This window comes from Vibrio scophthalmi (genome assembly GCF_040869025.1).
GTDB classification, from domain to species: Bacteria; Pseudomonadota; Gammaproteobacteria; order Enterobacterales; family Vibrionaceae; genus Vibrio; species Vibrio scophthalmi.
Genome location: NZ_CP134272.1, coordinates 1,207,398 through 1,265,068, shown reverse-complemented (window position 1 = coordinate 1,265,068; position 57,671 = coordinate 1,207,398). Strand labels below are relative to the sequence as shown.

Sequence of the window (57,671 nt, the reverse complement as noted above, 5' to 3'; positions counted from 1 at the left end):
GAATGACTTTGAATTGTTTTTCAATTTGCTGTTCGTTTTGATTGAAATAGCCTTCCGCTTGAGCTGGATTATCAAACATCGGCTTGAACGAGTCTAACCAGATATCCGTGGTCGATATCATCGTATCGTAGTTAATGCGTGTTTCGGCGCTCAATAGCCCTTGTTGATAGAGTGGTAATGCCGATTGCATGCGTGGAATCGCTTTCTTGGCATTGTCGAAATATTCTTCAGTATGATAAGCAATTTGCTCAGGATCACTGACGCGATAGATATTCATCGCGGCAACCATGACTTGGTAAAGATCGCGATAGGCATCTTCTAAATTGGTGAAAGCAGGCAACACACTCGCATTGAGTTGACGGTTTAACTCTTTTTGCGTGTTTGCTTGAAACATCGAGAACATGGTGGAGAAGAGTAGGGTAGAGAGTACGGCAATTAGGGGAATACTCACTTTGAAAGAGATTGGGAGGTTTTTCATAACGGCAGCCTTGTAACTGAGTGTTAACGTATTGCCACTCGTTATACGTTAAGTTTCATAGCGATTGCTATGGGGTTACATTGGTACATTAGCAAGATGGAATCGGCTTCAACTCAATCAAGAGTTTTAGTTAAAAATTCCATCGAAAGAACGATTTATCAGTATTGCAGGCGATAAAAAGAACCCCGCATTGAGCGGGGATGAAGGCTTGTGGATATTTGTAATGATTTACCGTTGACGTTGTAGTGAACGCAAGGAGTACGTTAACTGCATTAACCTTAGGTAAAGAAGTCATATTTAGCTAATTTCAATATGCAAATAATTGCCCTTTGAGTGGTGATTGGGATTTGCATCTCACTATTTTGTTTTGCATTCGCTTCCCATTCAAAATGACGAAACGATTGCGTGGTTAATATTTGTTCGCTTGAACGTTTGCGCAAAAATATGTGATGAATATCTCACACTGATGTTTATACTTTCCGCCCGGTTAAGAGCATCAGCTCTACCAATTACAAGCCGTCACAGGGAATGGTGAATGACCCCACGGACCGGACCAGCTACCAACTCAATGCTTGTAAAGGTAATCTAAAGTGAATGTATTATTTGGTTTAATCGGCGTTCTCGCTCTGATCGGGTGTGCGGTTCTATTGTCAGAAAGTCGCAAATCAATTAACTGGAAAACAGTCTCTCGAGCTCTGTTGTTGCAAGTGGGTTTTGCCGCTTTGGTTCTCTATTTCCCGCTGGGTCAAGCCGCGTTAACCAGTATGAGCAGTGGTGTGGCCGGGTTGCTCTCCTTCGCAGATGAAGGCATCAAATTCCTATTTGGTGATTTAGCGACGTCGGGTTTCATTTTTGCTGTGCGTGTCCTTCCTATTATTATCTTCTTTAGCGCGCTTATTTCAGCTCTCTACTACTTAGGCATCATGCAAAAGGTCATTGAGTTTATTGGTGGCGGTATCCAAAAATTCTTGGGTACAAGTAAAGCAGAATCTTTGGTTGCAACGGGCAACATCTTCCTTTCTCAAGGTGAGTCTCCTCTTCTAGTTCGTCCATTCTTGTCTCGTATGACACGCTCGGAACTTTTTGTTGTGATGTCAGCGGGTATGGCTTCAGTTGCAGGTAGTGTTTTAGGTGGATATGCTGGCCTAGGTGTCGATCTTAAATATCTGATAGCAGCAAGTTTTATGGCCGCTCCAGGTAGCTTAATGATGGCAAAGATCATCGTGCCTGAGCGTGATGTTCCTGTGGACCAAACTCAGATTGAGATGGACAAAGCGCAAGATAGCAACGTCATTGATGCATTGGCGAGTGGTGCGATGAATGGTATGAAAGTCGCGGTTGCGGTGGGTACCATGCTTATTGCCTTTGTTTCAGTGATTGCGATGGTGAATACCGGTCTAGAGAATATGGGCGAGCTGGTTGGCTTTTCAGGTATTACTCTACAAGGTATTTTTGGCTACTTGTTTGCTCCTCTTGCTTGGGTAATTGGTGTTCCAAAGCATGAAGTTCTGATGGCTGGTTCTTACATTGGTCAAAAGATCATTATGAATGAGTTTGTTGCGTTCATTGATTTTGTGGAACACAAGCAACTGCTTTCTGAGCACTCACAGGTGATCATCACTTTTGCGCTATGTGGCTTTGCCAATATTGGCTCAATTGCAATCCAGCTTGGCTCGATTGGTGTTATTGCTCCAGACCGTCGCTCTGAAGTGGCAAATCTTGGCCTTAAAGCGGTTGCTGCAGGCACTCTAGCTAACCTAATGAGTGCGTGCTTAGCGGGTATCTTTATTCTGCTATAAAAAGATGGTTTTTAGAAAAACGCTTCTATGATGAGGCGTTTTTTTTACTAATTTTTGCTCCAAAGTGGAAATTTTCTTTTTAACGCCTAGTTAAGCAGAGTATCGATTACAGTTAATGAGAAATTTATGATTTGCAGCAAAAACATCCATGGCTGAAGGCGTAGTATCAATGCGGGAACTTTTCTTGGAACGTATTGAACATGAATAATTTGGTTGATCGCTTTTTGCGTTATGTAACTTTTGACACTCAGTCTAACCCTAGTAATCTGCGTTGCCCAAGTAGTGAAGGCCAGCATACCTTTGCTCAAGCTTTAAAGCAGGAACTGATCGATCTAGGTTTGAGTAATATCTCACTCGACGATAATGGCTACTTGATGGCGCGCTTACCGAGTAATGTTGACTATTCAGTCCCAGCGGTTGGCTTTGTTGCCCATATGGATACGGCTCCTGATGCGTCGGGTTACAATGTAAAACCGCAAATCGTTGAAGATTACCAAGGCGGTGACATCGCGCTCGGCAAAGGCGATGAAGTACTTTCCCCCATTCATTACCCTGAACTGCATAATCTGCATGGTCACGACATCATCTGTACAGATGGTACCACCTTATTGGGGGCAGATAATAAAGCTGGTATTGCTGAAATCATTACAGCGATGGCCCACTTAATAAATAACCCTCATATTCCCCATGGCGATATTTGCATTGGTTTTACCCCTGATGAAGAGATTGGCCGAGGAGCAGATCTATTTAATGTTGAGAAATTTGGTGCGGAGTGGGCATATACCATTGATGGTGGCCCTGTAGGTGAGTTGGAGTATGAAAACTTCAATGCAACTAACGCAGATGTGATCTTCCATGGCATCAATGTTCATCCGGGCACGGCGAAAGATAAGATGGTCAATTCCATTAATCTTGCGGCACGTTTTCAAATGATGATGCCCGCGGACGAAACACCAGAGAGCACCGATGGCTACCAAGGCTTTTATCATCTTAAATCGGCAGAAATGTCGGTTGCTCGCAGTGAGCTTGGTTACATCATCCGTGATTTTGACCGAGCGGGGCTTGAAGAGCGTAAAGCTGTCATGCAGCGTAATGTCGATCGATTGAATGCCGAGCTACATAAAGGTCATGTGGAACTGAAACTCACTGACAGCTATTTCAATATGAAGGAAATGGTTGAGCCTTACCCGCACATCATTGAATTGGCCAAACAAGCAATGATTGAGTGCGATATTAAACCAAACATTACTCCCATCCGTGGTGGAACAGATGGTGCACGGTTGTCGTTTATGGGGCTGCCTTGCCCGAACATCTTTACCGGTGGCTATAACTTCCATGGTATCCATGAATTTATCACCGTACAAGGCATGCAAGATGCGGTTAACGTTATTGTGAAGTTGTCAGAAAAAACCGCACTCAATTACCGATAATTCTCTGATTGTTCTAGGATTAAGGAGTCCCCTTAACTCTGGAGTGAGTGATGATTAAAGGTGCTCTATTACTATTTTCTCATCTGTTTATCGGTGGGGTGGGCTTTGCATTAGGTATTTACGCATTGCCCATCCTTACTCAACCAGCGTCACCGGAAATGACTTCGGTTGAACAAATCTCAAATCACGCGCTATTTAGCGGAACATTTCAACGTGAGCGGCAAGACAGTGATTTTTTGCACTGGGGAGAAGGTTCCGTCTCGTTAACGGACAGCCAGGTTGTATTCATCGGTGAGTTGGCGCCAGGGCCTGACTATAAACTCTATCTATCGCCTATCTATATTGAAACAGAAGCTGCGTTTCATCAGCATAAAAACCGTATGGCTCAAGTAGGTGACATCCGAACTTTTGACCGTTTTTCTATTGATCTCCCAGCAGATATAAAAGTGGAAGAATTTAATACCGTGATCGTGTGGTGTGAAAGTTTTGGCCAATTTATCACCTCCGCACGATATAACTAGCTGGATTTTCTGCGCTTAGTGTGGGAAGTTTATGGTTAAAGCAACGCGTTTGAATTATTGATAGGAGTAGAGCGTGGAGAAAGTACAAGTTGTTATCGATTTTCTTCTAACTCATAAGTTGGCATTCTCAGCATTGATTATCTTGCTGATTTCAATTGTACGTCGTGTCACTTTAGCGAAGATTCGCGGTGATGTCGCCTTTTTATCAGAAGATCAGCGCAACTGGATGTCACGTACCAAAAATGGCGCGTTTGCCATGATGGTACTGTCTCTGTTTATTTTGTGGCAATCGGAGATCAATGAGTTTGCATTGTCTTTAACGGCTATTGCTGTGGCGGTTGTTGTAGCAAGCAAAGAGATCATTCTTTGTTTTACGGGGTCAATTCAACGTGCAAGTTCACGTTCATTCCGGATTGGTGACTGGATTGAAGTGGGTAAATTGTGCGGTGAAGTTATTGAACACAATATGATGGCAACGGTGATTCAAGAGATCGATCTTTACCATGGCCAATACCATTTCACGGGTAAAACCGCGACATTACCGAACAGCATGTTCTTTACTTATCCGGTAAAAAACCTCAATTTTATGAAGCGCTATGTTTACCATGACTTTAGTATCGTAGTACGTGACTTTGTTAACCTCTACCCATTGTTGCCAGAGCTTAATGTTAAGGTTGAAGAACACTGTTTATCATTTATTGAAGTTGCGCGTCGCTATAACTCAGTGATTGAGAAACATGCGGGTGTCGACCTTCCTGGCTCGGAGCCTCATATTCACATTAATAGTACCCCAACGGGAGAACAAGCTGTTCATGTGATGCTGTTTTGCCCCACCGAACAAGCCAATCATCTGGAGCAATTAATTCGCCAAGATTTTATGGAAATGTACAGTGAGTTGTTTACAGAACCTACTCTTAAAAATATAGGTTAACTCCATGTTATTTGTCAGATAAATCTATCCATTCCAGGTTGATATACTTTAAATCGTAACGATAAAATATCGCGATGGAAATCTAGCGGTAGAGAAGGTAACGTGCGCCTGCTTGCTTATTCATAACATTTAATAAAATTGGCAAGTTTGCTCAGAGTGAGCAGTTAGTATGGCGCAACTGTTGATAGATCAACGACCCATAGGGGTAGAAGTTACAAGGATAGATTCGGTGCGGCAGTTTTTCTGAACATATTGCGCAATGCAAGTATTGGAAATTTAGCCTCAATGAACACAAAAACACTTTATTGTGTACTCTCAAAAATATCAGAAAACCAATACATTAATGGCTTATGTAATGTATTTCTGATGCTATTACCTATCAGTTTACTATCTGCATTTTGTATGTTGATTGGCACTGGTCTATCTATGCTCGGTTTTGCAGACTGGGCACAAAAAATTCAGCTAACGAGCACGTTAGTCTGGAAGCTTTTCCCGATTTTATTGGTTGTCTATTATTCGCAATTTTTAGCTACGCTACATAAAACATCGCGTGCTAATGTCATTACGCCTGCATTGCTTATTTATGTCATCTTAGGCCATGAATGGGGGATGTTACAGCCGGGTTCAGTGATACCAACTAACTATCCATTGGCGATTATTATTCCTTTTTTAGTGAGCAAGACGACGCGACTTATCGAAAAGAGACGGTTGTTTGTTGAATCTGAATTGCCAAATGTCGTCGATCAAACCATTAATTTGGTTGGAGCGGCCATTTTTATGGTTGTGCTTTATGTCGGTGCCGGCACCCTCTTAAAAGATTGGATTATTGCAAGCAGTGAGTTCTTTAGACTCATTCCAACCTTAGATGAGTATTCTTTAGGCGATGCAGTCATTTATGAGCTTGTACGCAACTTATTTTGGAGCATAGGGATCAATGGCCATATTGTACTTGCACCTTTAAAGAGTGAGCTTTACGAATTTTCGGCACAAAGTTATCGCTTATATGCGGACTTTGGCGTACAACTCCCAATATTAACCAGCAACTTTTACGACATCTATGCTGCAATGGGAGGCTCTGGCAACACCATAAGCCTTGTATTATGCATGTTGTTTTTTACCAAAAATAGAGGCTATCGAGCACTTGCTGCCGCTACTTTAGTGCTTAGCATATTCAATATTAACGAGCCGATTTTATTTGGCTTACCGGTAATCTTTAATCCACTATTGATTGTGCCGTTTTTGCTTGCTCCAATTGCAGGTTTAGTACTGGCCTATGCTGCAACCGCGTTAGGTTTGGTTTCGCCAGTTGAAACCTTCATCAGCTGGATGACGCCTGCACTATTGAGTGGTTATAACGCAACTGGTAATGATCCAGCAGCAGTGATATTACAGCTGGTGATCATAATGGTATGTATCTTGATTTATTACCCATTCTTTAAACAAATGGATAAAGTAATCGGTACTAATGCCATCTTTACTAAAGGTTTGTCTGATAACTTCTTCAATTATCGTGATATGGGTAACAACCGTGCAGTGATGGGCATGTTACCGCAGATGAGTGGTAATCTGGCAGCGCAGCGTAATATTAGTCAATTGCAAACGACAGGTGATTTTGTCCTGTTTTACCAGCCACAAGTTGATATGCAGCGAAACTGCATCAACTCGTTGGAAGTACTGATCCGTCATAAAGGCCACGATGGTAAAATTACCCCGCCGACCTTTTTATCAAGCTTCGCGAAGTTAGGTTTATCTTCCGAAGTGGATTTGTGGGTGGTTAAACAAGCTTTGCATGAAGTGAGCCCACTAGCGGTTGATCCAAAATTTAAGGTATCGATTAACATATCACCTGATACATTTTTGATTGAAAACTTCGCAAAAATTGTGATTAAGATGATTGAGCAAAGTAATTTGGCATTCAATCAGATTGAATTTGAGATCACTGAAGATTTGCTGATTCAAGATGAAGAAACAACTTGGAACGTATTGCAAGAACTACGCAGCATAGGCATTAAAATTGCGTTGGACGATTTTGGCGCTGGATATTCATCGATTGGTTACCTGAGCCGCTATGAATTCGATAAAGTGAAAATAGACCGCTCGCTTGTTTTAAATTTGAAGCAGAAAAACGGTAAAGAGATGTTTAGCCTCACGACTCAATTGGTTCGTACTATCGGTGCAGAAATCGTGGTTGAAGGGGTTGAAGACCAAGAGGAAATTGATTTCATGCAGCAGCAAGATATCCATTTGATTCAGGGCTACTACTTCTATAAGCCAATGCCGCTGAGTGAGATCATTGAGCAAGATATGTTTTGTTAAATAGAAAGAGGGCGCAAGCCCTCTTTCTATTTCTGCTAGATGATTTAGCGACTTGCTGTTGGGGATGTTGAAGCTTGAATAGAGTATTTCTGTTTTAGTCTTAATGCCACATTAACCAGTGCAATTAGTACAGGCACTTCGATTAATGGCCCAATGACTCCAGCAAAAGCTTGGTCAGAATTTAAGCCAAATACAGCAATAGAAACGGCAATCGCAAGTTCAAAATTGTTGCCTGTCGCAGTGAAAGCGATTGATGCATTCTTGTCGTATTCGATCCCCATACGTTTCCCCACATAAAAACTAACGAAAAACATTACGACAAAGTAGATCGCTAACGGGATAGCCACACGCACGACATCCATTGGCAATTCTAAAATCATCTCTCCCTTTAAGCTAAACATCAGCACGATAGTCGCCAGTAGCGCAACTAAGGTAATTGGCGAGATTCGGGGAATGAAAACCTCGTTATACCAACGTTCTCCCTTCGCTTTTACTAGTAATTTACGGCTTAGGAAGCCAGCAAGGAATGGAATACCAAGATAAATGAGTACGCTTTCTGCGATAGTAAAGATTGAGATATCAACATCAAAGCCTTGATACCCTAACAACGGCGGTAACACACTGATAAACAGCCATGCCATAAAGCTATAAGTGACAATCTGAAATGCGCTATTCACGGCAACCAGCGCTGCGCCGTATTCTTTATTACCACCCCCCAGGTCATTCCATACGAGAACCATTGCAATACAGCGCGCCAAGCCAATCAAAATGATGCCGACCATGTAACCTGGTTTATCTCCTAAGAAGGTAATCGCGAGAACAAACATTAGGATAGGTCCGACAACCCAATTCATAATCAAAGAGAGCTTTACGGCTTGCTTATCTCTACGCACGTTACCCAGTAGGCGGTAATCGACTTTAGCAAGTGGTGGATACATCATAAGAATGAGGCCAATTGCTAATGGAATATTGGTACTCCCAACAGACATAGCCTCGTTCCAGTGTGCAACCTGCGGCCATAGTGCACCTATCGCAACCCCAATAGCCATCGCTAAAAAGATCCACAGTGTTAAGTAGCGATCCAAGAAACTCATGCTTGGTGGCGTGAGTGGTGGAGTTGTATTATTCATAGCAAAACCTTTCGTTTATCGTCGAATTGCGATTAATTGAGTTAATAAAAAGGTAGCACAAGCTACCTATATTTGTTCAATCAGTATTAGTCTAATAGCTGGCTGAACAAGGCTGAAAAAGTTTCCGCTGTTTGACGGTTGATGCGATAACACATTTTAGGCGGCATTGGTTCTGCACTAATAAATCCGGCTTGTTTAAGGATGCGTAGATGTTCAGAGACAGTCGATTGGGCAAGGCCAAGCTCAGAAACCAAGTCACTGTTTAGGCAGCCACCCAAATTATCCAGTGTAAATAGAATCTTGAGTATACGAACCCGAGCTGGATGAGCGAGTGCTTTTGCGAGTGTTGCAAATTGTTGCTCTTTTTCCAGTTGCGTTGGATCGGTCATTAATGCTTTAGCGGTTATCTCTTTACATTTATTCATAGCACTCTGCATAGTGTATCGTCGAATGACGATTATCCTATCGTGTTATTTTGAGACGATCAAGTTTTACCGTTTATATTTGTTTCTTCCCCCACTTGAAGATTTTCAGATCAAGTTTGCCAAACGATTTCCACTTAATGCTCGAACGTATGGTATTGCGTAAAGTGGTGGATCTGCTTAGGAACAAACGTGCTATAGATCAAACTCGTATGGCTACGAGGTGTTAGAATATGATCTGTCATCCCATCAATCATGGTTTCTTCTACGGTCACCGTGCCATCAGATTGAATACTTCTATCCATCATGAGCAATGCTCTCGCACCAATGGGTAATGTTCCTGCAATACATCCTAGCCTTTGTGGAAACTCCCATCGGTCATCATGTAGATCTAATCCGTGCTGCGGTGAGTTACCGAGAATAGAGGCGAAACCTAACTGTTTTATTCGCCCGACGATGGAAGCGCCTTTAATTGGGGTACCAATAGTGACGATATGGCTAATAGATTGAATAGTGGGTTTACGAGAGGCGAGATAACGTTTGATGATAATCCCACCAAGGCTATGGCCAACGAGAATATTCGTTTCGCTGCTGGATAACGCGTCATCGAGTTTACTGAAAATAGCATTGTCATCAATTGCAACAGTGTTGTAGGTAATCGTTTGAGTATTAAAGCCCATCTGGCGAAGCTTATTGCTCAGTGGTCGCATAACAATGCTGTGCATATACAGGCCATGCAGAATGATAACCTTCATCGATTTGTCCCCCCAATACGCTCATTTCCACTAAAGAGTAAATTGCCAGATTTTTCATAATAAAACAATGTTCATTTACTTGGTTTATACAGCCGTCGGAAAATATATTCCAAATTGTGTTTTTGATTTATCTCTTATGATCAAGCCGCTATCGGTCCCCCTAGATCTCATTTAGGTTTTAATTGGACACCTTGGTTTGGATTCAGCGTGATTATGGCGTGTTGAACGATGGCCAGATCTCGATGAGTTATGTGTCCATTATGTTCGCCATGCCCTGCCAAAATTGCTATTTGGACTACTATTAAATGAGCCGAGTTATACGGCGAGTTTATTATTGTATAAAGTAGGACAGGTGGTGTTATGGGACTTGGGGCTTATCTATCAATTGCGAATGTTGCGGGTGCTATTGTTGTTAGTGCTGATGGGAATGTAAGAAACCTTAAGGAAGGGGAAAGCCCTCTACCAGGTGATATAATAATGTTACCTGATGGCACATTTACGGAAGCGGGTACTCCAGTTGTTAACGCTGCTATCGCAGAACAAGATGGATCGCTTCGTGATGTCAGCGATGATGTTCAACAAATCATCGCGGCCGTTGAAGAGGGGCAAGACCCAACTCAAGTTGATGAAGAGTTTGATCCCGCTGCTGGTGAAGAAAATGGTTCCAGCGGTACAAGCTTAGATTCAGTGCAGCGTACTGGTGATGAGGCAATTGCTCAAACGTTATTTGAAACGCAAGGTTTTGAAAGCCTGGGACTATCAACAACGCAAAGCCTAGGCCTGATAGAACGAATTATCACATTAGTAAATGAGCCAACTCTTACACCAACTCCAGAACCAGATACGCCGCCACAAGCTCGCAGTTTCGATGTGTCACTTGATGAAAGTGGCAGAGCCGCAATCATTTTTAATGATGATGTTGATTCAACTAATGACCATATTTCTGATGCGGAAGATGATGCCGCTAATGCACCGCTAAGGGTCGTGATCACAAGTCTGCCTGAATCGGGAGTGCTGTTTTATGATGGTGTCGCACTGACTGAAAATGATCTAACCGTATTCAACAACCTTTCAGCATCCGATAGCCTTTCTCAATCTAATGACGATGTGATTGGTGAGCTAAAAACCTTCGATCCAACGCTATTCACCTATGAAAACGACAACCAATCGACAGGATTCTTCCTTGGTGTTCAAGAGGATCCGGAAGGCTTTGAAGGGGATGAAAGTACCACTGCATTTTTGAATTGGGGTGAGCCAGTAGAGGGTGATCCAACTCAGCGCGTACTGACTTTTGAAGGTAGTGATGATGTGATTCGCATCACCGCTAATTCTGATAATGACCAAGCGCTTACTCAATATTACGGTGACAAAAATCATGTTGGTTATGGCTTAGGCGTCGGGGATGGCAACGGTATTCAAGCCAACGAGTCAATTACCATTGATATGTCAGATCGCCCTTCAGATTCTGTTACTTTAGGGCTTGATGGTTTAGGCGCTTTCTTTCACCCCGATCACCCGACAGATCCAAGTAGCGTATTAATTACGGTTTATCTTGATGATGGTGGACCGATCATTAAAGAAATAACCAAAGAAATAACGGGCGATATCAATCTCTTTAAAGAGATCGAGATATTCGCCGCAGAGGGGCAAGAAGGGGCTCAAATAACCAGTGTTGAACTATCAACCATTGGTAACGGCAACTGGGAACTCCGTTATTTCGAAGCCAATGCGGCTGATGACTCGTTTGATTATCGCGCGGTGGATAGTGACGATAATGTCAGTGAAGAGCGCACCGTTAGCCTTGTGGAGGCTGATAATGCGCCACCGATTGCGACCGATGATCCGGTGGCATTTGAAGTGGCATTGGGTAAATTTAATGGTGACGATTGGAGCCATCCTGATGCGCAAATCAGCGCGAGCTATCAAGGCGATGACAAAGGAATTACCGAAAGTGGTGTAAAACGCGGTGTGGAAGGCGATGAAAACGGCGGACCGGGTGCGCAAATCCAATACAATCGTGAAGAGGGCGAATCAGAGCAGTTTAGAATTGATCTGGATGAGCCCGTGACTGAATTTAGTTTCTCTGTCTCTAACCTGTTTAAAAATGAAGGTGGCTCTGGCAACCATGAGCAAGGTAAATGGGTCGCTTATCTCGGTGATAATGCTGTCGCGAGTGGCTTATTCATTGCCAATGAAGGCAATAGCAACGGTACCTACAGCTACGATGAAACCGCTTTAGGCGGTGTCGCTTTTGACAACATCGTGTTTGAGTCGGTCGACTTTGTTAATGAGCCGAGTCGCGGCTCTGATTCTTCCGATTACTTCCTCACTGGATTTAAAGCCTCCAGTGATGGTGCTTACGCCGCAAACCAAGGGGATGTGTTGCAAATTCCTGTCGCTGAATTGTTGGGCAACGATGCCGACCCAGATGGCGATAATATCCGCTTTACCCATGTGTCAGATGCCAACAATGCCAATATTTGGATAGAGGATGGCATCGTCTACATCGATTTAGATGATGACTTCATCGGGAATACCCATTTTGATTATGTGATCACCGACGATAAAGGCGGCTTTGATGAAGCCAAAGTGTCCATTATCGTCAACCCACTGCCGATTCCGGTGGAGGTTGACTCCATAGAGATGCTCGATACCACCGTGGTGGAAGGCGATAATTTGGTTTATCAAGTGGCACTTGAAGACGGTGTACTTGAGGAAACTCGCTATAGCATTGAGTTTGGCGCGAATGGAGACACCGCAAGCGATAATGATGTTGATTTAAGTAATGTTCAGTTCACCAACGGTGTTACTTACGACACCAATACTAATGAAATTGTGGTGCCGATTGGTATCAGCAATTTCAGTATTGTCATCCCAACGCTAGTCGATGGCATTTATGAAATAACGGAAGACTACACACTCGCCATTGGTGGTGTGACTGGTGAAGGGAATATTGAAAACGTCGATATTCCGCAAGTCGAAGTGTCTGCCGATGTGGATGTGAGTGAAGGCCAAGAAGCGGTCTTTACCGTCTCTCTTTCTATTCCAACAGAAGCGCCAACTACCATTAATTTGGGCATCAATCATGTGACCACGGAAAGTGATGATATCAGCGCGATGGTGGTTGAGTTTGAAGGCAATAGTGGTTGGGAAGCTTTAACGGTTGCTAATAATGGTGATGTTATCTTACCCGCCGGTGTGAATGAAATTCGCGTAACGATACCGACGGTTGATGACAATAATGCACCAGTGTATGAAGGTCCGGAAAGCTTTGAGCTGACTGCTGTTGGAGTGGTTGGCGCGCAAGGCAGCGATACCGGCACGGCGACCATTTTTGATGATGGCAGTGTTGATCCACAAGGCCCAACTCCACCGGATGATGATCGCCCAATAGTGACCGCGGTGAGTGAGCCGACAGTCGAAGAGGGGGGCGTTGCGACCTTTGAGGTTGATCTATCGGCCAGCAGTTTAACAGATACGACCATCACATTGACGCTATCGGAGTTGAGTGCAACAACACCGGAAGATTTTGAGGGTACAGAACTGACGGTGCAATTTGGTGCTACTACACAAGTTCTCGCCGTCGCAAATGATGGTACCGCTCAATTTGTTTTACCTGCAGGTGAGTCCGCATTTGATGTATTGGTGCAAACAACAGATGATGCGATATCCGATAACAACGAAATGTTTACCTTATCTGCTGCAACCGAGTATCAACAAGGAGCAGAGCAAGGTAGCGCGACCATTACCGATAATGAAGCTCCGACGTTAGATCTGGATGGAGGCCAATATCAAATCGAGTTTGTTAGTGAAAATGCCGGTTATCAAAATGTGTTTGGTTACTACGTCTATGATGACGCGAGTGATACTCAGGAATTGATGATTCTGATCGCTGATTCTCATGATTATCAAGGCAATATGGTGGATCCTGTACTGGGGCAGATCGATAGCTTGGATAATGTGGGATATTTCCTTATCCCGGATGGCGCTGATGTTATCAACAATGCTCCCGACAATGCTCAATTCACTATGAATGACGATGGTGAATTACTGATCAATGGCGCCGTCGTTCCAAACCAAACGGTTTTCTCGACGCACGGTGAAAATTCAACCATTCGAATCTCTGAAGATAACGACGGCAACACGGTATTGAGTTTTGATGATCAGCTAGTACATCCGAACGATGACGATGATTATGATGACTTGGTTATCAAAGTATCGAAAGTTGACACGAATGTTGACTATCAGACCACCTTTACCGAAGGTGATTCACCAGTATCCATTGCTGATATCGATGCTGACATTTTTGATGACCATGACCGTATTAGCAGTATGGAAGTGACCTTAGTCAACAAGCTCGATGGTGATACTTTGGTGCTACCAGCTGATACAACCGGTTATACCATCGGTCAAAGTGTACTTGCTTCATCGATAGTACTCACTGTGACCGCTGATGATCCTAACGGCCTATCTGCCGCTGACTTTGAAGCCTTCTTGAAACAAATTGGCTTTGAGAATACGAGTGACAATCCTGATGAGACTGATCGTACTGTCACAGTTCAAGTAACTGATAATGCGGGTCAAACGTCCAATACTGCGACGACAACCATTAAAGTAATTGAAGTGTCTGATCTTGATGTTATTGATAGTGCCTCGGGTAAAGAAGATACCGCGATTGCGCTTGATATTTCCCTACCCGCTGACAGTTCTGTTGTGGAAGTGGTCATTAAAGATATTCCTGATGGTGCAGTTCTCGCTTCAAACGGTAATGCGATTAGTGTGGCCAATGGTATGGCTTCTGTCTCGCCAAGCCAGTTGGATACTCTGGAGATAACGCCACCAGAACATAGTGACGTGAACTTCAGTCTGCGCGTTGAAGGCTATACAGCGAATGACACGGTGATTGAAGACCATATTATTGAGGTCGATGTTGAAGCGGTCACGGATACACCAACGATCGATATCGAAGGGGCGGAAATTTTATCGTTCCATAATTTCGATACAATCGATCTGGATGGTCGTTCATGGCGCGGCGACATTGACTCACAAGAGCTCACCGACGCCAACGTTGTTTCTGGCATTAGTGATGGTGCCGAGGGTGTTTGGGGAACAGACAACAATAAAGGAAACAAAGATTATCATGAGGTTGGTAAGGAAACCGTTTATCGTGGTAATGCAGGAGAGCAGGGTAATCAGGTTTATGAGTTAGAAGGTCGTCATGGTGATGATCAGCTTTACACCCAATTTGATGGTGAAGCAGGTCAGTTTTACGCATTATCTTTTGATGTCGCTGCTCGCCGACTTGATGATTCGCCTATGACAGTATTCTTAGAGGATAGTCAAGGTAATCGCACGATATTGTTTGAATATACCGATCAGCAAAGCAAGCAATGGAGTAGTGAAACGCTCAATTTCCAAACACCAGACGATGGTCAATATAAGGTGGTGTTTGAGTCAGAAACCTCCGCCAATAGTTATGGAGCATTGCTCGATGACATTAAGCTAGAAACACTCGACAACATCGGTTATGAAGACAGCTATATCGCCCTTAGCGATATTGTCGTTGGCTTGGTGGATACTGATGGTTCGGAATCGTTAACGACCCACCTTGACTTGAGTGCGTTCCCATCGGGTACGGTAGTTAAAGCCCCAAATGGTGATGATCTCACCCCGGACAGTAATGGCATTATTGATATCACCGCATGGCAATCTGACTTGGCCGAGCTGTTTATTAATGTACCTGAGCCGGGCAACTACCCATTGGTTGTGACAACCACTGCTCAAGATAATGCCCCTGGTGTCGAAGAAAGCGTTGATAAAGTGATCAACGTGACTGTCTTGCCGATTTTGGATGCGGTTAGCCAACAAATTGAGATTGTCGAAGATACCGCGCATATTTTGAGCCTAAACGACTTTGGTATTACCGACCCGGATACCACCTTGTTCATTACGCATTTATCGAGCAACGGTCAGTATGAGTTGCAAACGTCGCTAGGCACTTGGGAACCAATCTCAGAGCGCGATAGAGTCGATGCGTCAGAAATTAGCTTTGGCAACGTTCGATTTGTGCCTGCAGAGCATGAAACGGGGTATGATCAATATCCAAATGCGGGAGAGGGCAACCAGTATCAAGATTACTCGAGCCTGGGCTTTATTTTGGAGAAAGGCGATGCCCGTAGTGAAGAGCAAACGCTCACGATAGATGTATCGCCAGTCGCTGATGACCCGACAGTATCAATTGTGTTTGGTGAGTCAACCGTGAACGGCCAAGGGGAGATTGAAACCGAAGTAGATATTACGGCTTCAGTCACCGATCTGGATGGCAGTGAACAGATTCAATCTGTGATTATTCAAGGCCTGCCTGCAACCGCGGTGGTCTCTGCCGGATATCAAGATGGTGTCAATTGGGTGCTGCCAGTAACAGGATCTGTGTCGGAAACGTTCGATAACCTTGTGATCACCCATCCCCAAGGTACAGTTTTAGATATTGATGTTACTGCGACCAGCATTGAAGCGGCCAATAATGATACCGCAACCAGCACCGAAAATGCCGCATCACAACAAGATATCTATGCCGATCAAGGCGGTGAAACGCCAATGACATTGATGAGCTTGATTATCGATTCGTCTGGCAGTATGCGTAGCAAACCATTCTATAATGATTCAGGAAATCCGGATCAAAACAAAATGAGAATGGAATTGGTGCTTGAGGCGTCAATAGAGATGCTTGAGCATGTAAATGTGCAAGAAGGTTCGGAAAATGTTTTGGTACAGCTCATCGATTTTGATGACCAACTCGGTGACGGTAAGGATGGACAAGCCAATGATAATGCCGATCGAAATGCTCAAAGTGAAGGCTGGATGACCGTTAATCAAGCTATTTCAATGTTAGGCTCGGCCTTGAGCAGTGTCGCTGATAGCAGCTATACCGGCGTGTTTGACCCTTCAGGTTACACGGATTACGAAGAAGCTGTTTATGGCGTGATGAATGGTTATGATGATGCTGCGCTTAATAGTGTTGATTTGACCAATACCAATGATGTGATTTTCTTCCTTAGTGACGGTAGTAATAACCGAGGCTGGGATTCAACGACCAACAGTGAGTGGGATGCCTTTATTGTTGGTAAAGAAGTCACCTCTGTCGGGGTAGGTGTACCATCATCGATTCCTAAAGAAGGTTTAGAAGAGGTCGCAGGTTCGGGGAATATTCTCTATATACCCGACTCTAAGATTAAAACTGAGCTACCAAAATTACGTCCAACCATCGGTTTACCGGGTACGTTACTTGCGATGATCACGGGGATGGATGTCGAAGAGATTGTCATTAATGCATCGAGCGTGGAAGTATTACAAGAGATCGATGTCAATGGAGAGATCAATCCAGCGTCTGTTACCACTAGAGTCGATATAGACGATCTGGTGATCGAAACAGACTATGGTGATCTGCGTATTAAAGAAGATGGTTCATACTTCTTCCAACCCGATCCGACAGCCCCACAACTTGGAGCAGGTGAAGCGGTTGGTTACAACATCCTTTATACCGTGCTTGATACCAACGGAGTAGAGTCACAACATTTAGCGACATTGAATATTAGCCAAAGTGGGGACGTGAAAGCAAACTCACCAAGCCTCAATGGTTCAACCGGTGATGACGTGATCACGGGCAGTGATGCTGATGATGTTCTACTTGGCCACCAAGGCAATGATGTTATTGATGGTGGCCTAGGCGATGATTATCTCTTCGGTGGTGAAGGCGACGATGTATTGATTGGTGGCCTAGGTAATGATGTTCTTACTGGTGGTGAAGGTAATGATACCTTCCTCTGGATGAATGGCGATCTTGATGGCGGGTTAGATGTGATTAAAGACTTTACCGTCAACGAAGATAAGATCGATATCTCTGACTTGTTAGGACAAAACGAGACGATGGATGATCTGTTTAACAGCATCACAGCGACCGTGGTAGACAGTAACCATGTTGAATTGACGATTAGTCGGGATAATGGCCAAAACACTCAAACGATACAGCTGGATAGTGTGGTTGATCAAATTGATGGCATCAACAGTGGTAGTGGTAACATAACAGGTAATGAGTTGACCAACTTGCTCAATGAGTTGATTAAACCCGCTGAAATATAATACTAAAAGGGCCGAAAGGCCCTTTTAAATGTCCTGAGGCTAAACCTGCAAACTTACTTCATGATGCTAGTCATCTTTTAAGCGTCATGAGTTATTTTGGCGCGTGAGCAAAGAGTAGAAAAGCATCGTGGGCACCTTGAATGAGCATTTGCATGCCAATTACCGCCAGAATTAACCCCATTAAACGCGTGATGATACTGATGCCACTCTCACCAAGTTTATCGACTAATTTAGGGCCAAATGAAAAGCAAACCAGTGTAATAAGACAAAGCAAGGCGAAAGCCGAAATCGTAATTACGATATGCAGTGCATTACCCGCAGCGGAGTAGTTCATTGCAGTCGCGATTGTCCCAGGGCCTGCCAATATTGGTAATGCTAAAGGGGATATGGCAATGTCCTTTTTATCGGTATTCTCTTCATTTTCTGAGTGAAGTTTAGATGGGCTGCCTTGCAACATGTGATAACCAACTAAGAAGACAAGAATTCCTCCGGCCAACCTTAATGCAGGTAAGGTTATACCAAAGAGATCGAAGATAGCTTTGCCTAACAGGCAAAATACGGCGACGATCATAAAGGCGCAAAGTAGTGCTTTAATCGCAGTGCTTCTGCGTTCAGTTTTAGATTGTTCGGCTGTGAGGCCAACGAAAACAGCGGTATTGGCAATGGGATTCATCATAGCGAAAAAGCCCATAAAAACGGTGATCGCTAAGGTTGAAATATCATGAATCATAAAGTTCTCTAAGATCATTGGTTTACATTAATGTTAATAATAACATGGAAATATGTTGCTAGCATGATGCTAATTCATCCATTTAGAATTGAAGGCCAGTTGATGCGCGCTGAATGGTTTTGATTGGTGAACTTTTACTAGCAAGAAGGTTAGGGTGGGAATAAAATTTGGTTTTTATTTTATCGTGACTAAATTATGAATAAAGCGACTCTGTTTGCTGTGATAACGGCGTGTGTTGGCTTGAGTTTATTTGTTTCTGTTTTTTCCGTCGGCTCAAACCTGTCGGTCTATCAATGGCCGATTGAAGCCTTGCATGGCCTCGCTTTTACTTTTGCTTGGGGATTAGGTTTTCCCAAGTATCTTGCCTATTTCGCTGGCATTGTTATTTTGGGGGCAGTCACTTTTGCTTGTTACGTCATTGGGCAAAAATTCGCTAAGCTTATTTGGCGTGAGTAGAACAAGTGGATTATTTAAAAGCTAGATGAGTATTCATTAGATAAAAGCCCAACTTCATTGTTGGGCTTTTATCTATCTGTTGGTATTCAACCAATATTCTTGGCACCGCACCTTGAAACAACACCTCGAAACAATACCTTGAAACAACACCTCGAAACAATACCTTGAAACAACACCTCGAAACAATACCTTGAAATAATACCTCGAAATAACACATCATTTTTTTTCGCGTTGTAACTGTGTGGCTGTCTTAGGCAACGAGACCACCACGTTGCTGAGCCTGTGTTACTAGCGCTTGGCGATGGGCCTCAGCTTCACAAATGGTTGATTTTTGTGGTTGTTGAGACGCGAACTGTGTTTGTTCTGTTATATCGTTTTCAGGGACATACACAAAGTGAGAACTAATAGTCATGATAACCTCAATTGTTCGTGTTCGCCTTCCTGGTTTTCATGTTGACCGAGCGAATCATTCGCTGGTGGATAAATTCGGATTTGGATAATAAGGTAGCTTCATGGGCTTAACCTCATCCGCTTACATTTTATTATAGGCGTAGATGCAAGGCTTACTTACCTTGATTGCGTTATTAGGGGGATTAAAAAAGCCGATAGCATAACTATCGGCTTGAAATTATTGGCTTATCTAGCGCTACTCATTCCAGTCGAAGGTGAATGGCGTGTGACAAAAATTATACGTCGTAAGTTGTAGAAGCAGTATTACCGCCTGTACCTGTCCAGTTAGTGTGGAAGAATTCACCACGTGGACGATCGATACGCTCGTAAGTGTGAGCACCGAAGTAATCGCGCTGTGCTTGCAGCAGGTTCGCAGGTAGGCGAGCCGTGGTGTAACCATCTAGGAAGGTTAGAGCCGATGTCATACAAGGCATTGGGATGCCTGATTCCATAGATTTCGCTGCCACTTTGCGCCAAGCGCTCATGCAGTTGTCTAGGATACCTTTGAAGTAAGCATCTGAGCCTAGGAATGCGATCTCTGGGTTCGCTTCATAAGCATCACGAATGTTGCCTAGGAATGCAGAACGGATGATACAGCCGCCACGCCACATAAGTGCCACGTTACCGTAGTTAAGATCCCAGCCGTTTTCATTCGACGCTTCACGCATTAGCATGAAGCCTTGCGCGTAAGAGATGATCTTAGAAGCCAGTAGAGCCTGACGTAGTGCATCAACCCATTCTTGCTTATCACCTTCAACGGGTGCGATCGTCTTAGCAAATAGTTGCTCAGCTTCAACACGCTGGTCTTTCAATGCTGAAAGGCAACGAGAGAATACCGATTCGGTGATTAGCGTCAGCGGGATACCCATATCGAGTGCATTGATACCGGTCCATTTACCGGTACCTTTTTGGCCAGCAGTGTCTAGGATTTTCTCAACTAGGGCTTCGCCGTCTTCGTCTTTGTAGCCAAGGATGTCAGCGGTGATTTCTACTAGGTAGCTGTCTAGTTCAGTGGTATTCCACTCAGCGAATACTTTTTGCATTTCGTCAGAAGATAGACCAAGACCATCTTTCATGAATTGGTATGCTTCAGTGATCAACTGCATGTCACCGTATTCGATGCCGTTGTGAACCATTTTAACGAAGTGACCAGCGCCATCGTTACCCACCCAATCACAACAAGGCTCACCAGCGTCAGTTTTTGCTGAGATGCCTTGGAAGATAGGCTTAACAGCTTCCCAAGCTTCATGAGCGCCACCAGGCATGATTGAAGGACCAAAACGAGCGCCTTCTTCACCACCAGATACGCCAGTACCGATGAAGTGAATGCCTTTCTCGCGAAGTGCAGCAACGCGACGGTTGGTATCAGGGAAATTGGTGTTACCACCATCAATGATGATATCGCCTTTGTCTAGCAGCGGTACGAGTTTGTCGATGAAGATATCAACTACGTCACCAGCACGAACCATTAGCATGATTTTACGTGGTGATTCTAGTTTCTCTACTAGCTCTTCAAGTGAGTATGCGCCAACGATGTTGGTGTCTTTTGCTGGACCTGCTAAGAACTCATCTACTTTGTCAGTAGAACGGTTGTGTGCAACCACTTTAAAACCATGGTCGTTCATGTTTAGGATAAGGTTCTGACCCATTACAGCAAGGCCGATTACACCGATATCACCTTTCATTGTTTCTCTCCAAATTACGCTAAAGGACGGGCTATTGTGCTAACGATAACGTTAAGCAATCTGTGCTGCCGCGTCTGAATCTAAGTACCATTCTGTTTCACCAGTTGTAGACTGGATTTTTGCTGCCGGGTAAGGCAGCTCAGAAGCAGGAGTGGTGGAAATTTCGTTGACGATGGCAACCTTACCTGCGCCAAGTACGAGGTAGCTGATGCGTTTCGCCGCTTGTAATACTTTGGCTGTTTTTGATACGCGGATCTGACCCGATTCCGGATGAGAAGCCAGTACAGACAGATTTTCGTCAGCGTAGTTCGTCACTCCTGGGAATAGCGAAGCGGTGTGACCATCTGCACCTACGCCAAGCAAAATCCAATCAAATACCGGTGTGCCGTTTTCACATGGAATGACATCGGCCATCTCTTTGGCAAAGCGCGCAGCTTCTGCTTGAGGCTCATCTTCACCGCGAATACGGTGGATGTTTTCTGCAGGAATAGCCACTTGGCTGAACAGAAGTGTGTTGGCTTCACCATAATTGCTTTCTGCGTCATCCGGTGCCACACAACGCTCATCACCCCACCAGAAGTGAAGGTGTTGCCATTGAATCGCGCTTGCGAATGGCTCGCTTGCGAGTAGTTTAAACAGCATTTTTGGCGTGCTACCACCAGATAGAGAAATATGCACAGCACGGCCTAATTCGCTGTACGCTTGCATATCCTTCGCCAGGCTTTCAACAACCTGATCTGCCGTATCAAAGATCTTATGATTGATCATAGTTCGCAGTAATCCGTATCGGTTAGGTTTTTACAAGGGAAGCGCCATGCGCGTCCATCGCGTTGTAATAAATCGTCGCACTCTTTTGGCCCCCATGTACCACAGGCATAACCAAATAGCGATTGAGGGTCTTGTTTGAAATCCAGAATCGGCTGAACGTATTTCCAACACGCTTCAACCGCATCGCTACGTGCAAACAGAGTCGCATCCCCGTTTAGTGCATCAAGCAATAAACGCTCATAAGCGGTCAACATTTGCGTTTCGAGCAAGTCAGCGTAGTGGAAGTTCATTTTCACTTCTTTGGCTTTAAAACCAGCCCCTGGCTGTTTAAGGCCGAAGCTCATTTGAATGCCTTCATCAGGTTGAATACGGATGATCAGTTTGTTCTCTGGCGCATCTTGACCAAATACTGGGTGCGGTGTGTTCTTAAAGTGAATCACTACTTCCGTCACACGAGTTGGTAAACGTTTACCAGTACGTACATAGAATGGCACACCATTCCAACGCCAGTTATTGATATAGGCTTTAAGACCAACGTAGGTTTCAGTACGTGAGTCTTCAGCAACGCCATGTTCTTCACGGTAACCCGGTAAATGTTGCCCACGAACATCAGAAGCGGTGTATTGGCCAAGCACAAGGTTGTTGCGCAGGTCATCTTCTTCCAATGGTTTTAAGCATTGCAGTACTTTGGCTACTTCATCACGGATTGAGTCGGCGTTGATTTGTGCTGGTGGCTCCATGCCCACCATTGCTAACACTTGTAGCAGGTGGTTTTGGAACATATCACGCATAGCACCAGAGCCGTCGTAGTATCCGCCACGCTCTTCAACACCCAGGAATTCCGCTCCAGTGATTTCAACATAATCGATGAAGTTGCGGTTCCATAGGGGTTCAAACATTGCGTTAGAAAAACGGAACACCAACAGGTTTTGTACAGTCTCTTTACCTAGGTAATGGTCAATACGGTAGATTTGATGTTCTTGGAAATGCTCATGGATATCTTTATCCAATTGACGTGCTGATGCTAAATCATAGCCAAAAGGTTTTTCTACAATTAGACGTTTCCAACCGGTTTGCTCATCATTAAGACCATGAGCTGCAAGGCTCGCAGGAATGACGCTGTACAAGCTTGGCGGTGTCGCGAGGTAGAATAGGGTGTTGCGCTGTTCAAACTGATACTTGTCGGCTAGCTGATCAAGGCGAGCGGTAAGTTTATTGTAATCTGCAGTATCAGAAGTGTTGATCGCTTGGTAGTGAAGATGATCAATAAAGGCATCCAACGTTGCTGGCTCAGTTTTCTCCATTTCTTGAAGAGAGTGCTTCAGCTTGTCACGGTATGATTCATCACTATATTCAGTGCGGCTCACGCCTAAAATCGCGAAATTTTCAGGAAGCTGTTTGTTCGCGTAGAGGTGGTATAAGGCAGGGATCAACTTACGATATGTTAAGTCGCCCGAAGCACCAAAAATAACGATGCTGCTGTTTTCTGGAATTACCATCATCTTTCCCTTAAAACGAGGTAGTGATTGCGTGCCTAGGTTTGGCTTTTCACTTATATAGTAGGAAAGCAACCCTATCAACGACACCTCAAAATAGATAATCGATGCTACCTATTTCATTGATAGATAAAATCGAAGCTCGTTGAGTTAACACTCAATACGGCGCTGTATTGTCTACGACAAATTGATTCACATCAACTCCCGAGTGTTTAATTGCTTAATATATGACTTGTTTTTTACATGCTTTGAACACGGGGTATCGAATATAAGCCAGAGAATCAAACAATTACACTTATAGTTAACGATTGCGTTAAGAATGACAGCTTAAGATTTTGCTCGTTAGTATAGGTGATATTGGCCATGTTATGGATCCATCAGGTAGGCTGTTTGAAACAATTTGTTGACGAATATTACTCTGCATTAACCTTGATGTTTAGTATGCTGAACGCGAAAGGGCAAACACAACGATGTTTAAGCCACTGTTTGGCTGCAAACCCTACGCACGAAATTTAGCCTAATTGAGAGAACCCTATGTTAATACGCACTGTGTTAAGACCTACTTTGTTGTTCGTTATGATGATATTTGCCGCTCAATCGGTTGCTTCGCCTTTTGATATGAAATCGGCAATGAATGAAATGAAACTGAATTTTAAGCATGCAGCGGAGGCGCAAAGCGTAGAAGAGATGGCTACGGCGATGACTTCGTTCAATCAAGTGCTCGTTCAACTGCAAAACGCCAGTTTCCCAACGGAAAAACAAGCACTTTATACCGAAGGTTTTGAACAATTGGACTTGGTCGTTGAGGGCGTCGAAAAACAACTTGAACAGGGCAACCTTGAACAAGCTAAAGCACAATTAAAAGCGATTGATGATCTGCGAGTTGAATTCCACGATAAACGCAATCCAAGTATCTGGAGTAAGCTATTTGGCTGATCGTTTTAAATCGGTTTTTCGCTACGATGCGTTCGAGAAAGAACACTGCCTTAGGGCGGTGTTTTTTTATCGCTAAAGCACGACCAACAGAAACCGGTATCCGAACATGATTACTAGGTTTGAAAAAGCCAACTTAGGCCTCTTGCTTAATTTAGTCCATATAAGTCTTCAATCGCTTCACAACGGCGCAAAACTATTTTTCCCTTCTCCGCGTAGGCGTGTTTTATTTTGAGGTTATGTTGGTGGTATTAAGCTCCATTTTGAATGCGAAAATTGGGTTTTTATCATGTTGATTTTAAAGGAATTTTATTTAATGCCTAATTTGGAATGAAATGATAGCCTTGCATCAAATCAAGGAGTTATTCATGCATTACCAAGATACCGTATTCGAACATCAGATTTTTGAAAATCACAGCTTTGCTGGTGAAAACTTGAGTTATGCCAAGTTCAGTCATTGTAAATTTTATGGCTGTGATTTTAGCCGAGCTGAAATGATGGAAGCGCATTTCGAGCATTGCACTTTTATCGAGCAAGGTGAAATTGAAGGCTGCGACTTCCACTATGCCAATTTACACGATGCCAGTTTTAAACAGTGCCAACTCTCAATGAGTCAATTTGTGGGTGCGAATTGCTTTGGCATTGAAATGCGAGAGTGTGATTTAAAAGGCGTCAATTTTTCTCAGGCCCGTTTTGCTAACCAAATTAGCCATAATGTCTATTTTTGTTCAGCGTATATCACTGCATGTAACCTCTCTTATGCCAACATGGAGCGCTTGTGTATTGAAAAATGCGAGCTCTTTGAGAACCGCTGGATTGGAACTAACCTGCAAGGAACGTCATTGCAAGGCTCTGATTTAAGTCGCGGAGAGTTCTCAGAAGATATATGGAGTGGGGTGCGCATCCGAGAGTGTGACCTGACAGACTGTGACTTAACTGGATTGGATCCAAGGCGAGTGGATCTGACCGGTGTGAAGATTTTAAGCTGGCAACAATCTCAATTGCTAGAGCCTTTAGGACTGATTATTGTTTAGTTCTATCTATATAAAAAGCCCAACAAAAGTTGGGCTTTGATTTAAGGTTGGCGGAGTGGCAGTGTCGATCACATGACCGACTCGCCATTAACTATCAAATAGGTAGAGATACTCACCGTAACCTTGCTGCTCCAATTGTTCTTTAGGAATAAATCGCATTGATGCGGAATTCATGCAATAGCGTAATCCTGTTGGTGCTGGACCATCTTTAAAAACATGGCCTAGGTGAGAATCACCAAATCGGCTGCGTACTTCCTTTCGTGGATAAATCAATTTGTAATCGGTGGTGATCACCACAAAAGCGTCATTGATTGGTTTGGTAAAGCTTGGCCAACCCGTGCCAGAGCGATATTTGTCGGTTGATGAAAACAGCGGCTCTCCTGTCACGACATCAACATAAATACCCATCTTTTTATTGTCCCAGTATTCGTTTTCAAATGGGCGCTCGGTGCCATCTTCTTGTGTTACGTAATACTGCATTTCTGTCAGTGTTTTTTTGAGTTCATCATCGCTCGGTTTGGTGAACGTTTTACCTTGGGTGAGGCCATTATGCTCATCAATCATTTGACGCAAAGTGATTGGATTGGCTTCTCTGTCATCGCCAAAGATTGAATCGAGGTATTGGTCGCGACCAGAAGCGTAGCGATAGTAGTTGTAGCGGACCTTATTACGCTTGTAATAATCTTGATGGTATTCTTCTGCGGGCCAGAATTTCTCGAATTTGACTAACTCAGTTTTGAGTGGTTTTTGGAAAACACCCAGTTGGTCAATTTCCGTCATGAATTGCGTAGCAATCTGTTGCTGTTCGGCATTATGATAGAAAATGGCTGGTCGATACTGCGCGCCGCGATCAACAAATGAGCCTTTATTATCGGTCGGGTCAATGTGACGGAACAATTGGTCGAGGATCTGCTCATAACTCACCACATTGGCGTCATATTTGACTTGAATAACTTCAATATGGCCTGATGTTCCTGAAGAAACCTGCTTATAGGTTGGGTTTTCTTGCGCGCCACCTGAATATCCGGAAACCACATCAATCACCCCCGGAAGCTTTTCTAAGTCAGATTCCGTACACCAAAAACACCCGCCGGCCAGTGTTGCAGTCTCGATATTCGCCCCTGCTGGCACGGCCGGTTTAGCATTATGCTGACTCGCGTTGCTATCCATATCACTACTTGCGCGGCCAATAAATGACGCCACGACGAGCAAAATAGCCATGATTGGCAATAACGTAGAAAATGTTCTCTTCATACCATCCTCATTTGCTTTTCCTTTATACCGATAAGAACGGTTAAGCGAGCAAAAAATTACAGGATATATTCAGAAAGGGGAGTAGTAATGCGTTTATGATGCCAGAGATCAATCATGGATAGACGAAAAAAAGCGAGCTACTTCGCTCGCTTTCTTAACTAACTCAATCCAATGATGTTTCCATCATCATCAAGGTCTAAGTTCATAAATGCGGGTTTTTCAGGCAAACCGGGCATTGTCATGACGTTACCACACAGAGCATAGATAAAGCCGGCTCCAGCGCACAATTTGAGCTCTCGAATTGGCACATTAAAGTGAGTTGGGGCGCCTTTCACACTCCCGTCAGTCGAAATTGACAACGGTGTTTTGGCTAAGCAGACAGCAAGATTATCAAATCCTTGCTTCTGATATTCATCAAGCTGCTGGCGTGCTTGGTAACTGAGGGTGACGCTTGAGGCGCCATAACCGACTTCAGCCACCGCCATCAGCTTTTCTTCGGTCGTCTGTTCTAGTTGATAAAGCGGTTTGAATTGCGTAGCAACTTGGCACTGCTGAACGACTTTTTCCGCCAGTTCTAGAGTGCCTTTACCGCCTTTGGCAAAACCTTCACTGATCGCAACTTCAACGTGATTTGGTAGTGCTTCAATCATGGTTTTAAGCCTGGCCAATTCGTGTTCGCTGTCTTGCGGGAAACGGTTTATTGCCACAACCGCAGGAACGCCATATTTACTGACGTTGTCGATATGCCATTTTAGGTTATCAAAACCAGCTTCAAGCGCCGCAGAATCGTCACTAAATAGTGAGTCAGGGATTGCTTGGCCCGGTTTAAGATCATACAGACCTGAATTCGCTTTTAATCCACGTAATGTTGCCACAATGACCGCACAATCTGGTGCTTTTCCAGATACTTGCGCTTTAATATTGCATGCTTTTTCAAAGCCCATATCTGAGCCAAAGCCACCTTCAGTCACAGTGAATTCAGCCAGTTTCGTCGCGATGTTGTCAGCAATAATTGAAGAGTTACCATGGGCGATATTGGCAAACGGTCCTGCGTGGATAAGCGTCGGCACACCTTCAAGGGTTTGCATTAGCGTTGGCTCAATCGCTTCACGCATGCTAACGGTCATTGCCCCTGCCACTTGGAGATCTTCGGTTGTGACTGGGTGACCTTCTAAATTATAAGCAACGACAATGCGGCCAATGCGCGCGCGCAGATCTTTAAGATCGGAAGCCAGCGCTAATATCGCCATTAACTCAGAAGCCGCTGAAATATCAAAGCCATCTTCGCGCTCGTAGCCGTTGATGGTTTTACCGAGCTCATTTTGGCCGACAGTAACCATGCGTAGAGCACGATCGTTATGATCCATGACACGCTTCCACACCACGCGTTTTGAATCAATTCGCAGTGCGGTTAAACCACTCCGCTGTTCAAAATCGTCGTAACCATTGCGTTGCTCGTGGAAGATACGTGCATCAATTGCCGCTGCGGCTAGGTTGTGCGCGGCGGTAACAGCGTGGATGTCACCCGTTAGGTGCAGATTGAGCTCTTCCATCGGTGCGACTTGAGAGTAACCGCCACCGGCAGCGCCGCCTTTTACGCCAAATACTGGCCCCATCGAAGGTTGGCGAATACAAGCTATGACTGAGCGTTCTAATTGCGCTAAACCTTGCGCCAGACCAATGGTGGTGACCGTTTTGCCTTCGCCAAGTGGGGTGGGTGTAATAGCAGTCACAACGATTAATTTTCCGCTGTTTTGTGTTGTAGTGTTTGACTGGTCATTTAGACGTTTAAGGCAATTTAGTGATACTTTCGCTTTGTACTTGCCTTGGCTATGAAATTCTTCTTCTTTTAAGCCGGCACGAATGGCAACGTCACCAATTGGTGCTAAGTTCGCGCTTCGGCAAATGTTGATATCCGACAGCATAAAACCCTCAATATTGCGAGATAAATGGATGAGCAAACGTTTGCGCAAGCATAATAGCGTCAAATTGTGCTTTGTAAAGGAATAGTTTGTAGCACGTAGCTCATCAAAAGTGAGTCACTATGAGCTCAGCGGTTAAATTCCACAAGAAAAATTTATAACGCATAGAAAAAAGACCTGCCAAATGGCAGGCCAAATCCCTGTGGAGCAGAAAACGGGGGAACTTTCTGAGGGTAATAAATACAATCTAAATGTGGGAAGGGTGGGCGCTACACTGCGACTTCTGAATGGTGAGAAGAGGTGTATTCTTTTAAGTTAAGTAGTCGGCAAACATTAATATTACCGCTACCCTCTACCGATTCGAGTTGTGTGATCAGCAATGAACTGATTTTAGCCGATTGTGTGTGACTTACTAATCGCTCGGCGATTAATCGCGGCATTTCATGTGGCATTGCGGTGCTCGCAGAGAAATACAGTGGTGAAACACCGCGCAGCAAAGCGAGCTTTGATAATAGGCGGGTATTGTCACTCAGTGCCCATATTGAGGCTTTACTTTGACAACGAGACATCAAACGCGGTGTTTCACCGTGTTGAGTTAAAATAGCAACACCGAGATCTTGGTGGACACGTGACGCTGAAATCATCGAAGAGAGCGCAAAGCTTTTACCAGGATCCGAGCAAAGATGGTTGAGATCTTCCCAGCAATTTTGACTACATTCGAGTTCCAATTCCGCGCCTTTAGCAATACGAACCATCGCTTCGACCGATTCAATCGGGAAAGCCCCCGCGGCAGATTCTGCTGATAGCATGATTGCATCGGTACCATCAATAATCGCATTAGCAACATCAAGCACTTCGGCGCGAGTTGGCAGTGGGTTATCAATCATCGATTCCATCATTTGGGTAGCGGTGATCACTGGCTTACCTTGTAGCTTGGCGCGTTCGATCAGTTTTTTTTGTGTGAAGGCAAGGCGCGCATCACCAATTTCCACCCCGAGATCGCCACGTGCAACCATGATCACATCAGAAGCTTCGATTAAGTCATCCATAGATTGATTGCTTGCCACTGCTTCCGCTCTTTCGACTTTTGCTACGATGTGCGCATCACTGCCAGCCTTTTGTACCAAATGTCGGGCATAAGCGATATCTTCGCCGTTACGGGGAAACGAAACCGCGATAAAGTCAGCCTTAATCTGTGCCGCGGTAACGATATCAGCTTTGTCTTTGGTGGTGAGAGCTGGGGCGGATAACCCACCGCCGAGCAGGTTGATGCCTTTGCGATCAGAGAGTTTACCGCCATTTAATGCGTGGGTTTTAACCCAGCGTTCGGTGCGATTAACTTCGTCGACGTGCAGCTGTACGCGGCCATCATCCAAAAGCAATACATCATCGATGTTGAGATCATCGATCAGTTCTGGGTAGTCAAGGCCAACGCGTTGTAAATAGCCTTCATCGTTGGCAAGGTTGCCGTCGAGATAAAATACGTCATCTTTTTTCAAAACGATTGGACCATGTTTAAAACAAGAGATTCTAATTTTAGGCCCTTGAAGATCGGCCAAAATGGCGACGGTTTTGTTCAGTTCAGTCGCAATAGAACGAACCAGCGAAGCTCGTTCTCTATGTTCATTAGCACTGCCGTGAGAAAAGTTTAGACGTACCACATTGACACCGGCTTGAATTAACTGGGTTAATACTTCTGGTGATGACGATGCTGGTCCAAGTGTAGCGACAATTTTAGTTTTACACATATTTGTACCTATAACGACAAAAGGAAGGAGGAAGGTGATTCGATAAGGGAATAAGCGGTTAGCAGCGAAGGGTTCCCTGCTAACCGAATTGGGGGCCTTATTCTAATTTTTGGCGACTCGCTAATGTATTAGACGGCGAGTGGGTAATGAGATTAGTGACTAGGTTTCATCGTCAATGTTGCATCAGACGGTTCATCTTCCATGATCACTTTTTTAGCATTCCAAACTGTCAGGGCAAGGATGAGTGAAACAACCGCAGCCGCTAACCAGAAGTACTGTGCGTTACCAAAGTCATAGTGTTTTACGCCATCAATCTCAGTAATAGTGATAAGTGATGCCGACACGACTTCTTGTGCAGAAGCTGCAATGTAAGAGAATAAACCAATGAATCCTTTTACAGCACCAACCGCATTTTTAGGCATGAGATCACAAGCGGTAAGACCCGCAAGGAAGACCACCAAACCACCGATGGCAAAACCAATCAAGCCAAGTGCAACAGCATCAACCATACGATCATCTGGGCCAAAGAACATTAAGCACATACCTGAGATGTTGGCAATGCCGTAAAGTAGCGTTGGAATATGGCGATTGGCGTTGAAGATTTTATCTGAGATAAAGCCAGACAGAATAGCACCCGCTAGGCCAGCAATAGGATAGGTTGACATGGCAAAGCCCGCGTCAATTAGTGAATAGCCTTTAACTTCTTGAAGGTAAAGTACAGCCCATGAAGACATTGCATAACGTGATACGTACATCGCAGCACAAGCAGCCGCAATTAGCCACACGACGGGTTGTTTGAGCACAAATAGTTGCGCGCGACGCGTTTCTTTAGGATCGTTAGCTTTTTTACTTTCTGGTTCTTCATCAAACGCAGTTGCTGCATCAGGAAGGCCGTAAGTTTGTGGACGGTCTTTTAGGATGAAGAACATAAATAGTGCTGCTGCGATAGCTGCAATACCCGCACCGATAAAGCCGGCACGCCAGCCTAAGTAGCTCACAAGCGTTGCAGTTAAGATCCAAGTGATACCTTCGCCGATATTACGAGAACCGCCCCAAACTGAGTAGCGAGTACCGCGTTGCTTTGGTGAGAACCATTGGAATAGAGACACGCATGAGGGCGCAGAGCCAACGGATTGGAACCAACCGTTCAATCCCCAAATAATAACAAAGAACAAGCCTGCGGTGTTTAAGCCCATCGCGATAGCCGTTACGCCTGATAGTAGTAGTGAGAACGACATAAATCGGCCGATATTGGCATAATCAGAAAGGAAGCCGTTCGAGAATTTACCTATCGCGTAAGTGAAGAAGAATGCTGAACCCATTAAACCGAGTTCTTCAATGGTTACGATGCCAGCATCCAGCATTGGTTTTTTTACCACACCTAAGCTCATACGAACGACATAGAAAGTGGCGTAACCAAAAACAAGACCTAAGAATACTTGCCATTGGAAACTTTTGAAGCGCGATTGCATCGCTTCTTTTGAGCTATCGGACAAAGGAAGGTCCGGACGTGTTTTGAAGAAATTAAGCATAGTGCTCTCCGTGTTCTATCGAAATTTAAATTAGGTTGTTTCAACGCAACCATCATCGATAACGAGAGATAAATAGACAAAACAGGGCTTTTGGGACAAAAGTGACTCAATCCATTGTTTTTAATGAGTCAAAACGGGAATTATGACCACTCCTTACTGATCACTTGCTGATAAAATTGCCATCAACGGTTTAGAGTCTGCGTCAGTTGTGACTCAAACAGGCTCAACATCTTTTTTAGGTAACAATTGAGACTTTTGAATTGGCGCACATAACGCAAGGTTTTTGTGAAGTGAGAGACAAGGTAGTTAAGCAACTTATAGGGTTAGGTTTGGCGTTTTTTTGTGCTTGTTCCCCCGTTTATGGCCAGGAAAAGCAGGATGAATTAGTGATTTTAACCACTTTTTCTCGCGAACCACTGAATGCATTGATTGAGCAATTTAGTCAACTTTACCCTCAGGTAGAAGTTCGGTTGATTCACCGGCGCACTCAATCAGCGATTCAATTACTTAACCGAAGCTACATTCAAGATGTAGATATGGTGCTGAGCTCGTCGCCCTTTTTGATGCAGCAACTCGCTGAGCATGACAGGTTGAATGTCATTAAGTGGCGAACTAGTGCACCACAATGGATGAAGTCATTTATTTTACCGCCTAAGGATCAGGTCGCAGTGTTAGGTTACTCGGGAGCGGGTATTGTGTGGAATCAAGATTATCTCACAGCCAAACAGCTACCTGCACCACAGTCATTTGCTGCGCTGATAGACCCCATTTATTTTGGCCATATCGCCATGAGTACGCCCTCTCGTTCGGGCACTACTCAACTGATGATTGAAAGCATTTTGCATCAATATGGCTGGGAAAAAGGCTGGCGCATTATTTTGAACGTCGGCGCCAATTTAGGCACGATTTCGGCGCGAAGCTTTGGTGTTAGTGACTATGTAGCTAAAGGCCAGTTTGGTATTGGCCCAACGATTGATAGCTATGCGCTGCTATTGCAAAAAGGCTTCGACCACTTGCAGTTTAGTTATGATCAGGATTTCACCTTAATGCCGACGTATATCGCCGAGGTTTCGGATAAAGGTCGTGACCAATACACGCAGAAGTTTGTACAAATGCTGCTATCAAATGAAGTACAAGCCAAGCTCGACCACAGTAGTTTTGCTAAACATGCGTTGATGGATGATCAACTTTATTCTGATGCGTTACCAACCATCGCGTTTTCCACTGTGATGATGCGAGAGCAATTAGTAAATAAAATTTTTGATATGGCAATCACCAAGCGCTTACCGATGCTAAAGGACAGTTGGCTCGCCATTACCACACTCGAAAAGCAATTAACCAAAGTTGAACACCTTGAACGCTTAGCGCAGATCAAAATGTTGTTATTTACACTGCCATTTGATGAGCAAGAAGTACAACAGAGGGGCGAAAATATCATGCGGCTCAATGCAAAAACGGCGCTGGAGCGGAACCAAAGTGAGGTCTTGATGGCTGAATTTGATCATCAGCTCACGCTAGCGTTGGCAGAGAGCATGGCACAAGTGGAAGTGCAGCTCAAAGATCTGAAAGCAGAGGCTAAATAATGAGATTGAAGCAGCGTCATACTATTGGTGCGAAGCTGGTGGCGGCGTTTTCGTGCAGTAGTTTAATGTTGACGATAGCGTGTTTAGTTGCATGGGGGACTTGGAATCAGTTGGATGGTCAGGTTGAAAGTTTACTTGAATCCAATGTCCCTAAGTACAATTTGAGCTACGTGTTGGAAAGTCGTAGTAGCGAGATCCGTCGTCGGGTTGATCTGCTCGCTAACGCCAATAACAAGGTCGAGCTTGAAGCACAGTGGCAAGGATTAAGTAACGAAATTGATAAAGTGAAGCGAGCTTTAACTGAGAATGATCATCTTCAAAGCGAACTTCAGCACTTTGAGTTGTTTTATCAACAGCTTGATCGCTCCGTTGATTTATTGGCGAAGCAAGTATCATCTAAAATCGACCACCAACGTTCGATAGATCGCTTTCGTGAGCAGCTCAATTGGTTACATCAAGACATTGCAACTGAGCTAACACCATTGAGACAAGAGTATCACTGGCGAATCGAACGCAATGATTCAGGTGAAGATACCCGTGATATGTTGGCAATCCTAAATACGATTCAGCAGGTGCTCGATTTAGAAAACACAGTTTATGCGATGCTTGAGGAAGTGATTTCCGCACCGCAAAAAGAGTTGGTTAACAATGGCCTAACCATGATTCATTATCGCTTAGCTGAATTGAATAACTTGAGTACGAGTATTTTTGCGCATCCAGCCTCAATCGCCTATCAACAATTGATCAATGAACTAACCATGCTACTGAAGAGTGATGGTGAGTTTCATCAGTTACTGTTACAGAACGTTGCGCTGGACCACCGTTTAGAGCAAACCAACATAGAAATTGATCAGCGCTTAGAATCTGTGCATCAGCAAATCGCCAAGCTTATTGTGGAAACTGATGAGGCATTTGTATTGGTTAAGCAAGAAACAACCCAGATGGTTTCTTACGGTAACCATGTGTTGTTAGTCTGCTTTAGCCTATCGATTTTAATCAGTCTATTTTTGACCTACTACTTTATTAATAAACGGATTGTAGGGCGATTAACACGACTAAGTAGCAGTATTGACGCAATCATCAATGATGACTTTAGCCATCCGATTCAAGTTGATGGCAAAGATGAAATTGGGCGATTGAGTGAAAAATTGATTGAATATGGCGATAAAGTACGAGAGATCCAACGCACCAATGCGATTAGTTTAATTAACAATACCACCGCAAGTTTGGTTACCTGTGACCGACGCGGTCAAATTGAATCGGCTAACTTAAGTGCACGTCAGCTATTAGGCTTACAAACCGTTTGTGAACCGCAAAAAATTTGGGCTAGTTTCAACGCGGAAAATCAAGCCAAGTTACGCCATGTATTTACCTCTTATGGTCAATTAGCGATTTCAGATCAAGAGTCAGTGACGTTGGCTCTGGAGGGAGAAGAAAGAAAGTGCTATCTACATTTTGACTTTCAACTGTTTAGCCATGCGAATTTACAAAAGGTAATTGTGACAATTACCGATGTGACTCAACAAACTCATACAGCGCTGCAGTTAGAGCAGCTAGTCGCAGAAAAAACGCGCGATCTGGTGCAGAAAAACCAGCAGTTAACTCTGGAAGTAATGGAGCGAAAACGCGCGCAGTTACACCTGAAAAATACTCAGAACGAACTGATTCAGGCCGCGAAAATGGCGGTAGTAGGCCAGACTATGACCAGTTTAGCGCATGAGCTCAATCAACCACTTAATGCGATGTCGACCTATGTTTATAGCGCGCAAATGTTCACTGAACAAGGGGATATTAGTGCGGTGAACCATTCGATTAATCAGATCAGTGGGCTGGTTGGTCGCATGAGTAAGATTATTAAAAATCTAAGACACTTTGCCCGTAAAGCGGATGGTAAACAATCTCAGCAGCAGCACCCGTTAGCGGAGTTGGTAGAGCAAGCAACAATACTGGTTTCCACTAAGTTTAAGCGCCAGCAAGTTCACATCGAAAGCGATATTCCAACCGACGCTTTTGTGTGGGTAAACGATGTAAGCTTGGAGCAAGTACTCGTTAATCTACTCGTTAATGGCTGTGATGCGGTGGTTGAATCGAGACAACAGGAAAAGCAAGTCAACGTGTGCTATTTAGGCAAAGATGGTCCCTTTCATCGCTTTGCTATTGTCGATAATGGAACCGGTTTTGATGGGTTAATTATGGATAAACTGTTCTCGCCTTTCACCACCACAAAAGAAGTCGGACTTGGATTAGGGCTCAATATTTGCCGCTCATTAATTGAATCGAATGGCGGGCATATTTATTTGGCTTCAAGTGTTGATAGAGGAGCCATGGTTGTTATGGAGTTACCTAGTGAACAAAAGTAATTTCTCAGTTTTACTGATTGATGATGATAAAGATGTACTCGATTCGTATGCTCATTTGATGTCGATTACTGGCTTAACCGCTAAATGCATCGACGATCCGACTCACGCACTGCAATATATCACCGTTGATTGGCCGGGGGTGGTGTTGCTCGATATGTACATGCCACAAATGCATGGTATGGAGTTGCTAAACCAAATTAAAGCATTGGATCCACTCATTCCGGTGATAGTGATTACAGGTCATGGTGATATTCCCATGGCGGTGGATGCGGTTAAAAAAGGGGCGTGCGAGTTTATTGAGAAGCCGATTAATCCGCCTGAGTTGTTGGTTCAAGTGAAGCAATATTTGGAGCTACGCCGAGGCTACATTGAACAAAAAAAGAATTTACACCAACAGATAGATAAGAACATTATTGGGCAATCTGCGCAGATTACACAGATTCGTCAACACGTGGCTCAGTATGCATTGCTGAATTCTCATGTTGTTATCTATGGTGACTCGGGTACCGGGCGACATAATATTGCGCATTTGATTCATCAAATGACAACCCCACAACCTGCTTTGAGTGAATTTCGTTTTGAGTTGGGCGAAGAATATCGTGCATTGTCGAATTGCCTCGAAAAAGGCTTTGAGGGGACTTTAATTCTCAGTGGTATCGAACGATTAAATGAGAGTGAACAACGCCAGTTGGTCCAGCAGTTAATCTTGCTTGAACGTTGTAATCATCGTCAAATTACGTTGCTGTCAATCTTTGATTCTGTGCCGGAAGAACTGGTTGCATCTGAGCTTCTTATTCCAGAACTGTTTTACCTAATTAACCAAGGCACAATAAAAGTGCCGTCGTTAAATCAGCGTCCGGATGATATCGCGCCCTTGTTTCACCATTTCTTGAAGCAAAGTTGTCGTAAGTTAGGTAAAACGCTGCCCAAAGTTGACTCTCATTATCTTGCAGTCCTTCGTTCGCATCTATGGCCTGGTAATATTCGTGAACTGAGAAATGTTGCGGAGCTATATGCGATTGGAATCGTAAAACTAACCGGTAAGGAACGTTGTTATACTCAAGAATCGATGCGTTCACCGCTGGACGAATTGATTGAAGATTATGAAAAACAACTGGTCGAAGATGCGTTGTATTTACATTCAGGTAAGGTTGCTGAGGCTGCAAACTATCTGCAAGTTCCACGTAAAAAGCTCTACCTACGCATGAAAAAACATGGCTTGGAAAAAGATTTATTCAAAGCCAAATAAACACCACCCAAACAAAAAGCCCCAAGTTGGGGCTTTAAAATATGCAGGGCGACTTACCACTCATCGTCGGGGAAGATTTTTCCCTCTGGCGCATAAGGATCATCGTCAAAAGGGTGTTCCGCTTTACTGCGAAGCCGTTCTAACTGATGTTCAAGCATGTTAAGGGTATCATAGTCACCTTCTGAACAAGCCACGTAAATCTGTTGTTCGATAGATCGTATCGTATCTTGGCTGCTCATACACACCTCCTCAAATAGGAAAGAAGAGTTAATGATTTCTACCTATTCTCAAATCTATTGTAGTCAAGTAATCCGAATTCGATCGGTTGATCTTGCTGGTACCAACGGTGAACACTGTCACTGAAAGACCAAAAATCGGGATTACTTCGGCGAATCGAGAAGGCATCCAATAACTTAACGTAGTCATCTTCGCTGCGCATATTTTTCAACATATTTACTAGGGCAGGGATTTGACTCTCTTCAAGAGATAGGTACGCAGCAGGATAACTGCCGATCACTCCCCTTACTAAGGTTAGCGAATCATGAGCATAATCTCGATTGCTCTCCTCATCGAATAAGCTAGAGATGTTGGTATGCGCATTATTGTGCAATAACGTAAACAGCTGTTGATGGCCTTTATCGCTTTCAATCATCAGCATCATGATCTGCGGAATAGGGCGTAAGCCTTCACCTTGGATATGGCTGATTTGACGCAGCAATGCTTGATTATCAGCACTAAAGCCTGTGTTGACGATGTCATAGCGATCCGTGAGAACGGGTTCGAGCTTACGCTGTAAAATATCGAACAACTCTTTCTTAGGATCGTTGGTGTGATAAGGAACTTGGGTGGGTTGATCAAACGGTTTTACATTACGTTGTAAGTAATCGCTGAGTTGTGAGCTTTGGTTTTGGTACCAGCTTGATTGTTCTTTATGGCGCACATCACGTGGCAGTAGGGCAACAAAGTTACTTTCCCCTTCTAGACGTAAGAAGTCCATGAACATGCGAGTGATCAGTTGATGGCCAAAATTGCCGTACACATCAAATCCCGCCACCAATAAGTAGTGGATACGTTCTAGCAAGGCATAATCTAAAACCCATGCAGTTTTAGGTTGTTGGCCCACCATTCCGCGCACCACTGACGCACTATCGAAGTGTCTAAAAATCGTCAGAGCGGCATTAGGATTAGTTCCATTGCCTGTCCAGATAAGATTGGTATCTAGGTACTGACCATCTTTAAATGTCTGGTTGATAAAATTGGACTTAGCTTCTAAGTAGCGTGCTTGCTGACGCGAATAGGAGACCCAGTTAGTGATCGGTAGCGTGTTGCTTTCCAACTCGCTTGGCAGTCTGAGGTTATCTTGTTGAGAACGATAAAAGGCGTTGACCTCAGGCAAATCTGACTTGTCTGGATCTAAGAAAAAAACCCAAAAGTGATCATTGATAACATTCAATGCGAGTTGTCCGCGACAAACTGGGCCTTTGATAAAGGCAGAAATGGTGTTTTGCGCGTTATCGAGCATGAACTTAAAACGTGCTTTCACAGGTAGTGCAGTAAAAGCTGTCATCGGATTCGCGGCGACGTCAGCATCATAACTAGGCAATGTTTCTACCTGATAGTCATCGGAGAAAAACCAGCTTTGCCAGTGTCGCATGCGTTGTTCATTGAGAGCGAACGGCATATGCGTTTTATCAACGATAGTGCCTTGCTCAGGAATAAGACGATAGTACACACGTGCCACTTGTGGGTCATCATAAGGGCGGCGAGTGGCGATACGCTTTACCGGCTGGCCTGGAGGAGTTGCCGAGCGAACTAAAGTGAAAAAGCGGGGCTTCGCGTCATCAAGTTCTGAAAAATAGAGATGAGACAAATACAGGTGTTCATAAACATAGCGTGCGACCAGTTGATGTTTATGACTATCACCGTTAAATAGTGTCTCATAAACGTTAACCAGCGTTTGTTGTTCAAACGTCAGAGGAATCGCTTTATTCATTATGGCGCCATCATTTAGCCAATTGATTAGCGTAGAGTATTCCTGCTCAGAAAGGTTAGGCATACCATAAGGCATTCCCCAAGTTGGATAATCATTTTGATATTGATCGAGCTCTTCAATGGTTGGGCATACTTGGTCACGATCGGTGGCAAAATCAAATCCTTTTAACTGCACTTGATCGGGTAAAGGGTGTTCTTCTTTCTGTACTAACAAGCGTGCGACTAAACCGGCTTCAATGTTGGCGGTTGAGTTTTGATTACGCTCATTGAGTACTGGGTGAAAACCAAGTGCTCGCCATTGCTCAGTGGTATCAGCATCTTCAAACAGACGTGTTGGTGTTGTGGCCGTTAAACGAGTGCCTTCATAGACGAGTGCTTTACTTGCGCCACGATCTATCCCTTCGACGGAACTCATTTTCAACTGGCATGGCGCATCATAACAGGCATGGCAAACGACACAGCGGTTATTGATGATGGGTTTTACGTCATCCAAAAATTGATTGCTGGCTTCGCTACCTATATCAGCTCGGCGTTCACGAACTTGAGGCTCACCAAATAATTGGTCGAAGTTTAAGCCAGCATAGGTGGCGCAGCCTGAAAAAATGGTGACCAGACAAAGAAGGAATATTTTACGTAAACTCATGGTATATCGTAGTAGTTTGAAGTTATCGTAAGTATAACGACTGATTATCAAACTGGTTAGTCATGAGATTACAACTGTTTAGTGTTTAAGCGAAAATGTAGGTTTTTTCTGATAAATTCACAATTTAGTTCACTGTTGATGCTTGATTATCATCTTGAAGAGGATTTTTTAGTATGAATCCGGTCAGGGCAATTAATGCGCAGCTAATGGCTACCAGGCTAGAAAATAGAATCATTCTAAAACCAAAATATTGAGAGATAACTCCCATAGAACTCGTGCCAATCATTGTGCCAACAAGCATGGCGTTAGTGTAGATAGCTGAGGCTTTTCCAATACTGCCGGGAGCATAATCCTGCATAATGGTCACACCGAGACCGACAAAAATGCCGAAAAAGATGCCGTTCAATATTTGGAGGGCTAACAGTGCTGGCATTGTTTGTGCGTGCAACATGCCAATATAAAACAAAATGGCACTGAGAAATCCCCAGCGTATTATCGCAGGTTTACCCCAGCGCTCAGCCCAATTAACCGCCATTAGCATCACCGGAATTTCTACCGCAGCGGTAAGGCCAAACAAAAAGCCAGGATAAGATGTTGGTAAATTAAGTTCACGAGTGACCAGTAGCGGCATACCATTGATATAAGTGCTGTTGCCAATATTTGCGAGCAATACAATTAAGGCCAGAAACCATACTTGTTTTGGTAATGAAGTATTGGCCGTTGGTTTCTGATTGCTTCTATTCGTTGTTGGCGTCTTTAGCGTTAAGGTAACGATGAGTAATACCAACAGCGCGAAACTAATAGATAGGTAATAATTGGTGGTGAAGCCGAATTTATCAACGGATATAAAGGCCAGTGGTGGACCGAATATCCACAATAATGATACTGATGAGCGCATCTGTGAATTGATTTTGGCGCTATTTTGTCCGCTTGCGTCGGCATAGTTTCTGACCATGGTCAGAATCAGTGGGATTGCGCTCGAAGCAATTGGCATAACGGTGCAACCAATTAAGAGAGCGTGCCAGAAGTTTTCAGCATATGAAAAGCCGATCGCGGAAACGATAATACCGCACAACGCGAAACAAAACAGATGTTTACTGGAAACTCCTCGGTCTATTAATCCGGTTAGTTTTTGGCTGACCATAATGGTGATGATCGACGTTAAAGTGGTGTAGATTCCTAAATAGGCGGGTGGGGTATTGAGTTCCGTTATGAGAAATAGGCTCATGACGGGTAACATAAACGCAAACGAAAGTGCGGTCACACAGTTGATCGCGAACAGCACGCCGCTTTGTCCGCTTAATAATGCACGAAGATTACCCAAGGGAGTGCTCTCTGATTGTACCCGCGTAGGGTATAGTGATAAAGGTTATGAGAACGTCTAGTGTAAAGCTCAGTGGTTGTTTATTAGTTGATAAATTAGTTGGAATATTGAACTCAATCGCACAATAAAATGGTTCTGACAAATCCTTATTTTGTGCTCAAACGATAAAGAAAAGGCCGCGAGGTGGCGCTCGCGGCAAAAATGGCATCGCTGCTACTCTAATGCCATCGTAATATCGTTAATCATGATTTGCGTGGCGGTAATACCACTGGCAGAGATGTACCAAGCTTGTGGGTTTAACTCCGTGATGCGATTTTGCTTGCCGGCATTGGTCTGATTAATCAGTGCATTGCTAAAGCCTTGTTTTGCTGAGCCAGACTGACGACCGATTGCTTTATCTCTGTCGATCACCAATAGATAATCGGGGTTGGCTTCTGCGATAAATTCATAGCTGATCAAATCGCCATGAGCCGCAGTCACGTTATTGTTTACCACTTGTTTGAAACCAAATTCATCGAAAATGGCATTGTAACGAGAGCCCGCGCCAAAGGTTGTAATGTTGTCGCCATTGGCCATTACCATTAGTGCTCGAGCTTGTTTTGCTGAGGCGACATGGGCAATAGCGTTGATTTTGCTCTCGGTTGCCGTGATGATTTTCTCGATCTCCTCATTGCGCTGAAAAATATCCCCTATCATGCGCCATGCCAGTTGAGTCGTCGGCCAAAATCGACGTGAATCGACCATGAAAACAACGGTTGGCGCAATTTTAGATAATTCTTCGTAGGCTGAGGAACTGCGATTGCTGGCGATGATTAAATCAGGTTTTAAGGAATAAATTGTCTCAAAATCAGGCTCGTGCAACGTCCCGACGCTGGCATATTCTTGATCTTGATATTTGGATAGATACTCAGGCATAGGCCTTTTGACTACGCCGATAGGCTTAATTTCAAGATAATCGAGTACATCGAGTGCATCCATTCCAAGCACCACGATACGAGTTGGTTGAGTTGTCACTAAGGTTGAACCTAAAGGATGTTCGATAGTGATCGTCTCGCTGGTCGCTAAAGGAGAGACCGCCATCAGGGCGGTCAATAGCCATATCTTGGCTGTGTTAAACATGGGCGGTACCTTTCTAAAACGCGTAGCTAAGGTTGAATCGAAGATCACGACCAGCAGATGCGTAGCCTTGTGCGACTTCACTACCAATAATGCCCATGTAAGAGCCATGATCGAAGTATTGCTTATCAAACACATTCTTCACAGAGAAAGTGAGAATGAGTTCTTCGTTGGTGATAGGCTGCCATTGCGCATAGAGGTCATGAACGCCGTAGCCAGGCTTTTCAGGATAGGTTGATTCATCCGCAACATCTGAAAGGCGCTCAACGAAGGTGGATGTCCAACCAAACTGCAGCGCTTGAGATACGGTATAGTTGAGATCAAGCACCCATGTGTCGCCGATTGAGGTACCCAATGTACTGTCACCATCACTCAAAGGAACGCCATTGAGCTCCGGCTTCGATTGATTGTAACCAAGCTGCGTCGAAAATTGGCCAACATGGCCACCCACATAGGCGGTGACGCCAGTGGTAATGAGTTCACCAACGTTGGTGTAATGACCGCTGGTGGCATCTTTGTCGACGACATCTTTAATTCGGCTATCAAACACGGTGATTCCGGCAAAGAAGTTCTCTTTCATTACGCGGGTACCAAACTCAAAGTTTTTTGCGCGCTCTGGTCCGCGATTAGGATCGTTTTCATACCAATCGATAATAAATAACTCTTTAGCGGTTTGGCCGCGAAAGGCTTCGGCATAATTAGCAAAAAGCACCACGCCAGAGGCCACTTCGTAATCGATAGCGACATTAGGGCTAAAGCCCGAGGATTCAAACTCTTGGTCGATGTTATCAGTGAGCTTATACCAATCGTAACGAGCACCAGCGCTTAGTAACACTGAGTCGTTAATCTGCCAATCATCTTGGATGAATAGGCCGTAGACTTTGCCTTTTTCATGGTCAAAGCGATTGCCATCCCAGTTGGTTTCAAATTCTGATTCATCATCGCGGTAGTCCGCCCCAATGATGACAGTATGTTGTTGCACTGTTGCCGTATTAAACAGTTTTCCGCCAAAGGTCTCGATGGTGCCATCGCTGGTGCCCCATCGAGGATTGTCGAGGTGCGCAATTCGTGAACGGGTATTGTACGCCGTTGCGTCAATCGCTATATAGTTTCCTTGCGTGTAGCGGTAGTTTAACGTCGCGGTTTTACGATCGGCTTCTTGTTCAAGCGGCGTATTTTTAAAGCTAGGTTGGAAGTGCGGTTTCGTTAGGCGCGTACCATCGTCATCACGAAAATCATACGCAAGAGAAAGGTAGTGATTGGGATTAATTTGCCCTGAAAGCTTAATCAGGCCAACGTGCTGCTCTGTGGCGGTATAGTCTTGTTCGTCGCCGTTGCCATCTTTGATGTTATCGCCATCGACATAGCCGTAGGTAGCGAGTAAGCCAAGCCCTTCAGTGACTTCGCCGTAAACGCTTGCTGAGTATTTTTGACCTTTGTTATTGGTGTAATAACCTGTTTTAACTTGTGCACCAAACTTATCGCCATTGTGCAGAAGATCGTGGGCATCTTTTGTTTTGAACTGGATTGCACCACCCAAAGCGCCAGGTCCATTGGTTGCACGGCCTGCACCGGCACTGATATCGACTTGTTTTAGCAGTTCAGGCTCAATCGATAAACGACCTTGATGATGGAACAGATTACTTGTTTGCTGTGCGCCGTCAATCGTGACATTGAGCATGGTATCTTCAAGGCCACGGACATAAATTTTTTGACTGATCCCTGAAGAGCCGCCGACGGTAACTTCAGGATCGTTACGAAACACATCGTTCAAATCACTCGCTTGACGTTGAGAAAGCTCTTCAGCGGTGATGATGGTATCAACCCCAATGAGCTGTTGTCCCGTGACTTCAATAATTTCTGTTTCTTGAGCGGATGTTGAAAATGCGATGAGGGCAATTGCCACTGGGCTTAACTTAAATACGGTATCCATTCCCGCAAACTCCTTAACTAAATGAGAATTATTATCGGTTGTGGATTTTGAAGATTTGCCCATATTGAGTAAATGACTTTTACAACTGTTACAAATCAATGCCCTAAACGCTTTAAAGCTTTTGTGTTTGTCATGCAAATTACCGGATAAATAGTCCTTTAACGCCTGTTTAAGCTGTTTGTGAGTTATCGTGAAGTTGTTAAATCGGCACTCTTTTTAGCGACCTCATTTTATCATGTCAGGCGGGTAGTAGTACGACCATATCGAGCCCCTTACCTCTGCCATTTTTGGCCTCTACGGTACCATTAACCGCTTCTATGTGGCGTTTAGCCAATGCCAACCCAACCCCAAAGCCTTTTCGAGCATCTTTCTGGTTATTGGCCTTAAAGAAAGGACGGAAGATGGTTTTGGTCAGTGAAGGGTCAAGCCCGGGTCCGGAATCTGAGATGGTAATGCTGATAGCGTGTTCTGAGTTGTCGGCTGTGATCATTAACATTTCCCCTGCAGGTGTGTAACGCAGACCGTTACGGATGATGTTTTCTAACGCTTGAGAAAGGGCACGTTGATTCGAGTGAGTTAACATCATACTCGCGGGCATTTGACAGGAAATCGTCCGGTCTGGGTATTCAAATCGAGCATCTTCAATGATGGCATCAAGTAATTCAGTTAAGTCGAAAGACTCTTGGCATAAGTTAGGGCGTTCGTTTTCTAACCACGCCAGAGTTAGGGTATCTTCCGCCATATGACGGATGTTTTTAACCTCGGTGCGGATACGTTCAACCATAGCGTAAGAATCAATCTGGCTTTCCACACAATCTGTTGCCATTTCAACTCGAGCGAGCGGAGTGCGAATTTCATGGGACATCTCAGCAATTAGGTTGCGGTTGTGTTCTATGACGTTCTCGGTGCGTTCTGCCATCATGTCAAATGTCTTCGCGACCTGACTCATCTCGTCGTTACCCAGAGTAAGGTAATGGCTTACTCTCGCTTGATAGTTTCCTTGGCTAAAAGCATCGGTTGCTTTTTGAAAGCTACGCAGAGGACGCATTACGTAACGATATAAATAGATGGTTAAACTGAGTAGGGCAATAAATGGGATCACTAAGCGAAACAGCCAAAATGCGTGAGACATATAACTGCCTGGACGCATACGTTCGGGTAATATAATCAAAAAGTGATGATTACTGGGCGAGAGTGCCACTTCCATTATGGGATTGTCCGGGAAATCGAGATGGATTTTCCACTCTACATTCCGGCCAATGCCGTAGCCTGACCAAAAACGTTGATTGAGAGGATTGCCGCTTACCACGTCAATTTGCGATTTCACTACGGTCGCCCAGGTTTGTTCTTGGTTAGCGAGTTGCGTTAACCATTGGTTCAGACCTTGCGTATCACCTTGTTCTATAAATTGTTGTGCAGTATCTCCCCATTGAAGTATTTCTTGTTGGTGCTGTGTTTCGATGTAGCTCATTTTTTCATTGGAGAGCAATGCAGCGCTGTGCAGCAATGAAAAGAACATCACTCCGCCAAGAGAAAGAATGACAAATAAGCGCCAAAATAAAATCCGTTTCATTTGATGATGTATCCCTTGCCATGAACCGTTTGGATGCGGCCTTGCGCCATACCAAGCGAAGAAAGTTGCTTACGCACGCGGCTTAAATGCATATCAAGTGCCCGGTCATAAGGGCTAAATTCACGTTCTAAAACAGCTTGATAGAGAAAAGGTTTACTCTGTACTGCGCCTTTATGCTGTACCAGAGTCCAAAGTAATTTGAATTGTATCGGGGTGAGAACTAATTGCTCTTCGCCATCATATTTGGTCACGGTGACTTGGTAGGATTGTTTGTCGAGTGTTAATTCTTGATAACTAAGGTAACGTGAGGAAGTTGGAGCGGCTAATTGCTGGGTTCGACGAAGCACTGCCTCTATTCTTAGTTTCACTTCTTCGAAATTGCATGGCTTGCTAATGTAATCATCTGCACCGTTGCGCAATCCTTTTATCCTATGCTCTTCTGCCCCATATGCGGTCAGCATAATGACGGGGGTTCGCGAGTGAGAACGGACGTATTTTAGTAAGCCAAAACCATCAACATTGGGCACGTTAACATCCAATAAGATCAAATCAAACTGACGCATTTTCAATAGCGTTAACGCTTGCGCACCACACTTTAGATTGGTGACAGTGTAACTATTTGCTTGCAGCAGTGCGGTGAGCTGATGGTTGAGATTAAGATCATCCTCTACCAACAATATTGTTTGGGTAGACGTATCATCTTCGTGACTCAATGAAGAGTTTGTAACCGGGCTTGAGTGAAATGCATCAAACATCATAATTTGCCTAAGTGAATATGATTCGCATTATCAATTATATTTAATTAACTTTCAATTTACTCAAAAGAATAGGTTGTGTGAATGTAAGTTTTGCGTGTGAGATGACAACTTTGAGCAAACTTGTCATAAAAAAACCCGCACTAGGCGGGTTGTACAGGGTTGGAGTGGGCGCTTATTTGAGCTTTTGAACAGTATCAACATCAATAGTAGTGGTTGTCCACTCACCGTCGACTTCACCACGAATCACAACGGTATCTTGTGGAGTGACATCAACGCCCATCCAGTTGTCATCGTCGATTTCGATCTGGATCTCACCCGTTTTATCTTCAAACAAGTACATTTCATTACCTAAAGACTTGGTGATATTGCCCGTTAGGATGACAAAGCTATCGTCTTTTGCATTGAGAGCTTCGTTTACCGCATTGATTGAGGCAACTTCAGGGCCGTTGAAAGCCGCGAAAGCAGAACTGGAAGCAAGTAATAAAGCAGAGAGTGTGAGCATTTTTTTCATTTTGATTTCTCTTATTATTCAGAAGTATTAGTTTAGATGCATTAGTTTAGAAGTAATAGGTTGTGCCTAGGTTGAATGAGGCCGTATTGGCATAGTTATCTAGCTGATACTTAACATTTGCACCCACAGTTAATTGCGGTAGAACTGCGTATTCGGTACCGAGTGCAAACATTGCTCCAATCTCATTACTGTCTGATGAACGATGAAATAGGTTGTTGTCCATTTCGATGTCGTCGTTAGTAACCAGCTCGTATTCTTCAGATTTGCTTTCACTCGACTTGTACTGAGTATAGGTTAGACCGGCTTTAAGTTTAGTCGACCAGCGATCGTTTAAAGCATAGGTGAAAACAGGTGCAAGAGAGATCTGTTTTGCTTTTACTGATGAATCCCATTCCATTTCATGGTGATAATCTTTACCTCCCACGTTGGCGATACCTAGTTTTTTCGACTGGCTATCGTCAAGGTCAAATTGGCTGTAACCAAGCTCTACGGCCCATGAAGGGGAAACGGAGTAGCCAAGAAATACAGCCATGATGCCATCATCTGATTTGGGTTCGAGTTTGATGCCTTCAGCTTTGAAAGTGCTGTCAAAATCGGTATTGCTTGAACCAAAACCATATTCCAATCCAACATAGGGGGCTGCCGTTGCAGAAAAAGAACAGATAACGAGCAGACCGAGTAAACTTTTCTTCATGATTTCATTCTCTTAGTTATTGTGCGCATAGTATGCGTGCAAGAATGTGAAGTGTTCGTGAAGGAAGAAGTGTAAGCCTTGTTGAGATAATCTGAAGAGGTGAAATTTATGCTTTCGCAAATAAACAGTCAGCAGATGAATAGGTTAGAAGTTCAAGCTAGATATAGACGTAAAAAAGGCCTAACCGTTAGGTTAAGCCTTTCGTTTTAAATTAATTCGCAATTATGCGTTTTTCAGCTCAGCAACTTTTGCTTCTGAAAGAGGCTTAGTCACAAGTGCTAGTACAATACACACAGCCATCATTACTGCAGAGATTGTGTAAGCTAGGCCGTAACCGTCACCGTTAGTCATTGAGAAACCAACAACTGCCGCGCCGATTGCACCACCAATACCCCATGATGTGTAAAGCACACCGTAGTTAGTACCGTAGTTTTTCAGGCCGTAGAACTCAGCGGTTAGAGTAGGGAATACCGCTAGTAGCGTACCGTAACCTACTGCTGCAACCGCAGTACCGATGATCAATGTTACTTCTGATTGGAACGTTGCGAACAGTACCATGTTGATACCTTGTAGAACGAACGCTAGAAGAAGAGTGCGAACACCACCAATCTTATCTGCAAGCATACCTGCACAAACACGGCCGCCTGAGTTAAAGATTGCTAGAAGCGATGCTAGGTAAACTGCGTTTGGCAGGTTAGCTTGCACGCTTGCGATTGTAGTGATGTTACCGATGATCATAAGACCAACTGACGCTGCAAGTGCGTACATGATCCACAGTGAGTAAAACTGTGGTGTTTTAAGCATTGCTTTCCAAGTTAGGTCTTCAGATTTCTTAACCGCTTTAGGTGCTTGGCCTTCTTTTAGTTTAGGCTCAGCTGGCGTGTAATCTGCCGCTGGGTTGTTGATGGTTGCCGCTAGAGGAACTGCAATCAACAAAATACCAACACCTAGGATCTTAAAGCTGGTTTGAATGCCCATGCTATCGATCAGTGCAGAAGTCACTGGTGCAAGGTAAATAGCAGCAAGGCCAAAACCTGCAGCGATTAGACCGTTAACCATACCTTTCTTCGACGGGTGGAACCATTTCATCGCTGAAGGTGAAAGACACGCGTAACCAAAACCGATACCAGCACCAGTAATTACACCGAAAGTGATGTTTAGCATCATTGGTGTATTAACAAAACCAGAGGCGATCATGCCAAGGCCAGTAAGAACTGTACCTAGGATAAGGATCATGCGAGGACCCATACGGTCTTGAAGGATGCCTGCAACAAGAAGACAGATAGAGAAAGTGATAGTTGCTGTTGCGTATGGTGCAGATGCTTCTGCAGCACTCCAACCAGATTCAGTGACTAACGCTTTATTAAACACACTCCAAGCATACAGGATGCCAAGACAAAGGTTGATACAGAATCCTGCTAAAAGGATACGTGAAGCTTTATCAATCTTGCTCATATTCTTCTCATTTGTCCCCATTTCTGAGGATGGTTAACACTCGATATATTAAAAATAAGTTTGCGTTTATCAACATAAAGCGCAATGGGCGCGAATTATAACCAATTGAAGTGTGATTGGAATCTCTTTTTCCGAGATTCTTAAAATTAATTCTGTATGTTAATTATTTGGTGTTTATGTAACTTCTTTGTACTTTAAAGGCTGAGTGGAATTGGCTTGAATTCATCAACCAAACGAATGCATCCCAAAAGGAATAAGTTACTGTATTTATTTCTATATGAAGAGATATTAACTGGCGGTTAGCACTATTTGAAACCGGTTAGTTTTCTGTCAATTAAGGCTTATATCTCTTTGCAAGAGAGATGACTGAGAGTAGCATGCGCGCCGAATTTGAAATTTTGGTAGTAATAATGAAAGCAAAAGCAGTAACAATGGCGGTGGTAACGGCGCTGAGCGTTTCGTCTCTAACGGGCTGTATGGGTCAAATGGCGACAACGGGACTTGTGTCGAAATTTAACCTTGAGATTGTCGACAACCGCTACGGTCGTGAAGGTGTATTCTTACTTCTATCACCAGTATATGGTTTGGCTGGTACGATTGACCTATTCATCTTCAACTCAATTGAATTTTGGACGGGTACTAACCCGGTATCGGGTCGTTCTCCAGCGGTTGTCGATACGCCAACCAAAAACTACATCAAAGTGAATGGTCAATTGGATCCTGCATTAACGGGCGTACCGCTAACCAGCACCAATAACATCGAGAATGCGACCATGTCGCAAATTGATGAAGACACCATGCAGATGGACATTACCTATATTGACGGCCAACACAAAGTGTTGCGCGGTGTCAAAGGCGCTGAAAGTGTAGACTTTTACTTGAATGATGAGTTAGTAACAACCGTTTCTAACCAAGAGTTGAGCGATTACATTACCTCAGCTCAAATCTAATTGAAGCGCTAGGATTTCAAGCCCTCAAAAATTGAGGGCTTTTTTGTGCCCGACGGAAAATGCCCAGCAAAGGTATGTGATGTCTGTCGTATAAACTCAATGGCATAACGAATGATCACTATATTTAGACTATATACAAGTAGGGAATAATTCCTACTCATATTGCTAAGTCTCATTTAGTGATCCGTTGTCTGTTGTTTTGGTGGCTGTTGTGTCTCGTTTTTTATCACTGCTTCTATTTGTTATTGCATCAGCATCTTCTGCTGAACAGACCGACCAGAGCGAAACTCTTATCATCGCTAACTCTAAAGCGTGGAAACCATTTTCATTTATCAACAGTAGCGGTCAACCTGCAGGAATACTGATTGACTATTGGCGTGAGTATTCTCGTGTCACAGGGCAGCCCGTTGAATTTTTATTACTCGATTGGGCCGATTCGCTTAAAGCGGTGGCTGATGGGCGTGCCGATTTCCATGCAGGCTTATTACTGTCAAAAGAGCGAGACCGCTATTTAGATTTTAGCCAACCTATTCTGACCATTGACACCCAGCTATTTGTGAATAAGACACTGCTTAGTTATGAAATTTCAGAACTCATCACGGGAGAGCATAACTTTACACTTGGCGTGGTTGAAGGCGGATTTGAACAAGAATATGCGAGTAAGAACTTTCCCAAATTGGCGACAGTCAACTATTCCAACAACCAAGAACTGATCAAAGCCGCTTTTGAAGGGCGTATCGATGCTTTTGTCGCTGATCTCCAAGTGGCCAATTTCTATTTTCAAAGCGTCGGGCGAAGTGATCAATTCGCTAGTGTTTTTCACCTCTATTCTGGAATCGTGAGGCCCGCAGTAGCGGAAGGCAATGGAGGAATGCTACTTAAAATAGCGGAAGGCATGAGCCAAATCAGTGAAGAAGATAAGCATCGTATATTTAATCGTTGGATGTACATCGAAACTGTTTACCCTAATTATTTAATGCCGCTGCTGCTTATGTTGATGATTATCGCGATCATCAGCTACATGATTATGTTGAGAATGGCGGTAAAAGCAAAAACGCGACAATTAGAGAAGGCCAATAGCGAACTAAGATGTTTGTCTGAAACAGACCAACTGACAGGGTTGAGTAATCGACGCCACTTTTATCAAGAGTTTAGTAAGACGGTGGCTCAAGGTAGTAGCGTGAGTGTATTGCTGTTTGATATTGATGACTTTAAAACGATTAATGATACCTACGGCCATCAGGTTGGTGATGTCGTTATCCAACAAGTTGGTAGAGCGGTGAAGCAAGTCTCAAAAAGCTCGTATTTGATCGGCCGAATAGGTGGTGAGGAATTTGCTGCGGTTTGTCGCAATAGTACGGTTGAGGAAGCCTCGCACTATGCGGAAGCACTGTGTGATGTTGTACGTAAACTTAAAGTATTTGATGATGCCCAACATGTAACGATAAGTCTCGGCTGTGCTTACTATAAGAAGAGTAGTGAGGCGATCTCACTTTCAGAGGCAGACAGATTAATGTATCAAGCGAAGATGAAAGGAAAAGATCAGGTCGTGATGGAAATTGTAGAGCAGGGCAGTGATTCATTACAACCAATAACGCAATAGCTCAACTCACCGATGACTTACCAGATTGTGCTTTTAACCAGCAAGGTGAACAAATACCAAGCAAACAAACCTAAGTTAGATAAAAATAGCTTTCATTTTCAATTATCTGTGGCATATTAACTAGGTCTTCGAGACACAGTGTGCGTACTTCGTATAATGGCTATTACCTCAGCCTTCCAAGCTGATGATGCGGGTTCGATTCCCGCAGTACGCTCCAATCCTTTCTAAAGTTTTACCAATTCCAAATTACTGAAAAGAAAGCGCTTAACGGCGTGTTTTTTCGTATCTGTCGTTTGGAATAGTAATCCTAGCTATTCTTTTTTCTGTGCTGAGACCAAATTGAGACCATATTGAGACTAGCGCTATTTACGTTAAGTCCATTTGGTATGGTCCCAAATTATCAGCTCAATATTAGAAATGCTAATCCGCTAAACGTAACACCTTCTTTTCTTACACTTACAATCAAAGCCAAAATGTAATTTCTACCAATTAGTATTTTGTAGCAGATTGCTTTCGAATGTTCATTCCCAAACCACTTTTAATCGTTGCTGACTTATTAATCGGCTAATTCTGAATCTAGGTATCCTTCTTGGAAAGTATGAACTTAATGCGAGCTAGGCGAGTGCAAATACTCCATCCTGACTTAACGATCTAGTTTCTGTTCTATGAATATGACAAACGAAATTGTTCGGTGGATTATGCTAAGAAGTTCAAACACCTTTTTGGCCCATGCTGTATAACGAGGAGTAATTCGACCAAATCTCGTACATTGGGAGACTGACTTATCTTTGTACACTGCATAACCTAATGTTAATATCTATAAACGACCAATAATCATAGAGTTAGTAAAATGAACCTCAGTACAGCAAACGAAAACTTTAGGCAACTTGTTGGGCACAACGTTACTTATAGCATACCGCCATTTCAGCGAGACTATTCTTGGGGTGAGGAGAACTGGGAAGAACTATGGTTTGATATTTTAGCTATGTATAGCGAGGAAGATGACGCTGAGACTGAGCATTATATGGGATATCTAGTCTTACAAGAATCTACGAACAAAAAATCCAGCGCTGTGATCGATGGTCAACAAAGGATCACTACGATTTCAATCATAATCTTATCTGCACTGAATCACTTACAAAGCTTGATCAAGAAAGATTTGGATTCAGAAAACAATTTGAAACGTGAAAATGTGTTGCGTGAAAGCTACATAGGTTACATCGATCCTATTACGTTAAGTTCTCGTTCCAAATTAACCTTGAACAAGCACAATGATAGGTTTTACCAAACTTACATTGCAGTTAACTCTGAACGTATCCCTTCAAGAAACCTTAAAGCATCTGAGCATCTTCTTAGGAAAGCGTATAATTTTTACTCAAGTAAGATTGAGACAAGATTTGGTTTCACAGAATTAAGTGGCCAGGAAGTAACTGCTTTTATTGATTCATTAGTAGATAAATTGTTCTTCACCGTAATTTCAGTTACAGATGAGCTAAATGCTTTTAAAGTATTTGAAACGCTAAATGCGAGGGGTGTAAAACTTAGCTCCACAGATCTTTTAAAAAACTATCTTTTTTCTGTTCTAAGTAAAGACAATCCACATGACTGTGTTTTAGAAGATCTTGAGTCTTCATGGGAGCATATTAATGGCTTACTGAGCAGCGAGAGTTTTCCTGAGTTGTTGCGAATTTTCTGGAACAGTAAAAATAAGTTGGTTCGTAAAAAAGATCTATTCAAGACAATTCAAAAGGCTATAGATACACAAGCAAAAGCATTTCAATTGGTTAAAGACTTAGAATATAACGCTGAGATTTATGCGAACCTTCGTGATCCTAACAGTACCATTTGGGATACACTTGAGAAGGATGCTCTCTCGCAATTAATAATGTTCGGCGTGAAACAACCTATGGCGATGCTTATGTCTTCATATCGAAAATTCTTTGATACTGACAGACAGACTTTCACAAAAATTCTTCAGTCAATATCAGTAATATCGTTTAGGTATAACGTGATTTGTAGTTTACCACCACAAGATCAAGAGGGCTTGTATAGCTCGGTTGCTACGAGAATAGAGAACGGTAATCTTACCTCTTATTCAGAAGTTATTAATGCATTGAGGGATATCTATCCAGATGACACTCACTTTACTGCCGCATTTGCTAACAAGCAGTTAAAGACAACAAATACTCGTAATCAAAAGGTTGTTCAGTACATACTTATACCTGTGATCATTGAAGATGCTTGATTTTCTTTAGAATCAGGATCATGCTACGAACCATGAAAATTACACTGACTCCTCAACAGAAACTGCAACTCGAACAAATGCACGATATTGAACGTGATAGTCGAGTTTGCGACCGTATTAAGGCTGTTTTGCTGGCTTCTGAAGGCTGGAATCAGACTATGATTTCACAAGCTCTTCGGATTCATGAATCCACCGTTGCACGTCACCTTAGCGACTACGTTCTTTCTGAAAAACTTAAGCCTGAAAATGGCGGAAGTCAAAGCAAGCTTTCTGCAACTCAAACCATGCACCTAATCGAGCATTTGACTGAGAAAACCTATCCTCATACTCATCAAATTGTCGCCTACGTTAAAGAGACTTTTGGACTTGATTACACTGTCTCTGGTATGAACAAATGGCTTCACCATAACGGTTTTAGCTACAAGCAACCGAAAGGCGTTCCACATAAGTTTGATGAAGCAAAACAACAAGCTTTCATTGATGCTTACGAAGCGCTAAAGGCAAGTTGTGGCGAGGATGAATCGATAGTCTTTATCGATGCTGTTCACCCAACCCTATCAACAAAAATATCTCATGGCTGGATACGAACTGGTCAAGATAAAGTGATTGAAACAACGGGAAATCGCTGTCGATTGAACATTCTTGGCGCACTGAACCTGTCAGATATCGGAGCTACTATTGTTGATGATTATGAGAGCATTAACAGTGAAACGATAGTTCGTTTTTTCTGTAAGTTAAGAGAGAGTTATCCGTTAGCTCATAAGCTTCATATCATCTTAGATGGTGCGGGATATCACCGTAGTGACTTGGTCAGAGATGCGGCATTTGTCCTTAATATTGAGCTGCATTATCTTCCACCTTACAGCCCAAACCTCAACCCAATAGAGCGGCTTTGGAAAGTAATGAATGAGAAGTCGAGGAACAACGTTTACTTCAAAAGTAAACGGGACTTCAAGGCGGCAATAGACCAATTTTTTACTGTGACACTTCCAGAGATCGCAGGCTCTTTGGCATCTCGAATTAATGATAATTTTCAGGTTCTCAAGCCTGCATCTTCAAGTTGATTCGGTATAAAAAGTTAGAACATAGTGAGTCTGGAACACCTATTGATTTAGCGACTAACCAATTTAATATTGAACACATTTTGCCTCAGCGTGCGGGCGATGGCTGGGATCAATTTAATGGTGTTAGACAACAACAGTCAATTTATCGATTAGCTAATATGGTTATATTGGAGAAATCAATAAATAAGAATATTGGAAACCACCCTTACAAAATCAAGCGCGAATCACTTAAAGGTAGTACCGTTAAAATAACTACGGGTCTTGCAAACTTCTACGATGATTGGACTCCAGATAGCATCGAATCTCGACAAAAGTATCTAGCCAAGAAAGCTAAAACTATATGGCGAATTAATGAAATTTAAATATAAAGGCTCATTAGAGCCTTTTTTTGTTCTCAGTTGAGCTAGCACATGTGGTAATGACTGTTGAACTATAGACCAGCATACAAAATACTATAACATGGTTTTGCCTACTTTTTCTTATCTGTATATTTTCTGGATAACCGGGGGCTGACTAGAGCGCTTAGCGCGGATTTGTTTTGCATCCACTTTAAAGACCGAAATCGCCTAAGAATCAGCTATCGGTGAGCAAATGGGGCTCCACCAAGCGCCTGATATTCACCTTGGCTCCAAGCCTAGATGCCAGTAGGTACATGCCTCCTATCTTGCGGTGGAGAAATAGGGCATCGGCTGGAGGTGTGTGCCAATACTCTTGCTCCATGCTGAGTACTGAGGAATCCCCTAATGATTTTGATAAAAATCATAAATTTAAGGTAGATGCACATCTTGTCATGTGATCAAATGGTTCTGAGAAAAATCAATAACCAGACAACAAGATGTGCGAACTCGATATTTTACACGACTCTCTTTACCAATTCTGCCCTGAATTGCACTTAAAACGACTCAACAGTTTAACGCTGGCTTGCCACGCATTACTTGAATGTAAAACGCTCACTCTTACCGAACTTGGTCGTAACCTGCCAACGAAAGCCAGAACAAAACATAACATCAAACGAATCGACAGATTGTTAGGTAATCGTCACTTGCACAAAGAGCGACTCGCTGTATACCGTTGGCATGCCAGCTTTATCTGTTCAGGTAATTCGATGCCCATTGTTCTTGTTGACTGGTCTGATATTCGTGAGCAAAAACGGCTTATGGTATTGCGGGCTTCGGTGGCACTACATGGTCGTTCTATTACTCTTTATGAGAAAGCCTTTCCGCTTTCAGAGCAATGTTCAAAGAAGGCTCATGACCAATTTCTAGCCGACCTTGCAAGCATTCTACCGAGTAACACTACACCGCTCATTGTCAGTGATGCTGGCTTTAAAGTGCCATGGTATAAATCCGTTGAAAAGCTAGGTTGGTACTGGTTAAGTCGAGTCAGAGGGAAAGTGCAATATGCAGATTTAGGTGCGGAAAACTGGCAACCTATCAGCAACTTACATAGCATATCCTCAAGTCGCTCAAAGACTTTAGGCTATAAGAGGTTGACTAAGAGCAACCCAATTTCATGTCAAATTGCACTGTATAAATCACGTCCTAAAGGCCGAAAAAATCAGCGTTCGACACGGACTAATTGTCATCATCCGTCACCTAAAATCTACTCCGCTTCGACAAAAGAACCATGGGTTTTAGCGACTAACTTGCCCGTTGAAATCCGAACACCAAAGCAACTTGTTAGGCTCTACTCGAAGCGTATGCAAATTGAAGAAACCTTCCGAGACTTGAAAAGCCCAGCCTACGGTTTAGGCCTCCGTCATAGCCGAACTAGCAGCTCAGAGCGCTTTGATATCATGCTGCTAATCGCCCTAATGCTTCAACTGACATTTTGGCTTGCTGGAGTTCATGGTCAGAAACAAGGTTGGGATAAGCACTTCCAAGCTAACACTGTCAAAAATCGAAATGTACTCTCAACAGTGCGCTTAGGGATGGAAGTTTTGCGGCATTCTGGCTACACAATAACGAGGGAAGACTTGCTCGCGGCTGCAACCCTGCTTGCTCAAAATCTATTCAAACATGGTTGTGCTTTGGGGAAATTATGAGGGGATCCCTCAGTGCTGAGTATGGTTCCTGCTTCACGAAGCCTTTGTGCTAAACCACTGGCTTTGAAGTCGTAATCTTCATCAACAAGCATGGGTTCACACGCTATTTTTACTAAGTTGAGAATGGCTTGGCGTTGGTCTGGGAGAATGGTCTCGCTAAAATATCCAATTTGCTCTAGGGCTTTGTTTAGTCCCTGCTCATCATGATTAACGACAGATGTGAAAGCCAAACGATAACCATCACTGAATCGATCGCTGTATTCACGAGTAGCGCCAAAATCCAATAAGCCAATTTGACGTGTTTGCTCTACATACAGGTAATTAGCGAAGTTGGGATCGGTTTGCACCATTTTGAAGTCAAACAGCTCTTTGAACATTAGCTCGAGCAGGCTTTGCATGACAAAGTCGCGTGTCTTTTGGTCGTCATTTTCTATTTTTTCGATAGAACAGCCTTCGATGAAATCCATCGCTAGCACCGATTCGGATGAGCTTTGTAGGTAAACTTTGGGAACCACAAAGTGAGAACTTCCATTTAGTACATTGTAATATCGAGTCGCGTAATCTGCCTCTCGAGCATAATCGGCTTCATCGTGTAGTTGTTTTTTTGCTTCTTCCAACAAACTTTTGTAATCGACCGACTCTGGA

The 57,671-nt window shown here is 43.6% G+C and carries 41 protein-coding genes, 1 tRNA gene and 2 pseudogenes (2 of these 44 cut by a window edge); 19 read left to right on the top strand and 25 right to left on the bottom strand.

From position 1 onward, the window contains the following. A protein-coding gene (locus RJD38_RS20575; RefSeq protein ID WP_367971499.1) for a methyl-accepting chemotaxis protein crosses the window boundary here: on the bottom strand, positions 1-478 show its beginning. 1,154 nt of this gene lie to the left of the window's left edge; 478 of the gene's 1,632 nt are visible here — the first part of the coding sequence; it begins with the start codon at positions 476-478; the stop codon falls past the left edge of the window. 590 nt (positions 479-1,068) lie between these two features. Here RJD38_RS20575 and RJD38_RS20570 point away from each other — a divergent pair. The 5 genes from RJD38_RS20570 to RJD38_RS20550 all read left to right on the top strand — a co-directional run bounded on the left by RJD38_RS20570 (position 1,069) and on the right by RJD38_RS20550 (position 7,475). Beyond that, the gene (locus tag RJD38_RS20570; RefSeq protein WP_005597824.1) at positions 1,069-2,277 is read left to right on the top strand and encodes a NupC/NupG family nucleoside CNT transporter; all 1,209 of its coding nucleotides are present in this window, start codon (positions 1,069-1,071) and stop codon (positions 2,275-2,277) included. Between the two features lie 200 nt (positions 2,278-2,477). Next, positions 2,478-3,707, top strand: a complete 1,230-nt coding sequence (pepT, locus tag RJD38_RS20565; RefSeq protein ID WP_367971498.1) for a peptidase T — start codon at positions 2,478-2,480, stop codon at positions 3,705-3,707. A 53-nt stretch (positions 3,708-3,760) separates the two neighbouring features. After that, positions 3,761-4,228 (top strand): DM13 domain-containing protein, encoded by a 468-nt coding sequence (locus RJD38_RS20560; RefSeq protein WP_174269660.1) that lies wholly within the window; start codon positions 3,761-3,763, stop codon positions 4,226-4,228. Positions 4,229-4,301: 73 nt separating this feature from the next. After that, the gene (locus tag RJD38_RS20555; RefSeq protein WP_005597817.1) at positions 4,302-5,159 is read left to right on the top strand and encodes a mechanosensitive ion channel family protein; all 858 of its coding nucleotides are present in this window, start codon (positions 4,302-4,304) and stop codon (positions 5,157-5,159) included. A 285-nt stretch (positions 5,160-5,444) separates the two neighbouring features. After that, positions 5,445-7,475, top strand: a complete 2,031-nt coding sequence (locus RJD38_RS20550) for an EAL domain-containing protein (protein WP_367971497.1) — start codon at positions 5,445-5,447, stop codon at positions 7,473-7,475. Positions 7,476-7,519: 44 nt separating this feature from the next. Here RJD38_RS20550 and arsB read toward each other — a convergent pair whose 3' ends face one another. The 3 genes from arsB to RJD38_RS20535 all read right to left on the bottom strand — a co-directional run bounded on the left by arsB (position 7,520) and on the right by RJD38_RS20535 (position 9,782). Next, positions 7,520-8,605 carry an ACR3 family arsenite efflux transporter gene (gene arsB, locus RJD38_RS20545; protein WP_367971496.1) on the bottom strand — a complete coding sequence of 362 codons (1,086 nt, stop codon included), beginning with the start codon at positions 8,603-8,605 and terminating at the stop codon, positions 7,520-7,522. Positions 8,606-8,691: 86 nt separating this feature from the next. Next, positions 8,692-9,042 carry an ArsR/SmtB family transcription factor gene (locus RJD38_RS20540; protein ID WP_069447981.1) on the bottom strand — a complete coding sequence of 117 codons (351 nt, stop codon included), beginning with the start codon at positions 9,040-9,042 and terminating at the stop codon, positions 8,692-8,694. 122 nt (positions 9,043-9,164) lie between these two features. Then, positions 9,165-9,782 (bottom strand): triacylglycerol lipase, encoded by a 618-nt coding sequence (locus tag RJD38_RS20535; RefSeq protein WP_367971495.1) that lies wholly within the window; start codon positions 9,780-9,782, stop codon positions 9,165-9,167. Between the two features lie 360 nt (positions 9,783-10,142). On the opposite strand from RJD38_RS20535, the gene RJD38_RS20530 reads away from it, so the two are divergent. Beyond that, a complete protein-coding gene (locus RJD38_RS20530) occupies positions 10,143-17,921 on the top strand; it encodes an Ig-like domain-containing protein (RefSeq protein ID WP_367971494.1) in 7,779 nt (2,592 codons plus the stop codon). Positions 17,922-18,012: 91 nt separating this feature from the next. On the opposite strand, the gene RJD38_RS20525 is transcribed toward RJD38_RS20530, so the two are convergent. Then, positions 18,013-18,648, bottom strand: a complete 636-nt coding sequence (locus tag RJD38_RS20525; RefSeq protein WP_367971675.1) for a MarC family protein — start codon at positions 18,646-18,648, stop codon at positions 18,013-18,015. A 198-nt stretch (positions 18,649-18,846) separates the two neighbouring features. On the opposite strand from RJD38_RS20525, the gene RJD38_RS20520 reads away from it, so the two are divergent. Beyond that, the gene (locus RJD38_RS20520) at positions 18,847-19,107 is read left to right on the top strand and encodes a hypothetical protein (protein ID WP_367971493.1); all 261 of its coding nucleotides are present in this window, start codon (positions 18,847-18,849) and stop codon (positions 19,105-19,107) included. Between the two features lie 250 nt (positions 19,108-19,357). Here RJD38_RS20520 and RJD38_RS20515 read toward each other — a convergent pair whose 3' ends face one another. The 4 genes from RJD38_RS20515 to zwf all read right to left on the bottom strand — a co-directional run bounded on the left by RJD38_RS20515 (position 19,358) and on the right by zwf (position 23,509). Continuing rightward, complete coding sequence (locus RJD38_RS20515; protein WP_367971492.1) at positions 19,358-19,519, bottom strand: hypothetical protein; 162 nt, start codon at positions 19,517-19,519, stop codon at positions 19,358-19,360. A 274-nt stretch (positions 19,520-19,793) separates the two neighbouring features. After that, complete coding sequence (gnd, locus tag RJD38_RS20510) at positions 19,794-21,242, bottom strand: decarboxylating NADP(+)-dependent phosphogluconate dehydrogenase (protein ID WP_005598417.1); 1,449 nt, start codon at positions 21,240-21,242, stop codon at positions 19,794-19,796. 51 nt (positions 21,243-21,293) lie between these two features. After that, on the bottom strand, positions 21,294-22,010 hold the full coding sequence (gene pgl / locus RJD38_RS20505; RefSeq protein ID WP_367971491.1) for a 6-phosphogluconolactonase: 717 nt from the start codon (positions 22,008-22,010) through the stop codon (positions 21,294-21,296). After that, a complete protein-coding gene (gene zwf / locus RJD38_RS20500) occupies positions 22,007-23,509 on the bottom strand; it encodes a glucose-6-phosphate dehydrogenase (protein ID WP_065431589.1) in 1,503 nt (500 codons plus the stop codon). Before zwf ends, pgl begins: the two co-directional genes overlap by 4 nt. A 531-nt stretch (positions 23,510-24,040) precedes the next feature. On the opposite strand from zwf, the gene RJD38_RS20495 reads away from it, so the two are divergent. Then, positions 24,041-24,442 (top strand): cytochrome b562, encoded by a 402-nt coding sequence (locus RJD38_RS20495; RefSeq protein ID WP_367971490.1) that lies wholly within the window; start codon positions 24,041-24,043, stop codon positions 24,440-24,442. Positions 24,443-24,807: 365 nt separating this feature from the next. Continuing rightward, entirely contained in the window at positions 24,808-25,473 is a 666-nt protein-coding gene (locus RJD38_RS20490) for a Qnr family pentapeptide repeat protein (RefSeq protein WP_268675078.1), read from the top strand. A gap of 87 nt (positions 25,474-25,560) precedes the next feature. Here RJD38_RS20490 and msrB read toward each other — a convergent pair whose 3' ends face one another. The 4 genes from msrB to RJD38_RS20470 form a co-directional block, all read right to left on the bottom strand. Continuing rightward, positions 25,561-26,727, bottom strand: coding sequence for a peptide-methionine (R)-S-oxide reductase MsrB (gene msrB, locus RJD38_RS20485; protein ID WP_367971489.1), 1,167 nt, complete (start codon positions 26,725-26,727; stop codon positions 25,561-25,563). A 158-nt stretch (positions 26,728-26,885) separates the two neighbouring features. Continuing rightward, a complete protein-coding gene (locus RJD38_RS20480; protein WP_367971488.1) occupies positions 26,886-28,652 on the bottom strand; it encodes a formate--tetrahydrofolate ligase in 1,767 nt (588 codons plus the stop codon). A gap of 266 nt (positions 28,653-28,918) precedes the next feature. Continuing rightward, positions 28,919-30,397, bottom strand: a complete 1,479-nt coding sequence (gene pyk / locus RJD38_RS20475; protein ID WP_367971487.1) for a pyruvate kinase — start codon at positions 30,395-30,397, stop codon at positions 28,919-28,921. Positions 30,398-30,549: 152 nt separating this feature from the next. Then, positions 30,550-31,929 (bottom strand): MFS transporter, encoded by a 1,380-nt coding sequence (locus tag RJD38_RS20470; RefSeq protein ID WP_065431595.1) that lies wholly within the window; start codon positions 31,927-31,929, stop codon positions 30,550-30,552. A gap of 290 nt (positions 31,930-32,219) precedes the next feature. On the opposite strand from RJD38_RS20470, the gene RJD38_RS20465 reads away from it, so the two are divergent. Genes RJD38_RS20465 through RJD38_RS20455 form a run of 3 tightly spaced genes read left to right on the top strand, consistent with a single transcriptional unit; the run spans position 32,220 to position 37,121 of the window. Continuing rightward, positions 32,220-33,512 carry an ABC transporter substrate-binding protein gene (locus tag RJD38_RS20465; protein WP_367971486.1) on the top strand — a complete coding sequence of 431 codons (1,293 nt, stop codon included), beginning with the start codon at positions 32,220-32,222 and terminating at the stop codon, positions 33,510-33,512. After that, complete coding sequence (locus RJD38_RS20460; protein ID WP_367971485.1) at positions 33,512-35,872, top strand: ATP-binding protein; 2,361 nt, start codon at positions 33,512-33,514, stop codon at positions 35,870-35,872. The genes RJD38_RS20465 and RJD38_RS20460 overlap by 1 nt, the downstream gene beginning before the upstream one ends. Further along, on the top strand, positions 35,793-37,121 hold the full coding sequence (locus RJD38_RS20455) for a sigma-54-dependent transcriptional regulator (RefSeq protein WP_406853273.1): 1,329 nt from the start codon (positions 35,793-35,795) through the stop codon (positions 37,119-37,121). The genes RJD38_RS20460 and RJD38_RS20455 overlap by 80 nt, the downstream gene beginning before the upstream one ends. Before the next feature lie 53 nt (positions 37,122-37,174). On the opposite strand, the gene RJD38_RS20450 is transcribed toward RJD38_RS20455, so the two are convergent. From RJD38_RS20450 to RJD38_RS20405, 10 genes are all read right to left on the bottom strand, one after another. Then, positions 37,175-37,360 (bottom strand): hypothetical protein, encoded by a 186-nt coding sequence (locus RJD38_RS20450; protein ID WP_005598439.1) that lies wholly within the window; start codon positions 37,358-37,360, stop codon positions 37,175-37,177. 38 nt (positions 37,361-37,398) lie between these two features. After that, on the bottom strand, positions 37,399-39,756 hold the full coding sequence (locus tag RJD38_RS20445; RefSeq protein ID WP_367971483.1) for a fatty acid cis/trans isomerase: 2,358 nt from the start codon (positions 39,754-39,756) through the stop codon (positions 37,399-37,401). A 124-nt stretch (positions 39,757-39,880) separates the two neighbouring features. Next, complete coding sequence (locus RJD38_RS20440) at positions 39,881-41,080, bottom strand: sugar efflux transporter (protein WP_367971482.1); 1,200 nt, start codon at positions 41,078-41,080, stop codon at positions 39,881-39,883. 213 nt (positions 41,081-41,293) lie between these two features. After that, the gene (locus RJD38_RS20435; protein ID WP_065546350.1) at positions 41,294-42,199 is read right to left on the bottom strand and encodes a siderophore ABC transporter substrate-binding protein; all 906 of its coding nucleotides are present in this window, start codon (positions 42,197-42,199) and stop codon (positions 41,294-41,296) included. 13 nt (positions 42,200-42,212) lie between these two features. Further along, complete coding sequence (locus tag RJD38_RS20430; RefSeq protein ID WP_065546349.1) at positions 42,213-44,129, bottom strand: TonB-dependent receptor domain-containing protein; 1,917 nt, start codon at positions 44,127-44,129, stop codon at positions 42,213-42,215. Between the two features lie 238 nt (positions 44,130-44,367). Then, positions 44,368-45,702, bottom strand: coding sequence for a sensor histidine kinase (locus RJD38_RS20425; protein ID WP_065546348.1), 1,335 nt, complete (start codon positions 45,700-45,702; stop codon positions 44,368-44,370). Further along, on the bottom strand, positions 45,699-46,457 hold the full coding sequence (locus tag RJD38_RS20420; protein ID WP_065546347.1) for a response regulator transcription factor: 759 nt from the start codon (positions 46,455-46,457) through the stop codon (positions 45,699-45,701). Before RJD38_RS20420 ends, RJD38_RS20425 begins: the two co-directional genes overlap by 4 nt. 175 nt (positions 46,458-46,632) lie before the next feature. Continuing rightward, the gene (locus RJD38_RS20415) at positions 46,633-46,971 is read right to left on the bottom strand and encodes a YgiW/YdeI family stress tolerance OB fold protein (RefSeq protein ID WP_009385373.1); all 339 of its coding nucleotides are present in this window, start codon (positions 46,969-46,971) and stop codon (positions 46,633-46,635) included. A gap of 46 nt (positions 46,972-47,017) precedes the next feature. After that, positions 47,018-47,665 carry an AcfA family outer membrane beta-barrel protein gene (locus tag RJD38_RS20410; protein ID WP_005598454.1) on the bottom strand — a complete coding sequence of 216 codons (648 nt, stop codon included), beginning with the start codon at positions 47,663-47,665 and terminating at the stop codon, positions 47,018-47,020. Between the two features lie 222 nt (positions 47,666-47,887). Further along, the gene (locus tag RJD38_RS20405; protein ID WP_005598456.1) at positions 47,888-49,120 is read right to left on the bottom strand and encodes an OFA family MFS transporter; all 1,233 of its coding nucleotides are present in this window, start codon (positions 49,118-49,120) and stop codon (positions 47,888-47,890) included. 410 nt (positions 49,121-49,530) lie between these two features. Between RJD38_RS20405 and RJD38_RS20400 the strand changes: the two genes are divergently transcribed. The 6 genes from RJD38_RS20400 to RJD38_RS20375 all read left to right on the top strand — a co-directional run bounded on the left by RJD38_RS20400 (position 49,531) and on the right by RJD38_RS20375 (position 55,344). Beyond that, complete coding sequence (locus RJD38_RS20400; RefSeq protein ID WP_174269665.1) at positions 49,531-50,070, top strand: DUF3332 domain-containing protein; 540 nt, start codon at positions 49,531-49,533, stop codon at positions 50,068-50,070. Between the two features lie 211 nt (positions 50,071-50,281). After that, entirely contained in the window at positions 50,282-51,673 is a 1,392-nt protein-coding gene (locus tag RJD38_RS20395; protein WP_065546346.1) for a sensor domain-containing diguanylate cyclase, read from the top strand. Positions 51,674-51,815: 142 nt separating this feature from the next. Continuing rightward, a tRNA-Gly gene (locus tag RJD38_RS20390) sits at positions 51,816-51,890 on the top strand. 633 nt (positions 51,891-52,523) lie between these two features. After that, positions 52,524-53,918, top strand: a complete 1,395-nt coding sequence (locus tag RJD38_RS20385; protein WP_367971481.1) for a DUF262 domain-containing protein — start codon at positions 52,524-52,526, stop codon at positions 53,916-53,918. Positions 53,919-53,950: 32 nt separating this feature from the next. Then, entirely contained in the window at positions 53,951-54,982 is a 1,032-nt protein-coding gene (locus RJD38_RS20380; RefSeq protein ID WP_175422461.1) for an IS630 family transposase, read from the top strand. Then, entirely contained in the window at positions 54,979-55,344 is a 366-nt protein-coding gene (locus RJD38_RS20375) for an HNH endonuclease family protein (RefSeq protein ID WP_367971480.1), read from the top strand. The genes RJD38_RS20380 and RJD38_RS20375 overlap by 4 nt, the downstream gene beginning before the upstream one ends. A 211-nt stretch (positions 55,345-55,555) precedes the next feature. Here the strand turns inward: RJD38_RS20375 and RJD38_RS20370 are convergent. After that, positions 55,556-55,714: pseudogene (locus tag RJD38_RS20370) on the bottom strand (AarF/ABC1/UbiB kinase family protein); the annotation flags it as partial. Positions 55,715-55,817: 103 nt separating this feature from the next. Between RJD38_RS20370 and RJD38_RS20365 the strand changes: the two are divergent. Continuing rightward, entirely contained in the window at positions 55,818-57,026 is a 1,209-nt protein-coding gene (locus RJD38_RS20365) for an IS4 family transposase (protein ID WP_032073033.1), read from the top strand. On the opposite strand, the pseudogene RJD38_RS20360 reads toward RJD38_RS20365, so the two are convergent. Next, a pseudogene (locus RJD38_RS20360) lies at positions 57,008-57,671 on the bottom strand (ABC1 kinase family protein) (its annotated part continues 542 nt past the right edge of the window); the annotation flags it as partial. The gene RJD38_RS20365 and the pseudogene RJD38_RS20360 sit on opposite strands and share 19 nt — an antisense overlap.

Excerpts from the sequence above, each read along its gene's own strand:
- RJD38_RS20435 (WP_065546350.1), bottom strand. The coding sequence starts at position 42,199 with ATGTTTAACACAGCCAAGATATGGCTATTGACCGCCCTGATGGCGGTC.
- RJD38_RS20425 (WP_065546348.1), bottom strand. The coding sequence starts at position 45,702 with ATGAAACGGATTTTATTTTGGCGCTTATTTGTCATTCTTTCTCTTGGC.
- RJD38_RS20495 (WP_367971490.1), top strand. The coding sequence starts at position 24,041 with ATGTTAATACGCACTGTGTTAAGACCTACTTTGTTGTTCGTTATGATG.
- RJD38_RS20405 (WP_005598456.1), bottom strand. The coding sequence starts at position 49,120 with ATGAGCAAGATTGATAAAGCTTCACGTATCCTTTTAGCAGGATTCTGT.
- RJD38_RS20420 (WP_065546347.1), bottom strand. The coding sequence starts at position 46,457 with ATGTTTGATGCATTTCACTCAAGCCCGGTTACAAACTCTTCATTGAGT.
- pepT (WP_367971498.1), top strand. The coding sequence starts at position 2,478 with ATGAATAATTTGGTTGATCGCTTTTTGCGTTATGTAACTTTTGACACT.
- RJD38_RS20460 (WP_367971485.1), top strand. The coding sequence starts at position 33,512 with ATGAGATTGAAGCAGCGTCATACTATTGGTGCGAAGCTGGTGGCGGCG.
- RJD38_RS20480 (WP_367971488.1), bottom strand. The coding sequence starts at position 28,652 with ATGCTGTCGGATATCAACATTTGCCGAAGCGCGAACTTAGCACCAATT.
- RJD38_RS20415 (WP_009385373.1), bottom strand. The coding sequence starts at position 46,971 with ATGAAAAAAATGCTCACACTCTCTGCTTTATTACTTGCTTCCAGTTCT.
- RJD38_RS20450 (WP_005598439.1), bottom strand. The coding sequence starts at position 37,360 with ATGAGCAGCCAAGATACGATACGATCTATCGAACAACAGATTTACGTG.
- RJD38_RS20550 (WP_367971497.1), top strand. The coding sequence starts at position 5,445 with ATGAACACAAAAACACTTTATTGTGTACTCTCAAAAATATCAGAAAAC.
- RJD38_RS20470 (WP_065431595.1), bottom strand. The coding sequence starts at position 31,929 with ATGCTTAATTTCTTCAAAACACGTCCGGACCTTCCTTTGTCCGATAGC.
- RJD38_RS20530 (WP_367971494.1), top strand. The coding sequence starts at position 10,143 with ATGGGACTTGGGGCTTATCTATCAATTGCGAATGTTGCGGGTGCTATT.
- RJD38_RS20535 (WP_367971495.1), bottom strand. The coding sequence starts at position 9,782 with ATGAAGGTTATCATTCTGCATGGCCTGTATATGCACAGCATTGTTATG.
- RJD38_RS20515 (WP_367971492.1), bottom strand. The coding sequence starts at position 19,519 with ATGACTATTAGTTCTCACTTTGTGTATGTCCCTGAAAACGATATAACA.
- RJD38_RS20540 (WP_069447981.1), bottom strand. The coding sequence starts at position 9,042 with ATGCAGAGTGCTATGAATAAATGTAAAGAGATAACCGCTAAAGCATTA.
- RJD38_RS20430 (WP_065546349.1), bottom strand. The coding sequence starts at position 44,129 with ATGGATACCGTATTTAAGTTAAGCCCAGTGGCAATTGCCCTCATCGCA.
- RJD38_RS20490 (WP_268675078.1), top strand. The coding sequence starts at position 24,808 with ATGCATTACCAAGATACCGTATTCGAACATCAGATTTTTGAAAATCAC.
- pgl (WP_367971491.1), bottom strand. The coding sequence starts at position 22,010 with ATGATCAATCATAAGATCTTTGATACGGCAGATCAGGTTGTTGAAAGC.
- RJD38_RS20520 (WP_367971493.1), top strand. The coding sequence starts at position 18,847 with ATGAATAAAGCGACTCTGTTTGCTGTGATAACGGCGTGTGTTGGCTTG.
- RJD38_RS20380 (WP_175422461.1), top strand. The coding sequence starts at position 53,951 with ATGAAAATTACACTGACTCCTCAACAGAAACTGCAACTCGAACAAATG.
- gnd (WP_005598417.1), bottom strand. The coding sequence starts at position 21,242 with ATGAAAGGTGATATCGGTGTAATCGGCCTTGCTGTAATGGGTCAGAAC.
- zwf (WP_065431589.1), bottom strand. The coding sequence starts at position 23,509 with ATGGTAATTCCAGAAAACAGCAGCATCGTTATTTTTGGTGCTTCGGGC.
- pyk (WP_367971487.1), bottom strand. The coding sequence starts at position 30,397 with ATGTGTAAAACTAAAATTGTCGCTACACTTGGACCAGCATCGTCATCA.
- RJD38_RS20410 (WP_005598454.1), bottom strand. The coding sequence starts at position 47,665 with ATGAAGAAAAGTTTACTCGGTCTGCTCGTTATCTGTTCTTTTTCTGCA.
- RJD38_RS20455 (WP_406853273.1), top strand. The coding sequence starts at position 35,793 with ATGGCGGGCATATTTATTTGGCTTCAAGTGTTGATAGAGGAGCCATGG.
- arsB (WP_367971496.1), bottom strand. The coding sequence starts at position 8,605 with ATGAATAATACAACTCCACCACTCACGCCACCAAGCATGAGTTTCTTG.
- msrB (WP_367971489.1), bottom strand. The coding sequence starts at position 26,727 with ATGAAGAGAACATTTTCTACGTTATTGCCAATCATGGCTATTTTGCTC.
- RJD38_RS20365 (WP_032073033.1), top strand. The coding sequence starts at position 55,818 with ATGTGCGAACTCGATATTTTACACGACTCTCTTTACCAATTCTGCCCT.
- RJD38_RS20445 (WP_367971483.1), bottom strand. The coding sequence starts at position 39,756 with ATGAGTTTACGTAAAATATTCCTTCTTTGTCTGGTCACCATTTTTTCA.
- RJD38_RS20400 (WP_174269665.1), top strand. The coding sequence starts at position 49,531 with ATGAAAGCAAAAGCAGTAACAATGGCGGTGGTAACGGCGCTGAGCGTT.
- RJD38_RS20385 (WP_367971481.1), top strand. The coding sequence starts at position 52,524 with ATGAACCTCAGTACAGCAAACGAAAACTTTAGGCAACTTGTTGGGCAC.